The following is a 54,342-nucleotide window of genomic DNA, read 5'->3' on the forward strand; positions in this document are numbered from 1 at the left end:
GGCCTGATCACCATGGAAGGCGAGGCCAAGCAGATGCTGGATGATCCGCGGGTCAAGGCGGCTTACCTGGGTGAGGGGTGATTAGGGTGATTATTGGCATTGGCGACGATGCGATAGATGATTGACTGCGTCCTTCATGAGATGCAGGCAACGTAGACGAAAAAAAGCGCAGCCTGGCTGTAATGCCGTTCAGTTAAGCTTGTTACCAGCCCGAAAATCTGCTCAGACTTTGCTTGCGCCACCGCTGACCGTTCGTCCTGAGTAGCGGCGTAGCCGCGTATCGAAGGCGCGCCACAAGCTGAGCAGCGCCCCTTCGACAGGCTCAGGACAGGCTTCGATACGGCCCTAAAGGGCCTACTCAGTCCGAACGGTTTCAAATGTTTTGAAGAGACCAAGCAAAATCGCCGCGCCAAAGTCATCTGGCGCGGCGATTTTTTCTTAACTGAACGGCATTACAGCCTGGATGCGCTTTTTTTCGTCCATTAGGTCGGCATGCCGATGACACGGCAGTGAGCGGCCGGGTGCGGTATCAGGCCGCCTTGCGTGCCTTCACCTGATTGCGCAGGCTGCGTACCTTGTCGTGATTGGCCAGCACACCTTGATACTGGCGCTCCACGATCAGGCGGATATCGGTGGGCAGGTCTTCACTCAAGGCCTTGCGGTAGGCGTTGACGGCGGCATCCTCGCCGCGTTCGCATTCGTCCAGGATGCTCTCGTCATCGCGCCCGGTGATGGCGCTCTTCAGGTTGACCCACTGGCGATGCAGGGTGCCGCCCAGCGTGCTGTGGCTGGCCGGTTCACCACCCAGCCGGCGTACCAGATCCTGCAGGTCCAGCGCCGTCTGCGCACATTCGGTGGCGCGCACCATGAAGGTGTCCTTGTAGGGGATGTAGCGCTCCTGTGCGTCGTCGGCACAGGCGCGGAAACCCTTTTCGCCGTCGATGGAAATCTGTATCAGGTCGTTGAGCGTGGAAATCAGGTGATCGTTGGTCATGTTGCTCTCCTTTCTCGCTTGTTTTACGCCGGTTACACCGACCGGCGGCCTGCTGGCGGCGCGGCCGGCGGTACGGGGCGGATCAGTGGACGAACAGATAGATCAGCACCAGCAGGAAAGCCGGAACGCCGCACAGCCATGCCAGGAAATACTTGCCCATGATGTTCTCCTTCTTGTTTATCGGATTCTGTTGGGTGGACGCCGCTCCCGATGCAGGATGCCTGGGAGCCGGGGAGTCGGCGCTGCTTTGCGATTGCATGCTGTCATCCTATGAGCCCGCTCCGGTGATTTCCATCGGACTGCGGCGCAAGCGCATGTAGGAAACAGCCCTGCTTTGCCTTCCGCAAGCATCCCGGAAAAAATCCGCTCGCAAGCCTCTATCCGGAATATGCCGGAATGCCGCAATCCCAATGCCGACAGGACTTTGCGCTTTGTCCTACAAGACAATCGGCAGGCGTCCTATAGAGCCCGACAGTAGGGCCTCGCTATCATTTTTCCCATGCTGCACAGGTTTCACGGCGCAACGGTGCAAGGCCTGATGGCCTGGCCCGGCCGATGATCCGCAGTCCCGGATTAGCCGGGGCCGGATCAAAGATGTGATCCCCGACCACCCTGACCACGAGGAGACGCACCATGAACAAGAAGACCATCACCGGCCAATTCCAGTTTGCCCTGGGCAAAGTCCAGGAAGGCGTCGGTAGCGTGCTGGGCAATGTGCAGCTGCAACGCGCCGCCCAGCGCCGCCAGATGGATGGTCGCATCATGCACGCGGTCGGCGAGGCGCAGGATCTGATCAAGCGTTCCCTGCGCCAGCGCGCGGGTTCGGTGTGAAGCCTGTGTAAATCAGGCGTCAGCCATCAGCTATTACCTGCGGGAGACGAGATGAGTATTGCCAGAAAATTGTTGTGGGCTGCCGGCATGGCCGGGGTCGCCGTTTGCGGCACCCTGCGTGTACTGGCCCGTGATGCAGCGCGTCGTGACCAGCGCCAGCAGAGCCTGGCACTGCAGCGCTGGGAAGACGAAGGCGGCAGCGCCCGCACCGTGGCCCAACGTGGCCGCCGTAGCGCCGATAACCGCGGCAGCCGCGGGAGCCGCGCCGTGCGGTAGTGCAGCACCCTGGCGGCTGGCTCTTTGTCCTACAAGGCAATCGGGCTGGCGCCGATAGCGAGCGCAACAGGGGCTCAGTATCTTGAACCTACTCGCTGACGTGATGAAGGACGTAACGAAAGCAAGCAATGCTGATGCATTGAAAACGGTAAGAAGACCGTAAGTGAAGACTCACAAGAACTCACAAGCAACGAAGGCGCCGGAGACTGCGTCGCACTATCGCAATCACCAGGAAAGTCGCCGGCACGATGAAGAACAACGGAGGAGGAGATCATGGACAAGCTCGTGCTCGGATGGCTTCTGGGTGTGCCGGTGCTGATGCTGATCGTTCTGCAGTACCTGATGTGAGCAGATTCTGAAGGCGCGAACGACGCTATCGACGCTATCAGCGCGTGCCATTGAACCCGAAACGAATACATGGAGGGCAAGTATGCAAGCCAACAAATTCAAGACCGTCCGTAGCGATGTGCAATCGCTGCTGCAACAAGCCCAGGACCTGTTCGCCGAAGCGGCCAACACCACCGGCAAGAAGGCCGATGACCTGCGTGCCACCGCCCAGGATCTGCTGGAGCAGGCCCTGAGCACCGCCCAGGATGCACAGGCCGCCGTGGTGGAAACCGGTCGTCAGATCGTCACCAGCACCGATGACTACGTGCAGTCCAATCCGTGGCGTGCCATTGCCATCGGCACCGGTATCGGCCTCCTGGTCGGTCTGGCCGTCGGTCGCTGCGCTGACCACGACTGATTTCCGCACGCCGTGGCGATGCCCGCGCGGCATCACGGCTGCAGCCAGGCGCTCCGCATGCGGGATACAGGACAACACCCCCGTAGCGAAGTGCATTAGTCAAGAAACCGGAGAAAAGGAATGACCACCATGACCAAGAATCCCCCGAAGACCGACGTCAAGAAAAAAGCCGATTTCCACCTGGACAAGGAAGCCATTCGCGCCGCCGCCAAGAAGATTGATGACGGTGCCGTCACCGAAGGCTATCGCGGCAACCGCGAGGAAGTCGTCGCCATGCTCAACGACGCGCTGGCCACCGAGCTGCTGTGCGTGATGCGCTACAAGCGTCACTACTACACCGCCAAGGGCCTGGAAATCGAGGCCATCAAGGGCGAGTTCCTGCAGCATGCGCAGGAAGAGCAGAGCCACGCTGACCAGATTGCCGAGCGCATCGTGCAGCTCAATGGCGAGCCGGATTTCAACCCGAAGACCATCGCCGAACGCAGCCATGCGCAGTATGACGAGTCCTCCGACATCAAGGACATGATCCGCGCCAACCTGGTGGAAGAGCGTGTGGCCATCGAGGCCTACCGCCAGATGATCGAGCGCATCGGCGACGATGATCCGACTACCAAGCACATGCTGATCCAGATCATGGCGCAGGAAGAAGAGCACGCCGATGACATGAGCGATCTGCTGGGCCTGTAAATCCGGCAACCGTTGCAAGCATGGGCGCGAGAGCGCAAGCGAGAAGGTAACGAGAACGTAACGAGGGGCCATCCCCCTCGATCTGAACCCCAACCCACAACGAGGAGATCACCATGAACTGGGACATCGTGGAAGGAAACTGGAAGCAATTCAAGGGCAAGGCCAAGGAACAGTGGGGCAAGCTGACCGACGATGACCTCGACGTCATCGCCGGCAAGCGTGATCAACTGGCCGGCCGCGTGCAGGAGGCCTATGGCGTGAGCAAGGACGAAGCCGAGAAGCAGGTCCGTGATTTCGAGGATCGCAACAAGGACTGGCGTCAGTAAGCCGCCTGCCTCGCTCCCGCCCGCACCGGAGTTGGAGTGAGAGTGAATGGAGTGAGTGAGACCGCGAGCAGCACTCGCAAGTAAGACCGCAGGACCGCAACATCGACATCGTAGTACGCAGGCCGCTCACCCGGCCTGCATAAGAATACGGCCCCAGGCCGCAACCCAGGCTATCAAAGCAAACCATGAGGAAGGACAACACAATGAAAAAAATCATCGCAACCATGATCTTCGGCGCTGCCGCCATCGGCATGCACGGCGCAGCCTTCGCAGCTGATCCGGCTGCCGCACAATACAAGGCCGACAAGTCGCGCGCCGATGCCGACTACAAGGCAGCCAAGAAGAAATGCGGTCCTTTGAAGGGTAACGACCAGGACGTGTGCGAGAAGGAAGCCAAGGCCGCCCACGAATCGGCAATCGCTGATGCCAAGGCCAAGCGCAAGGGTAGCGAAGCCGACAAGGATGCGCGCAAGGACAAGAACGATGCCAACTATGACGTCGCCAAGGAAAAGTGCGACGCCATGAGCGGTGACGCCAAGGACAAGTGCGTGGCCAACGCCAAGGCCAAGTACGGCAAGTAATCCGGGTTCTTCGGCCGTAGGCCGATAAACCATCGATTGACCATCGATTGACGATCATGCGGTTTGCGCCCGGCAGATAGTCCGTGGCGCGGCCGCCAGACCAGGCTTATCCCCCAACAACATAGGAGTTTCATCATGTCGCTGACCAAAATGTCCCTGACCAAGCGTTTCCTCGGTTTCTTCCTGGCCCTGTTCATGGTTTCCCTGGTGGGCTGCGCATCCAGCCCGGGCAAGGAAGGCACCGGCGAATACGTCGATGACGCCGTCATCACCACCAAGGTGAAGGCCGCCATCTTCAACGAGCCGAACCTGAAGTCCGCTGAAATCAATGTCGAAACCTACAAGGGCGTGGTCCAGCTGTCCGGTTTCGTTTCCAGCTCCACCTCGGCTGCCCGTGCTACCGAACTGGCCCGTGGCGTCAAGGGTGTGGTCTCGGTGCGTAACGACCTGCGTCTGAAGCAGTAAGGTCGGGAACTTGTGAGCGCGCGACCGGTCTGTTGACCGGTCCGCGCTTGTCCCGCTTGAGGACTTGCTGCTTGCAGAGCGTCTCGGAACGATCCGGTGCGTTCCGCAAGAAGACAGGTCAGGTGCAGTCGGGTATAGTTGGAATCCGTTGCTGCCGGGCATGCGCGAAGCCGGCCAGGGAAGGGCGGCGCGGCGGGAAAGCGGGTAGATCCCGTGGACTTGATTACCGCTTAAAACGGCGTAAAACCAGAGTACAACTACAAATCGTACCAAGCAGCGCCCACAGCGCTGGCGTTTCAATTCACTGCTCAAAATTGCCATGACAAAAATACTTGTAGTCGATGACCACGCGGTCGTACGGGCAGGTGTACATCATTTCATTTCGGAAATACCGTCGATGGAAATCGGCGGCGAGGCCAGTACGGCGGAAGAAGCCATCCGTCTGGTGCGTACCCAGGACTGGGACATCGTCCTGCTCGACATCGCAATGCCCGACAAGAGTGGCGTTGAAGTCTTGAAGCAGATCAAGCGGGAAAAGCCGGAGTTGCCGGTGCTCATGCTGTCCATGCACCCAGAGAGCCGCTATGCGGTGCAGGTGCTGCGCAGCGGTGCATCCGGCTACGTGCAGAAGGAGGCGCTGGCCACCGAGCTGGTCAACGCCATCAATACCATCCTGCGTGGTCACAAGTACATCAGCTACGGCGTGGCCGAGCTGCTCACCAGCGAGCCGGTGGATTCCGAAAAGCCGCTGCACGAGACGCTTTCGCAGCGGGAATACGAGATTTTCTACAAGCTGGGTCAAGGGCAGGGCGTGACCCAGATCGCCGACGAGCTGTGCCTGTCGGTAAAGACGGTCAGTACCTATCGTTCGCGCGTGCTGCAGAAGATGAGCATGACCAATAACGCGGACATCATTTATTACGCGATCAAGAACAACCTGATCGACTGAGATCCGGCGACCCGGGCGGTTCCGGCCAGGCAGCACAGGCTGCAGAGGCTGCATGAACCAAACGGGGGCGCAGGCAAGGAAGAGTGGTACATCGCATCATGGACGACATTCTCAACATCAGGCCCCAGCGCGACGGCGACGGGACGATCCTGCGGCTCTTCCTGGTGGAAGATTCGGAGGACGTGCGGGACCTGATTGTCGAGAGTCTGGCCGAAATTGCCGGCGTGCGCCTGGTGGGTTACGCCGAGACCGAACTGGAAGCCCTGCGTCATCTGCAGGAGAGCAGCTATGACGTGCTCATCCTGGACATCCAGTTGAAGCAGGGCAACGGCATGAGCCTGTTGCAGTCGCTGGCGCGCTCCAATACGCGCCGCCAGAGCGAGGTGAAAGTGGTCTTCAGCAATCACGTCAGCCCGACCTATCGGCGCGTGGGCGTGCAATGCGGCGTACAGCACTTCTTCGACAAGTCCTCCGAACTGCCGCTACTGTGTGACCTGTTGCAGGAGCTGGCCAAGCAGAAGGGGGGCAAGTCCGGGCGGACTTCGTCGAGCAACAATTCGCCGCAAGGGCCGGCCCAGGCGGGCGGGGTATAGGCAGGATTTTGCTGCATGATTTGTGCAGCCAACGATCGCGGCGCCAGGGCTGTTCGGCGCGACCGCGGTGCACCAGACAACGAAAACCGATCATGGCACGCAGCCTGCCGGAGTCCGAAAGACCCTGACGCAGGCTTGATGTCCGAGACGTACGGACAGCACGGATCGCACACGAACGAGGGATTCCCGACGATGCAGAAGAACCAAGACGGACTTCGTCCGTCCTCCGCCGATATCCAGAACAGCGCATCGGTCGAGTATTTCGCGGCATCGCACGCCAATTACAGCGGCATGGTGACGCTGGCCATGGGCCTGTCCATGGCCGTGATCCTGCTGGGCATCGTGGTCTTGCTGACCGGTTTCCTTGGTGAGGAGTACCGGCGACTGCTGTCAGGCCTGCTGGCCGTGCGCGAACTCACGGCCGGTGGTTTCATCGTGGGCGCCCTGGCGCTGTACTTCAATTGCATGAATTCTGCGGTACGCCGCCCGTTGCTGCGGCGCATCGCCGTCGGGCTGGCGGTGCTGCTGCTGGTCGGTGGGCTGGCGTCTCTGGCGCACGGTGTCATGTACGCGCTGGGCTGGCTGCCGCTGGAGGGCGCTGACACGATTTCGCCGCTGGCGATCCCGCCCTTGCTGTCGCTGGGCTTTGTGCTCATGGCGACCGCCTTGCTGCTGCATGACTGGCGCTTGCTCGGCGGCTACTATCCGGCCGAATACCTGGCCTTTGCCCTGATCGCGCTGTCCGCCATTCCGCTGGTGGGTTATCTGTACGACGTCAGCCAGTTCATCTATCTCGATTTCCCGCTGCCGGTGTCGTTGCTCTCGGCGCTGGTGTTCGCACTGCTGGGGGCGGCCTTGCTCATGGCACGCCCGGCACATGCCCTGATGGCGGTGATCATGCGCATCGCGCCGGGCGGCCAGATGTTGCGCCATCTGTTGCCGCAGACGCTGTTCCTGCTGCTGGCCTTCAGCCTGTTGCTGAACTGGGGCATGACGCATGGCTGGATCGTGCCGGAGCTGGTCTTGCCGACGCTGACCCTGATCAATGGCGCGATCGTGCTCTTCATCTTCTGGGGCTCGGCCAGTCGGCTGGATAGCGAATACGGCGAACGTACCCGCAATGCCCAGAAACTGGCCGAGACCAGCGCCTTGCTGAACGCCGTGAGCGAAAGCACCAGCGACCCGATCTTCGTGAAGAATCGCCAGGGCCTGATGATCTTCGCCAACCCAGCCACCCTGCATAAGCTCGGCAAGACCTGGGAAGAGACCATGTACCGCTCCAGCCGCGAGCTTTTCCTGGTGCAGGAAGAGGCCGATACGGTGGACCGCGATGACCGTCGCGTCATGGCCTCGGGCAAGCCCGAGAAGCTGGAACAGACCCTCCACCTGCCGGAGGGCGTGGTCACCTTCCAGACCGCCAAGGTGCCCTGGTTCGGCAAGGATGGCAGCGTGCAGGGCGTCATCGGCATCAGCACCGACATTACCGAACGCAAGCAGGCCGAGGATGAGCTGCGCCAGCGCGAGAGCCAGCTGGAAAAGACCGTGATCCAGCGTACGGCCCTGCTGCGCGAATTGACCAATCACCTGGAAACCGTGCGCGAAGAAGAGAAGCGCGCTATCGCCCGCGAGCTGCACGACAACATGGGCGCCTCCCTGACGGCCCTGTCGATGCACCTGGAAGGGGTCTACCAGATCCTGCCGCCGGATGAAAAATGGGCCGACCGCAAGACCCGCATGCAGGGCCTGATGAAGTCGCTGGTGGCCACCACTCGGCGCATCCAGACTGAACTGCGGCCCAATACGCTGGACCTGTTCGGTCTGAAGGCGGCGATCTCGGAACAGCTCGACGAACTGCACGAGCGCACCGGCATCGCCTGCCATGCCAGCCTGCCGGACGAAGACGTGGATGTGGGCCACGAGATGGAGATTGCCATCTACCGCATGCTGCAGGAGATGCTCAACAACGTCACCAAGCATGCCAAGGCCAGCAAGGTGGATGTGATCCTCGATATCGACGAAGACCACGTGGCCCTGACCGTGCGCGACGATGGCGTGGGCATTCCCGAAGAGCGGCGCGACAATCACAAGACCTATGGTCTGCGCGGCCTGCGCGAGCGGGCTACCTTCTTCGGCGGCGAGGTCGATATCCGCTCCACGCCGGGCAAGGGGGCCTTGATCAGCATCAGCCTGCCGATCCGCCCGGAGCTGGCGCCCAGCGAGCCCTGAGCGGCGCGAACCGAGGCGTTTCCCCGCACATCTGTCACCGTTCCGAAAGCCGCCTCCAGGGCGGCTTTCTGCGTTTTGGTGAGGATTTTTCAGCACCGCTTTTCCTGCACGGTTTTTCGTTTTTTCCTACGCGCGAAAGGGCGACTCTCTTATGGGCCTGCCACAGGCTCATCGATACCATGGACTCATCGTCGCAGTCTGACCCGAAGGGCGGACCAGGCGGCGGTGCCGGCAAGCAGGCAGGAATGTCCTGACGTTGCGCCGGGACCTAACAGGCAATCAACCACAAAGGAGCCATCATGAACAAGGATCAAGTCAAGGGTAGCTTGAAGGAAGTGGCAGGCAAGGTGCAAGAGAAGACCGGTGAGCTGACTGGCAATACCAGCCAGCAGGTCAAGGGCGCTGCCAAGCAGGTGGAAGGCAATGTCCAGAAGTCCTATGGCGATGCCAAGGAAGCTGCAAAGAACTAAGTGAAGTGGGCGCGCCGTCGCCGTGGATGCCGCCCGGGTTCTGAGGAGCCCAACGCATTTGCGGTGGCCGGCGGGATGGCAGTGTAGGAATCTTCCTACGCCAGAATCGGAAACGGCTGATTTTGTGTTGCAGCAATTTCCGCGACCATGTCGTCATGGTGCTGGTAGAGCCGGGAAATGGAAAAGAGTTCTCGGGTTGCCGCATGAAATTTTTGCTCACCGCCAAGAAGGGACCCCTGAAAGGGCAGACCATGAAAAAAACAGTCGGTATTTGCATGCTGGTAGCCGTCTCGGCACTTGCCTCCTCCGCTTATGCAGCACCCCGTCAGGCTGATGACAGCGCAGCGCGCTGGTCGGCCTCCACGATGGATCGTCACATGCCGGTCGACGCGACCCGCCTGCAGAAGGCAGGTCAAAAGAAGTTCCGGTACATGGACATGGCCGAAGGCCGTCGTTCCCGGTTCATGCGCGAAGCTGTCCTGCTCTATGGGCAAGAGGCTGGTGCATGCACCCCGGACGTCGCCCGCGAAGCCGCCAAGGCTGCGCCGCAAGCTCCGGCTGCGCGCGTGATCATGCGTCCGATGACCTGATGCCGGTTCTGTCATCCGTTCGTTGGACTCTATTCGACAATGAGGAAGGAGTAGTCATGAAAACAATTCAAAAACTGGCAGTGACTTCGGTAGCCATCTTTGCCTTTTCCGCGATGACCGGCTGCAGCAACATGTCCGCGCGCGACAAGAACACAGCCATCGGTGCAGGTGCTGGTGCGGTGGGCGGTGCAGTGCTCACAGGTGGTAGCGCCATCGGTACCGTCGGCGGCGCCGCCGTGGGTGGCGTGATCGGTAACCAGGTGGGCAAGTAAGCCGGGCTGACCAGGTTGTCAGCTACAGCGTGCAGGCTATCGAGGCCTGCGCTCAAGGAATGCATCAAACGCCGTAACGATGGCCATCGTTACGGCGTTTTCCATTGGTGGCTTGCACTTGGGGCCGGCGCAGGGGTACCCCCTGCAGCCAGGCAGCAGGCTAAACCGGCATTGGCTCAGGAGGCCGGCTTGGCGCCTGTCGCCTTGTAGTCGTCATAGATGCGGCGGGCGCGCGCCGCATCGTCCTTGCGGGCTGCGGCGGCTTCCTTGCGGCAGGTGCTGGCCTGCTTGCCACGCTGTGCCTTGCAGTCGGCCAATGCCTCGGCGTAGGCAGCGGCGGTCTCCTGGTTGAGATTGCGCAGCCGTTCCTTGGGAGTGTCGGCGTTCTGATACCAGCGGGCTGGATCGCCATTGGCCAGCTTGTCCTCGCCGGCGTGGCTGGATGCGGCCGTCAGCATGGACAACGCGGCCAGGCAAACGGGCAGGGAGGACGCGAGGAATTTGTTCTTCATCTGTTATGGGCCTCATCACGCAAACGCGAAAACTTCATGGGGATGGGCCATCTGCCGTGCCCGCAGCGTATAACAAGCCAGCTGGACACAAGGCAAACGGCGCGGTCGGTGACAGGGCACCGACCGCGCCGTGTTCCCTTCCGCAGGCCGATGGTATCAGGCTTGCATCCGGGAGGGGAGGGTCGCGGGGAAAGCGTCAGGGGCGCTGGCAGCAGGGCGGAGTCAACCGCCTTGCTACCGCCCCGTCTTATATCTTCCCGAGCAGCAACAGGATCAGCAGGATGATGACGATGGTGCCGGCGATACCGCTGGGACCATAGCCCCAACCGCGGCTGTGCGGCCAGGCCGGGATCACGCCGAGCAGGATCAGGATCAGGACAATGAGCAGGATGGTGCCGAGGGTCATGGAGTTTCTCCTTTGTTATTGAATTCGTTCTTGCCCGCCAGGGTGCAAGCGCCGGGTCGTTCGTTGTTGCTCGTTATTGCTTGATGATGCTCGTTGATGCTCGTTGATGCTGAGCCATCATAGGCCCCGTCCCGCTGTCCCCGCGATCAGCGCCCGTCGCAATATGCTGTAGGAAAACCCGGCAATACCGGGTAGGCGGGCGCCTCGGGCCGTCCCCACCAGTGGCCCCAATGGGCCGCTGATCGCCTCGCCTTGCCGCCAACTTGGTGCAAAGCACAAATGAAGTGCGGCCCGAGCTCATGTTGACGGTGCGAGAACCCCCTCGCCGGACCTGTCGTGAGTCTTGGTCATGGCGCCGTCAGTGCAGGCCGGGTGCGGCTTTGCGGGCGATTATCATGCGCTGGCACAGTCTTTGCTGAATTGACGACATAGCGCAGAGAGTGCGCAACAGATGTGAAGGTGTGACCAACGGCGGTCGCATCGTCCCGGACAAAGGCGTCTTCCGACATGGTCATCCATGACGGGACACGCCTTTTTTTTGTTGATGGCTTTCGTCAATGTCAATTCGCAACGCAAGGGGAAGGGTGCTATGGAATTCAACGCTCAGGCGGACCAGGCAGGCAAGCTCGCAGATATCGAACCAGCCACGCAGGCAGGGACGGTCGACATGGTGGACGGCAAGCGCCGCAAGCTGATACAGGGTGCAGGCCTGGCGGCCGGGACCGGCATGCTGGGACTGACCAGCGGCGGCGCCTGGGCCGCCGGTTCGGACAAACCGGAAAAGGAAGAGGTCAAGATCGGCTTCATTCCCCTGACCGACTGCGCTTCGGTGGTGATGGCCTCGGTGCTGGGCTTCGACAAGAAGTACGGCATCAAGATCGTCCCCAGCAAGGAAGCCTCCTGGGCCGGCGTGCGCGACAAGCTGACCAATGGCGAGCTGGATGCGGCGCACGTGCTCTATGGCCTGATCTACGGCGTGCAGATGGGCATCGGCGGGCAGAAGAAGGACATGGCCGTGCTCATGGGCCTGAACCACAACGGCCAGGCCATCACGCTATCCAAGAAGCTGGCCGACAAGGGTGCCGTCGATGGCGCTTCGCTGGCCAAGCTGATGCAGACCGACAAGCGCGAATACACCTTTGCCCAGACCTTCCCCACCGGCACCCACGCCATGTGGCTGTATTACTGGCTGGCCGCCAACGGCATCCATCCGATGAAGGATGCCAAGGTGATCACCGTGCCGCCGCCGCAGATGGTGGCCAATATGCGGGTGGGCAACATGGACGGCTTCTGCGTGGGCGAGCCCTGGGGCCATCGCGCCATCGTCGACGGCGTGGGCATCACCGCCATCACCACCCAGGACATCTGGAAGGACCACCCGGAAAAGGTGCTGGGTACCTCACTGGAGTTCGTCCAGAAATACCCCAATACCTGCCGCGCCATGATGGCCGCCATCCTGGACGCCAGCAAATGGATCGACGCCTCGCTGGCCAACAAGAACAAGATGGCCGAGGTCATCGCCGACAAGTCCTATGTCAACACCAGCAAGGACGTGATCGACCAGCGCATCCTGGGCCGCTACCAGAACGGGCTGGGCAAGACCTGGGACGACCCCAACTACATGAAGTTCTACGACGAAGGCCAGGTCAACTTCCCCTTCCTGTCGGACGGCATGTGGTTCATGACCCAGCATCGCCGCTGGGGCCTGCTCAAGAGCGATCCGGACTACCTCGCCGTGGCCAAGTCGGTGAACCAGATCGATCTCTACAAGGAGGCCGCCGCCATGACCAAGACGCCCCTGCCCAAGGAAGTCATGCGCAGTTCCAAGCTGGTCGATGGCGTGGTCTGGGACGGCAAGAATCCGGCTGCCTATGCGCAGTCCTTCAAGATCAAGGTGTAAGCCTCGGCGGCCAGCGCTGGCAGTGCAGCCAAAGCGCTGGCCGTCATAGTGAAGTGTCATCAGCAAGGGGAAAGCGATGAGTGCAGTCATGGAAAACATCATGGGCGATAACGCCAAGCCCGCCGGCAACAGCCAGGTCGCAGCAGTGGCCGCGGCCAGCCAGGCGCAGCCGGCATCGGTGGCACCTGCTGCCACGACCAGGGTACGCAGCGCCAGGAAGCGCCTGGCCGCAGGCGGACTGTTCATGCGGGTGGTGCCGCCGGTCCTGGGCGTGGCGCTGCTGGTACTGGTGTGGCAGATCATTGCCATGAAGACCGCAAGTTTCCCCACGCCATGGGTCACCCTGAAGGAGGCCGGCGTGATGTTTTCCGATCCCTTCTATCGCAACAGCCCCAATGACCAGGGCATAGGCTGGAACGTGCTGGCCTCGCTGCAGCGGGTCGGCATGGGCTTCGGCCTGGCGGCGCTGGTGGGCATCCCGCTGGGGTTTGCCATCGGCCGGGTGGAATTCCTCTCGCGCATGTTCGGCCCCATCATCAGCCTGCTGCGCCCGGTTTCGCCACTGGCCTGGCTGCCCATCGGGCTGCTGGTGTTCAAGTCGGCCAATCCGGCGGCGATCTGGTCGATCTTCATCTGCTCGATCTGGCCGATGATCATCAACACCGCCGTGGGCGTGCAGCGGGTGCCGCAGGATTACATGAACGTGGCGCGCGTGCTGAACCTGTCGGAGTGGAAGGTGCTGACCAAGATCCTGTTCCCCTCGGTATTGCCCTACATGCTGACGGGCGTGCGCCTGTCCATCGGCACCGCCTGGCTGGTCATCGTGGCCGCCGAGATGCTGACCGGCGGCGTGGGCATCGGCTTCTGGGTCTGGGACGAATGGAACAACCTGAACGTGCCGCACATCATCATCGCCATCGTCGTCATCGGGGTGGTGGGGCTGGTGCTGGAGCAATTGCTGGTGGCGCTGGCCAAGGCCTTTACCTATGAACAGGTCAACAACTGAACAGGCGGGAGCACATCATGGATAACATCAACGGCAAATTCATCGACATCCACGGCGTGGAGATGGTGTTCCATACCAGGAAGGGTGACTTCCACGCGCTGCGCGAGATCAACCTGACGGTGGCCAAGGGCGAGTTCATTACCCTGATCGGCCACTCCGGCTGCGGCAAGTCGACCCTGCTCAATCTCATTGCCGGCCTGCTCAAGCCCAGCGACGGCGTGCTTCTGTGCGCCAACCGCGAGATCGGTGGCCCGGCCCCGGAGCGGGCGGTGGTGTTCCAGAACCATTCGCTGCTGCCCTGGCTGACCTGCTATGAAAACATCTACCTGGGCGTGGAACGCGTCTTCGGCGCCAGCGAAAACCGCACGCAACTGCGCGACCGCACCCGCGCCGCACTGGCGCTGGTGGGCCTGGGCGCGGCCGAGACCAAGCGTCCCAATGAAATCTCCGGCGGCATGAAGCAGCGCGTGGGCATTGCTCGCGCCCTGGCGATGGAACCCAAGGTCCTGCTGATGGACGAGCCTTTCGGCGCCCTCGATGCACTGACCCGCGCCCATCTGCAGGATGAACTGCTCAAGATCGTGGCCAAGACCGAATCGACCGTGGTCATGGTGACCCACGACGTGGACGAGGCGGTACTGCTGTCGGACCGCATCGTCATGATGACCAACGGCCCGGCCGCCACCATCGGCGAAGTGCTGGAAGTGAAGCTGGCCCGGCCGCGTGACCGGGTGGCGCTGGCGCAGGACGCGCAGTATGGCCTGTACCGCACTGCGGTGCTGGAATTCCTGTATCGCAAGCAGGCCCATCCGGCACGCGAGGCGGCCTGAGTCGCCTCGGCCCTCGCGCAGGCACGCAGATGCTCAGTGTGTTGCGCGCCTGTCCGCTTTTCGTTGCATCGTTGGAAGGAAGCCTGCCATGTCCACCCTGGCCTTGATCGATACTGCACCCGACCGCGCGGCCGAGGATGCATCCACCGTGCCGTTGTCGGGAGAAGTCTTCGGCGCCATGATCAATCTTTCCGGGCGCCGCCGTTTCACCTCACAGCGCCTGGTGCTCTACGCAGTGCTGGCCTCGCAGGGGCAGCAGGGAGCCTGTGCTACCGCCCGCGAGGCGCTGGCCCTGTTCAGCAATGCCCATGCGGCCCTGCTCAAGCGGTCGGGTGATTTGCCCGGGGTGTTCTGCCCCGAGCTGGAAGAGGTCTATTACGGGCGGCCAGCCGGCGACGCCCGCATCACCGCATTTGCCGCGCTGGCGCAGCGCACCCTCAACGCCATCGAAGACCGTCTCAAGAGCGGCCCCGAACTGCTGGCGCAACTGGTGCAGGAGACCACGCCGCTGCTGGGCGTGCTCAACGAGATCACGGCGGTCTACGAGGCGCAGTCCAGGAAGCATGCGCGGCTCATGCGCGAGCAGTTGCGCGGGATCATGACCGACATCGAGGTCATCGCCCGTGAAGCCAAGATGGTGGCCTTCAATGCGCGCATCGTGGCGGCCCGTTCGGGGCAGGCGGGCAAGGAATTCTCGGTGGTGGCCGGCGTGCTCTCCAACATCACCGGCGAGATCGATGAACTGGTCAAGGAAGCCCTGAGCGGCGCAGCGGCCTGAGTGGGTCTCAGGGGGCTTCAGCGGGTTTCAGTGGATCACACTTCGCGCCTGCAGGCAGCCCAGGCCACCAGCAACCAGGCGGCCAGGAAGGCCGCCCCACCCAGGGGCGTGATGGCGCCCAGGATGCGTGTTCCTGTCAGCGCCAGCAGGTAGAGGCTGCCGCTGAAGACGACGATGCCGGCCAGCATCAGATTGCCGGCCCAGCGCATCGCAGCACCGGCCATGCGCGGCATGAGCAGGGCGATGGCGATCATGCCCAGCGCGTGCATGACCTGGTAGGTTACGGCGGTATGCCAGATCGCCAGCATCTCTTCCGAAATCATCCGCTTCAGGCCGTGCGCGCCAAAGGCGCCACAGCCTACGGCGATGAACATGTTGATGGCGCCGGCGGCGATCAGGGTGCGTTCTTTCATCGGTGGCTTTCTTCGTATCCGGGGCGGCTCAGTATGGGCGCTGCGACCTGCCCAGGCGATATTCATGACGCAGCACGAACTGTGAGGTGGCAATCAGACCGGATAGCCCCAGGATCAGTTGCGTGAGCGTATCGGGCGGCAGTACCCAGACCGAGCCGGCAGGGGCGGGGACATTGGCGGCTGCGCTGATGACGGGGGCCGCCCAGGCAGCTTCCTCGCTGACATCCAGCAGGATCTGGCCTTCCGGTGTGGTGTGCAGATAGATCTCGCCGCCCAGTTCCAGCGTGAAGCAGATGCCCTGGCCGGCGTTGACGGTGTTCATCTTGTGGCGGAACACCACTGCCTGCAGTTCGCGGTTGTAGGTATCGATCCAGGTTTCCACTTCGTGGACGTTCTGCAGGACGATCCAGCGTCGCGGCGCGGGGATGGAATCGGCACCGGCGACGGCGTCATCAGGGAAGATCGGTTCGGGGGCTTGGTCGGACATGTCGGTGGGCAGGGCAGGCAGACTCGGTAAAACCGGAAGTATACCGGATCAGCTCTCCCGCCCCGTGGCCGGGTCCTGCCGGGTGCCTTGATCAAGATGCCAGGCCACCGATGCCTGGCCGGCCAGTTCGCGCACTTCGCGCAGGCGGGCCATCTCGCTGTGGGACAGGCGTTCGCTGTGGCGGCGCAAGCCACCCAGGTCGTGCAGGGCGGTCTCGGCGTCGATGCTGGCCAGCCCGGCCTGGCGCTGCAGGCGACGCAAGGTCGATGGCGGCTGGTGGGCGACGACCGCCTCCAGATAGTCACGATTGGCCTTGAGACCGAGCGCGATGCGTTCGCGCGGCGAGGCGCCCAGTTCGGGCCATAGCGCCAGGGCGGCCAGCAGGGCGACGGCGCTGCCGATCAGGTTGTCCAAGGCCCGGGCCGAGGCGATGCCGACACCAGGTTGCAGCATTTCGGTCACGCAGATGAACAACATGGTCAGGAACACCACGAACACCGTGTAGTTCACCAGCCGCAGGGCGATGGCCAGGCCGGCCAGCATCACCGCCACCAGCGGCAGCACCCAGCTCATGCCGGAAGCCACATGGAGCAGGCTCAGTGCCAATGCACCGCCCAGCAGGCTGCCCAGGATGCGTTCCAGGCAGCGCGTCCAGGTCTGGCGTGCCGCACCTTGCAGTACCACCACCACGGCCATCGTGGCCCAGTAGGGATAGCCAAGCTGGAACACCTGGGCCGCATAGAACACCGCCGCCACGCCAGCGGCCTGGCGGGCGCCCTGTTGCAGGCCCCGGCCCAGCCCGGTGCGCCAGGCGGGTGGCAGTGTGGGTGGCACGGCGGCGGCGGGCGACGCATCGGGTTCATCGCTGCCGTGCTCGGCCCGGTATTGCGCCCAGGCGGGATCGGACAGCAGCAGCGTGTGGGCCTGCATCAAGGCCGACAGGCAGCCAGTCATCAACGGGTCGGCCAGCTGGCTGGCGCGCCTTATGTCGATGGGGCGGGACTGGTTCGATGGCAGCGGGATCTGTGGCCGCAGCGTCAGCCTCTGGTAGGCGCGCAGCACCACGATGCGCGCCGCCCGTGCCACGATGCGCCGCTCGGCGGGCGAGCCCAGTTGCTGGATGGCGGCGTGTTCCAGCGCGATCAAGGCGCTGAAGATCATTTCGCAGGCCTCCAGCAGGCGGCGATAGGATTGGGCACTGTCGCTGGCGGAGCGCTCGTGAGGCTGCAGCATGGTGCGCAGCCGCTCCAGGGCCAATCGCACGGCGCGGCGGTGTTCGCCGTGTTCGCTGTGCCATTGCTGTTCCCGATGCTGGCCATCGCGCGCGGCGAGCAGGTCGCGGCTCATGTCGAGCATGCGCAGCAGCGCCGCCTGCGCGGCCTGGCGCAGGGCCGTGTGTTCGTTGATACGCCAGAAAAGATTGATCAGCAGCCACGCCCAGAGCGCGCCGATCAGGAAAGATGCGGCCTGCAGCGCCGCCAGCGCCGGCGCATGCGGGAAGCCCGCCGCCACCACCGCCACCACCGCCAGCAGCGTCCCCAGCAGCGCTGCGGACTGGATCGCACCGGTCAACGTGACGCTGAGCAGCACCATCACCGGTGCGGCGAGCAGGGCCGCATGACTGCTCCAGGAGGCGCTCCAGGAACCGATGAATGCCACCGCCGTGCCCGCCACCGCAAAGCCGGCCAGCAGGCGCCGCCGCTGGGTATGCGGCCCCGGGGCATCGCACAGGCAGGTCCAGAAGGTGGCGAACACGGCCCAGGCCAGCCAGTGCTGACCGCTGATCATGGCCGCCGCCAGCGGCAGCGCGATGGCCAGGCAGGCGCGCCAGCCTTCCTCGGCACTGAACTGTTCCTGCAGCAAGGGGAAGGAGCGCAACTCCAGCCGTCGTGCGGCACGACGTGTGAATGCGGCCATCCGGCTGGCAAGCCGGCCATGGCGGTGCGGCAGGGACGGGCGGTGAAGGCAGGTGAAGGGCGTACGGGCGGTTTTCATCGGGACTGCATCAACGTGGGTGGACCACTTTGAAAGGATATGAGGAGTTTCTTTCACGAATACTACAGGCGACCTGCATGAATGCGCAGGGCCTGGAGGTAGTAGGTCGGGAAGGGCGAGGAGGCCGATCTCTTCGCTACCTCCCGTGCCAAGCACTTTCCATGCCGGTGGTGTTGCCGCCGGTCGGGTTTGGCGGAGATGGGTTGCGGTGAGGGGGAGCCGGCAGGCGGGGAAGTGCCTGCGCGGGGGGGACTGGCGGGACCGCGCCTTCAGGCCCCGAAGCGCTGCAATACCGTCACTGCCTCGGCGCCCAGCAAGGGACCTTCCACGCTGACCGCAGGTGCAGAATCTTGCACCACGTCAGCTGCGCGCAGGGGAAGTTGCGGCCCGCCCAGCGCGTCGCCGATCTGCGCAGTGGAGGCGGCATAGATCACGCGGCCGATGCCGCCCCAGAACATCGCGCCGCAGCACATTGCGCAGGGTTCGCCACTGGCGTAGACGGTGGCGCCGCGCATGGCTTCCAGCCCCAGCTCTTTCTGTGCGCGTCGCACCAGCACCATTTCGGCGTGGCCGGTGCAGTCGGCGGCGGTGTTCTGGTTGTTCATTGCCGTCATCAGTACCTTGCCGTCGGGCGCGACCAGGGTGGCGCCGAAGGGCATATCGCCGCGCTTGAGCGCTTCTTCGGAGGCATCGATGGCCAGGCGCATGGCGGCGTGGTCCTGTTCGTTGAAGGGGAGGGGGGCGGGGCTACGCATGGTCGGCCTCACATTTCGTCGATCGGGGTGGTGGCGGCTTGCGCTTTGTCGAGCGTGAAGCGGCCGCTGGCGTTGAGGTAGAAGCTGGCGCCGAAGCGACCTACCGGATGATAGTCCTGCAGGCGCACGCGCCATTGTTCGGTATCGACCAGGCCATCGCGCGCGGCCAGCCATTGCACGCGGCCGATGAAGATGTAGCGACTGGCCGTTTCCAGTTTTTCATGCAGCACGCATTCAAAGGCGACCGGTGCCTCGGCGATGCGCGGCGGCAGGATCGTCTGCGCCGGTACCGCGTGCAGGCCGGCGTGTTCCAGCTCGCTCTGGTGCGGCGGCAGCGTGGCAGCGCAGGCGTCCATTTGCACGCACATGGCCTCGTCGGTCAGGTGCACGACAAACTCGCCGGTGCGCAGGATGTTGGCTGCGGTGTCCTTGAGTGCGCCGTCCTGCAGGCGGTTGATGCTGACCATCACGATAGGCGGATCTTCGCCGAGCATGTTGAACATGGAGAACGGCGCGGCGTTGACCGTGCCGTCTTCGCCCAGCGTGGTGATGAGCGCGATCGGGCGCGGCACGATCAGGCTGGCCATCAGCTTGTAGCGCTGGTAGACGCTGAGTTCGGCGAAGTCGATTTCTGTCATGGCGTTTTCTTCATATTCCTTGAAGCGATTGTGCGCTTTCGGCTTGCCCCGTTTGCTATCCCGAACAAGGCAAGCCGGTATCGGTAGCCAGGGTCAGGGTTGCTTGCCCTGGATGCCTTCCACATACCACTTCATGGTCCAGAGCTCGGACTCCGGTACGGTGCGGCCGGCGGCGACCTGCAACTGTCCGCCCTGGTTGTTGATGGGGCCGGCGAAGGGCTGCAAGGTGCCGGCGACGATGGCCTTGCGGCGCTCTTCCGCCTGCGCCACCACCTCCTTGGGCAGCCCGGCGTTGTAGGGGGCGAGCTGGACGATACCTTCCTTCATGCCCCACTTGGTGTCCTCCGCCTTCCATTGGCCTTCCAGCACCTGCCGCACCTTGTGGACGTAGTACACGCCCCAGTTCAGCGTATTGCCGGTCAGATGCGCCCTGGGACCGAAGCGGCTCATGTCGGAGTCCTGGCCGAAGGCGTACAGGCCCTTGCTTTCCGCCACCTGCACCGGTGCCGGCGAGTCGGTGTTCTGGTAGAACACGTCGGCGCCTTGCGCGGCCAGCGTCTGCGCGGCATCGCGCTCCAGGCTGGGGTCGTACCAGGCGTTGATCCACACCACCTTGGCGTTGACCTTGGGGTTCACACTGCGGGCACCCAATACGAAGGCATCCAGGTTGCGGATCACCTCGGGGATCGGGATCGGCGCCACATAGCCCAGCGTATTGGTCTTGGTCATGCGTCCGGCGATGGTGCCCAGCACATAGGCGCCTTCATAGAAACGGGTTTGGTACAGGCCGACATTGCGCGCCATCGTGTAGCCGGAGCAGTGTTCGAAGATCACGTCCGGGTTTTCCTTGGCCACGCGCAGCACCGGGTTCATGAAGCCGAACGAGGTGGCGAAGATCATCTTGCAGCCGTCATCGATCAGCTGGCGCATGACACGCTCGGCCTCCGGGGTTTCCGGCACGCGCTCGACGAATACCGTCTCGATGCGGGCGCCGAATTCCTTTTCCAGCATGCGCCGTCCGAGATCATGCTGGAAAGACCAGCCGATGTCGGCCACCGGCCCCGGATAGATGAAGCCGATCTTCAGCTTCGGTGCAGCGGCCAGGGCGGCGAACGGTTGCGAGGACGCAGTTACGGCGGCGGCGCTGGATGCAAGCAGAAATTGACGGCGGTTCATCACGGCGGGGCTCCTTGTTGGATGGATGGATCAGTGGCGAAAATTCACTGTGATCGTATACATGCAATTTTGATGCCAGCCTTTTAATTATATTATCTATATGATTTTAAAGGAAATATTATATTTATATGTATTGTATACAACTTTCGAAATGAGCCAAAGCGGACCTTTTGCTCACCCAGGGTGCTGGTCGTGCACCAGACGTGGGCAGTCCGGCGCCGGTGATCGGCGGTGGGGATGTGGGGAGAATGGACGCGGAGGAAGCTCAGAAAGCGCGGCGCAATGCGTCGGGCTTTTCTTCCGGCAGGCGCAGGCGGCCTTCCAGCGCCAGCAGGTGGCGTTCCATCTCGGCGCTGGCGCCATTGCCGTCGCGCAGCGCCAGCAGGTCCACCAGGCGGCTGTGCTCGTCATGTTCGCAACTGGCCTCGCCGGGGGCTTCGTAGAGCGCGACGATGAGGGAGCAACGGGTCATCAGTTCGGTCAGCATGCGTTGCAGTACCTGGTTGCCGGACAGCTCCGCCAGCGCCAGGTGAAAGCCACCGGCCAGGGCGACCCAGCGCGGGTGGTCGCCGTCATGCAGCGCGGCGTGCTCGGCCTGCAGGCGCTGCCGCAGTTTGGCGACGTCACCGTGGTCGATCTGGCGCGCCACTTCGCGCACGATGGCGCCTTCGATCGCCCGCCGGGCAGCGAAGACGTCGCGTGTCTCCTTCGGTCCCGGTGTCGCCACCGCGGCGCCCTTGTTGGGCACCACGTCGACAATGCGCAGCTCCGACAGCCGCCGCAGCGCTTGGCGCACCACGGTGCGGCTGACGCCGAACTGATCGCACAGGCTGGCCTCCTGCAGGCGCGTTCCGGCCTTCAGGCGGCCGTGCATGACGGCATTGAAGATGGCCTCGTAGACGGTCTGGTCGAGGGTTTCCGGCGTGTCGGCGGTGCGTTGCGGTTTCATTGGGCAGAGTGGATTGCGGGGTGGCTGGCCGTCCAGGAGCATACATAGGCCGGCGGTATCATAACGCGCCACGGGCTCGGCCGGGCTGGCGCATCTGAATAAGCAAGGGGTGCGCCCGACGGCGGGGGCGGGGAAGCGGCTGAGGGGCGGAGATGAAAAGAAAAAAGCCCACGTCAACGTGGGCTTTTTTCTTGAGACTACTGCTGAATTTCTGGTAGGCCGTGCGGGACTCGAACCTGCGACCAACGGATTAAAAGTCCGCTGCTCTACCAACTGAGCTAACGACCCGAAAGACCGCTATTATAGGCAAACTCTATCGGCACTGTCAACACTCTGGCGCCACGTGCTGATTTCCAATCATCCTGCAGTCCGTCACGCGCCGACCCGGTGCCGGCGCTCACTGGCCATTACTTCAATGACGCCATCCGTTCCTTGCCGGTTTGCGCGGCCGGGGTGTTCGGATACTTGGCGATCAATTGCTCCAGGGTCTTCTTGGCGGCGGCCTTGTCCTTCAACTCGGCTTGCGAGCTGGCGATGTTGAGCAGGGCGTCGGCGGCCTTGGGGTTGTCCGGATAATTCTTCACCACCACTTGCTGCGCGGCGATGGCACCCTTGTAGTCGCGCTGGGCGTACAGGGAGTTGCCTTGCCAGTATTGCGCCGAGGGGGCATAGCCGGATTGCGGATAACGCTTCAGGAAGTCGGCGAAGGCATTGCCTGCTCCCTTGTAGTCGCCACCCTTGAATTGCGACAGCGCAGCATCATAGGCCTGCTGTTCGGACACGCCCACAGCCACGGTCTGGCCATCCACGCTGACCTGCTGCGGCTCCAGCTTGCGCAGGCGCGCATCCAGATCGACGTAGAAGTCCTTCTGACGTTGCTGGGCGTTGGTAATCTCGTTGGTCAAGACCTCGATCTGGCCGCGCAGCGCGGCAATCTGCGACTGCAGGTTGTCGTTGCGGTCCGAGAGGGTCAGGACACTGTTCTTGTCGGCCTTGTTGGCGACGTCGCGCTGCAGGGCTTCGATCTTGGAACGGATGTCCAGGATGGCCTTGCGTGCTTCGTCATCGTCAAACATGCCGGCACGGGCGGTAAGCGGTAGGAAAGCCGTGGCGGCCAGCAAGGCCGCCACGGTCACCGATTTCAGTTTGAAAGCGGTATGCATGTCGATTATTGATAAGCGATGTCAGCGCGACGGTTCTCGGCGTAGGACGATTCATCCTGGCCCAGTGCCTTGGGCTTTTCCTTGCCGAAGGAAACCGCTTCCACTTGTGCATCCGACACGCCCAGCAGGACCAGGGCCTTGCGGACGGCTTCAGCACGCTTCTGACCCAGGGCCAGGTTGTACTCGGCGCCACCGCGATCATCGGTGTTGCCCTGGATGATGACCTTGCGATCCTTGTGCGCCACCAGGTACTTGGCGTGGTTCTCGATGACGGTACGGTATTCCGGCTTGACGGTGTAGCTGTCGTAGTCGAAGTACACGCTACGCTTGGCCAGCACGCCTTGCGGGTCGTTCAGCGGATCGACGGAACCGGCGTTGACGGTGCCCACCGAGCGGGTGTCAGCGCCGTTGCTGGCGCCGTTCTGCACGGGAGCGTTAGCCTTGTCGTCCAGCTTGGTGGACGAGCAGGCGGCCAGCAGGACTGCACTGGAGACGATGAGGGCGAAGGTACTGATAGTGCGCATTTTGGATTTCTCCTTGTCGTGATGAAAGCAATATTGGATTTCTTTATTTCATGAACGGACCCCAGGTCGGTTCCCTGATATCACCGGCCTGCGTCGTGAGACGCTGTTTGATTCGGCCGTCGACGGAGACGACGGCCAGGGATCCGCGACGACCAGATTCCGTCGCGTACATGATGTATTTGCCGTTGGGCGCAAAGCTGGGCGATTGGTCACGGCTGCCGTCGGAGAGGCGGGTCTCCTGGCCATTGGTCAGGTCCAGCGCATAGAGCTGGAACAGGCCGTCGCGACGCGAGATGAAGGCCAGCGTCTTGCCGTCAGGCGAAATGCGCGGGCTGATGTTGTAGCTGCCGTTGAAGGTGACGCGTTGCGGCGAGCCGCCATCCAGGCCGACCTTGTACACCTGCGGGCCGCCGCTGCGGTCGCTGGTGAAATAGATGCTGCCGCCATCGGGCGAGAACTGCGGTTCGGTATCGATGCCGGCGCTGTTGGTCAGGCGGCGCAGGCCGGAGCCGTCGGCATTGATCACGTAGACCTGGGTCAGGCCGTCGCGGGTCAGGGCCACGGCCAGGCGCGAACCGTCCGGCGACCAGGCCGGGGCCGAGTTGCTGCCCTTGAAGTTGGCCACGATGGAGCGCTGGCGGGTCACCAGGTTCTGGATGTAGACCACCGGCTTCTTCATTTCGAAGGAGACATACGCGACCTTGGTGCCATCGGGCGACCAGGACGGCGAGATGATGGGCTCATTGGAGCGCAGCGCCACCTGGGTGCCTTCGCCATCGGCGTCTGCCACTTCCAGGCGATATTCGCTGCCGGACTTGGTCACGTAGGAAATGCGGGTGGAGAAGATGCCGGGGATGCCGGTCAGCTTCTGATAGATGTCATCGGCGATCTTGTGGGCGGTCAGGCGCAGCAGCTGCGGCTGGGCGCCGATGGAGAGCGCCGACAGCTGGCTCGACTGCACGGTGTCGAAGAGGCGGTAGCGCACGTCGAAGCGGCCATCGGCCAGGCGCGTGACGCTACCTACGGCCAGCGCATTGGCGCCGCGCTTCTGCCAGTCGCCATAGTTGATGGCAGAGGAATCGGAGAGGGCATCGCCATTGTCGATGAGCTTGAAGATGCCGCTGCGGGCCAGGTCGGCCTTGACCACCGAGGTGATCTGTTGCGGTGCCGATTCCTCGCCGGGGAAGGCGGTGATGGCGATCGGGATCTGCGATGCGCCCACGCCGGTGATCTCGAAGCGGATCTGCGCCTGCGAGGCCGGGGCGAAGGACAGGCCGGCCACCACGGCGGTGGCGGCGGCGATGCTGGTCAGGTAACGGGCTTTAATCATCGTTTACTGATCTTTCGGATAATGGGTGAAAGTGAAGCTGGACGGTACCTTGCCATCCTTGTCGGCCGGGAAGGGCTGCGACTTCATGATGGCCGTACGCACGGCTTCGTCGAAGCCCGGCACGCCTGAAGGTTTGTTCACACGAACCGTGCGCACGCTACCATCCGGGAACAATTCGACAGTGTACTCCCCGGCCGGGTTTCCGCTCACGCCGCTGTTATCGAACACAGTGTTGCTGCGGATCTTGGCACGCAGCTTGTTGGCGTAATCGGGGCTGCCCTTGGGACCCTGCGACTTCTCGGCCGTGCCGGTACCACCGGTGGCGCTGGTGGCCTGGCCCATCATGCGCTTCAAGTCTTCCTGGCGGCGCTGTTCGGCGGCCTTGGCGTCGGCGGCGGCCTGCTGCTGCTTCTTCTTGTCGGCAGCCTGCTTCTCGGCATCAGCCTTCTTCTTGGCCTCTTCTTCCTTCTGTTTCTCTTCCTTCAGCTTCTTCTGCTTTTCGGCTTCCAGCTTTTCCTTCTTTTCGCGGTCAGCCTTGTCCTTTTCGGCCTGCTCCTTCTTCTCGCGCTCGGCCTTTTCCTTCTCGGCCTTGAGCTTGTCAGCCTTTTCCTGTTTCTCTTGCTTCTCCTGCTCTTCCTTGCGCTTCTTTTCCTTTTCCAGGGCGATATCGGGCTTCTCGACCTTGGGTTCGTCGATCACCTTGGGCGGGACTGGCTTGGGTTCAGGCTGGGGCTGCGGTTGCGGCTTGGGCGGTTCCACCACCGGGTCCGGTTCGGGCTGGGGCGGGGTGGGCAGGGGGGCGGCTTCCTTGTATTGCGGGTCCCAGATCTCGGCTTCCACCGTGAGCGGGGTCTCGCTCTGCCAGCGGATCCCGATCCAGAAGAACAGGAACAAGGCCACGTGCATCACCAGCGCCAGCGTGATGGCGCGCCAGCGGCCCGGTGCCTTGGGGATGTTGTAGTGTGCGTTATCGCTCATATCGCTGGGGCGTGCGCTTACTTGGTGGCCAGGCCGACCCGCGCGATGCCCTGTTTCTTCGCTTCCGAGATCACCTGGACCACTTCGTCGTACTTGATTTCCTTGTCCGCCGAAATCATCACGGCCAGCTCGGGATTGTCTTCATGCAGCTTGCGCAGGCGCTCCGACAGGTCGGTCTTGCCGGTCACGGTCTCGGCCTTCTTGCCGCCGCTCTTGGGGCCGTTGATGCGGATCGTGGCCTGGGTATTGGGCTTCAGGGCGATCTCGATGTAATCCGACGGCGGCTGGGTGGACTTGCCGGCCGTGGGCAGGTTGATCACGCTGGGGTTGGTGATGGGCGTGGCCACCATGAAGATGATCAGCAGCACCAGCATCACGTCGATGTAGGGGACGACGTTGATTTCCGACTTGAACTTGCGGGGACGGCCCCCGCGCATCGATGACCCAGCCATTAGCGTGCCTGACGTTGCAAGATGTTGGAGAACTCTTCGATGAAGCTTTCGAAGCGGATCGCCAGGCGATCGATGTCGTGCGAGTAGCGGTTGTAGGCGACCACGGCCGGGATCGCGGCGAACAGGCCGATGGCGGTGGCGATCAGGGCCTCGGCGATGCCGGGGGCGACGGCCGCCAGGGTAGCCTGCTGCACGTTGGCCAGGCCGCGGAAGGCGTTCATGATGCCCCAGACGGTACCGAACAGGCCCACATACGGGGACACCGAACCAACCGATGCCAGGAAGGCCAGGTGCGATTCGAGGGCGTCCATTTCGCGCTGGTAGGCGGCGCGCATGGCGCGGCGGGCGCCGTCCAGCAGCAGGCCGGGTTCGACCGCGCCGCCACGGGCCGTGACCGAGGCCTTGGCCTTGGTGAATTCACCCATGCCGGCCTGGAAGATGCGTTCCATCGCGCCACCGCTACCGGCCTTGCGGCGATTGGACAGGGCTTCCTGGTACAGCGCCGACAGGTTGCCGCCGGACCAGAAGACGCGTTCGAATTCCTCGGTCTGCACGCGCGCGGCGCGGATGGTGAACATCTTGCGGAAGATGTAGGTCCAGCTGATGATCGATGCCGACAGCAGCAGCAGCATCACCAGTTGCACCAAAACGGACGCGTTTGCGATCAGTGAAATGAAGGACAGGTCTTGTGTGACGTTCATGGGGAAATGTGGCGGCGTGGCAGCGGTGAATGGATTGGTAAGTCGGCGGTTTGTATCTTTTGTTCAGTTGTAGATTCAGTTACATGAAACAAAAGACGGTCATTGTAGGTAGAAGGTTTCCGGCACGGATATCGTCCCAAGCGGCAAGATTGCCTGTTGGGACAGTTGTGCTACCTGCCATAAAGGTCCGGATGAGCTTTTCCGTTGACATCATGCGACTTTCTTGATGCAGGCGAGCAATTCTTCGGGAATAGGGCGCGGGCGGAACGTGGCTGCGTCCACGCAGACCACGGTGATGCTGCCCCGTGCCAGCAACGTCGCGTCCTGATCGCTGGCGGCATTGCCATCCCCCGACGGCAGGCGCCAGGCCTCCTGGGAAAATTCCATGGAGGCATTTCGAAGTTTTTCGACCACGACGGTCAAGCGGAGTTCATCGTCCAGGCGCGCTGGCGAGAGATAGTCGACGTTGGTGTTCCTGACCACGAAGATGGCGCCGGTGGTCTCGGCCAGGTGTTGCTGCTGGAAACCGAAGGAGCGCAGCCATTCCGTGCGGGCGCGCTCGAAGAACTTCAGGTAATTGGCGTAGAAGACCACGCCTCCGGTGTCGGTATCTTCATAGTAGACACGGATGTTCCAGTCGAATGGACTACTGGCGGCACTCATATGCTTCTTGTTATTGGGAAATCTGCTGTGGCAGCTGAAAAGAAATCAAGGAAGCGGAAAGCAATCAATGCGAACAGGGTGTTGCCTCAAATGCAAGAATTTGTGGAGGCCACGCATCTTGCACTGTGGAACTGATCGCAAAGGGGCTTGCAAATGGCGTTTCTGCGGCGCCGGAGCGTTCCCGGCAAAAACGCCATTTTACCCCATCCCTTACTGTTTGCGCTTGATGTTGAAGGGGCTGAAGCCCTGGCAGGTCGGCATCAGTTCCATGTAGTTGATGTTGACGTGTGCCGGCATGGTGGCGACCCAGAAGGCGGCTTCGGCGATATCTTCGGCCGTCAGCGGGGTAGTGCCTTCATAGACCTTGGCGGCCGCGCCGTCATCGCCCTTGAAGCGCACATTGGAGAACTCGGTGCCGCCGCACAGGCCAGGGGCCAGGTTGGTGGCTCGCACGCCAGTGCCCACCAGGTCGGCGCGCAGGTTCAGCGTGAACTGGTCGACGAAGGCCTTGGTCGCGCCGTAGACGTTGCCGCCCGGGTAGGGGTAGGCGCCGGCCACCGAGCCCAGGTTGATGATGGTGCCGCTGCCGCGCTTGACCATCTCGGGCAGCAGGGCGTGGGTGATGGTGACCAGCCCCTTGACGTTGGTGTCGATCATGGTTTCCCAGTCCGACAGCGCGACTTCGTGGGCCGGGCCCAGGCCCAGCGCCAGACCGGCGTTGTTGATGAGGACGTCGACCTGCTTCCAGTCACCGGTCAGGCTGGCCAGGCCGGCGTCGATGGAGGACTTGCTGGTCACGTCCAGTACCAGCGGCAGTACCTTGTCGGCACCCAGTTCCTTGACCAGGTCATCCAGGCGCTCCTTGCGGCGACCGGCGGCGATCACCTTGTGACCATTGCCGGCGAATTTGCGCGCCATGGCGGCGCCGAAGCCTGCGGTAGCTCCCGTAATCAACACGACCATCTCTTGATTCTCCTGTTGTGTGGCGTAAGAACCGGTGCCGGTGCTCAGGTCGCAGGCGGAACGGCGTCCCTGCGCTTCACCCCGGCGATCCCGGAAGAAAACGAAATTGTAGCCCAAAGCCGGTTTTTACGAAGTGCGGCTCGCTTTTGGCGCTGCTGCGGGGCCGGTTGGCGCATGTTGCGCCTGCGCCATGGTTCTTGCCGAAATCGCCCCGTTTCACTACAATGCGCTCACCATTTCGTCTCACGTGACTGGCGAAACGTCGGGTAAAACCGACCAAGATGGGGATCCATCGGGAAGCGTGAGATTTCAACAGCCGTGCGCCTGGGCAGCCGAATGGACAGTACGACTGAGGCTGCCCGCAATCCCCCCGTATTTTCTGGCCCTCATTCGATTTTGGAAGTCGAGCATCAGGCATGCCTTCGCGCAGCCGGTGACCCGATCTTCGGCCGCACCTCATCAATTTGGAGAAACACCATGTTTGACAAGAACCAGACTCTCGCGAAAGTCGATCCCGACCTGTGGTCTGCCATCCAGAAGGAAAACGCACGCCAGCAGGATCACATCGAGCTGATCGCTTCTGAAAACTACACCTCGCCGGCCGTCATGGAAGCGCAAGGTTCGCAACTGACCAACAAGTACGCCGAAGGCTATCCGGGCAAGCGCTACTACGGTGGCTGCGAATACGTGGACGTGGCCGAACAGCTGGCCATCGACCGCTTGAAGGCCCTGTTCGGCGCCGAAGCCGCCAACGTGCAACCCAACTCCGGTTCCCAGGCCAACCAGGGCGTGTTCTTCGCCATGTTGAAGCCGGGCGACACCATCATGGGCATGTCGCTGGCAGAAGGCGGCCACCTGACCCACGGCATGGCACTGAACATGTCGGGCAAGTGGTTCAACGTGGTCTCCTATGGCTTGAACGACAAGGAAGAGATCGACTACGAAGCCATGGAAGCCCTGGCTCGCGAGAAGAAGCCCAAGCTGATCATCGCTGGCGCCTCGGCCTACTCGCTGCGCATCGACTTCGAGCGCTTCTCCAAGATCGCCAAGGAAGTCGGCGCCTACTTCATGGTCGACATGGCCCACTATGCCGGCCTGATCGCCGCCGGTGTGTACCCCAACCCGGTGCCCTTCGCCGACTTCGTCACCTCGACCACCCACAAGTCCCTGCGCGGTCCGCGCGGTGGCGTGATCCTGATGAAGGCCGAGCATGAAAAGGCCATCAACTCGGCCATCTTCCCTGGTATCCAGGGCGGTCCGCTGATGCACGTCATCGCCGCCAAGGCCGTGGCCTTCAAGGAAGCCGCATCGCCGGAATTCAAGGCCTACCAGCAGCAGGTGGTCAAGAACGCCGATGTGCTGGCCAAGACCCTGATCAAGCGTGGTCTGCGCATCGTCTCCGGCGGTACCGAGTCGCACGTGATGCTGGTGGACCTGCGCCCCAAGGGCCTGACCGGCAAGGAAGCCGAAGCCATCCTGGGTTCGGCCCACATGACCTGCAACAAGAACGGCATCCCCAACGATCCGGAAAAGCCGTTCGTGACCTCCGGCATCCGCCTGGGCAGCCCGGCCATGACCACCCGTGGTTTCAAGGAAGCCGAGGCCGAGAAGGTCGGCAACCTGATCGCGGACGTACTGGACAACCCGCATGACGCGGCCACCATCGAGCGCGTCAAGGTCGAGGTCAAGAAGCTGACCGACGCCTTCCCGGTCTACGGCTGATTGTCTCTGACGTGACGACGCCGGTCCGATGCGGGCCGGCATCGTCGGTCTGCCGGATCGATGTCTTGCCCGACGGCGCCCGTTTTTGCGGGCGCCGTCGTTTATCTGCACTACGATACGATGGCTGTCACGGTGAGCGGGTGCAATACTGCGCCCTCTGCGCCGGGTCGCGAAGTCGCGCTGCAATACGAAGTCAGGAGGGTGGTCCTCCTTGTCCAGTCCAACCAAACCACTGCTGCCATGAAGTGCCCATTCTGCAATCACGAAGATACCCCGGTGCTGGACACCCGTCTGTCCGAGGACGGTCATTCGATCCGCCGTCGTCGCCGCTGCGGCAATTGCGACAAGCGCTTCACGACCTACGAGCGCATCGAGCTGACCCTGCCGGTGATCGTCAAGAAGAATGGCAGTCGTACCGAGTTCGACCCCAGCAAGCTGCGCGGCAGCCTGATGCTGGCCCTGCGCAAGCGACCGGTGTCGGCCGAGGCGGTGGACATGGCGATCCAGAGCATCCAGGACAAGCTGCTGCAGAGCGGCGAACGGGAAGTGATGTCAGGGCAGGTGGGCGAGCTGGTCATGCGCGAACTCAAGCGGCTTGACAAGATTGCCTATATCCGCTTCGCCTCGGTGTACAAGAGCTTCGAGGATGTGACCGAATTCCAGGATGCCATCGATGAGGTGGGGCAGGAGCGCAAGGGCGCGAGAAAGCGCGAGAGCTGAGCTGCGTTGCACCGCGTCCGGTGCAAACCGGACGGGCATAAAAAAACGGCTGCAGATGCAGCCGTTTTCCTTGAATCAAGTCCCGCCTGTGCCGCTGTGCCGGCATCCTGAACCTGACGGTTCAAGTTGGCTGCAGTAGTTCAATTTCGGGTTCATCGGTCTAGCGACGCTCACGCCCATCAAACGATCCCACAGCCTATGCTCGTAAATGGTTCAAGGAATATATGGCAATCGCGAACACGGCAGGAGTACGAAGTCTAACCCATTCACCGCCGCTCTCCAAGACCTGAACGAAAAATTTCTGGGCGATTTTGTAACCAGTGTTTCGACAGGCTGATTCGCCGCGCCGTCACGAACTACCAGCGACGCATGAAATGAAAATGGCTGCCCGAAGGCAGCCATTTTTCTTGCGCTGTGCAGATTGGTCCGGATATCCGAACAGTTCAGAACAGTTTTTCCTGTGGCGCCAATGCCTGGTCCACCACCTCGGTGATGGCGGTGATCTGTTGCTGCCACTGGGCAATGGTGAGACCGGCGAAGGGGCCTTCGGCACGTTGCATGGTCAGCAACTCGGCAGCGATGCCCAATCCGGCCATCACGGCGATGCGGTCGGTGCCCTTGATGCGACCGGCATCGCGGATGGCGCGCATCTTCTGGTCGAGATAGGCCACGGCGTGATGCAGCGCGGCCTGTTCGCCTTCCTGGCATGCCAGGGTGTAGGACTGGCCCATGATCATGGCCTGGATCTGGATGGTGCTCATGCGGTCTCCTCATCGGCCGACAGCGCGGCTTCGGGAACCTCGGCGACCTCTGCCACCGGCAGCTGCGCCAGGACGGTGCTCACGCGCCGATAGGCATCATCCACCCGGCCGGAGAGGGTGGTGTTTTCTTCGGAGAGCAGTTTGACTTTCCGGCGCAGCTCGGCATTTTCTTCGCGCAGGCCTTGTGCCAGCTTGGCGAGCTGAGTGACTTTTTCAGCCAGTTGCAGGAATTCTGAACTCATGTGGTGATTGTTCGCAGGATGGAATTGCGCTGGCGGGCGCCAGTACGTGTCAGGAATGTTCAAGTTTCGTTGCGTCGACCTGCATGATTATAAGCGCTTTGCGACACACCCTGAACAAGAACGGCTGCACGGAGCAGCCGGAAGAACTTGGTACGTGGCATTGGCGAATGGTTCCCCATAGGCGGCAGTTACGTGCATTGCATCGACGACAATCGTGGGTGATGCCTGGCGGAAAACGCTCACTCGCTGCGGCGGGCGGGCTGACCGTGCATGCGCATGTAGCCCTGTTGCAGCACGAAGTTGTCGAAGGCGGTCAGCAGCGGGTGGTATTTCTCGCTGTTGCGCTCCAGTTGCATCAGGGCATAGCCGGCGGCTTCCAGCGTGGAAAGCTGCTCCGGCTTGTGCGACTTACGGATGGTGTAACGCGAGGTGGGGGTATCGATCAACACCATGCGCGGCAGGGTTTGCAGGATGGGGTTTTCGAAGAGCATCTTGCGACTCTTGCGCCAGGTGCCATCAATGATGACCAGGCGGATGCGCTGCAGCGTCTGGCGCTTGTCCACAGTCATCGTGCGGGCGTCGAAATGGGTGGTCTCGGGCGTGGCGGCGTCATCGGTGTAAAGCAGGATCGGGTGCACCGGCTCGCTATCGGGCACGTTGCGCACCCGCGACGGTGCATGCAGCATCTGCTGCAGTTCGTCGGGATCGAACGCCGAACCGACGACGAGCTTGCTGTACGGCAGGCTCAGATGCAGCAGCCGCACGCTGTTCTTGGCGTTGTTGACTTCCAGCGGGTGTTGCAGGATCAGGACATCGATGGCGTGATCGATGGGAGAGGTCCAATGGCAGATGCATGCCGAAAGGGCACGCTGGCAGATCGGGCAAATCAGTCTGCGGGAGGTGTGTGGATCGTGGTTGGAAACCAAAATTATCAGCCTTCTCTAGTTGCGCAATGGTCATCTCGTACAGCAGTGCAGACGTTGGCAAGGGGCAGATGCCCGGTTGCCAGACGTTTGGATGGACCCGTTGTTTGTGGGGCGTAGATTGGACTGAGTGTTGTTAGGCGTCAATCGACATAAAGCGAAGATATTCTCGATTTTTACGGAAATTGAATTGGCATTTTGCAGATTCCCGTTTACCGGCCACGCTCTTCCCTGTTCCATAAAGGGTTTTGGCTGCGCAGCCTGTATTTCGACCTGTTCTGTCTTTACACCTTGAGGTAGTCCTCGCGTCCGCCCAGCCAGCGTGCCAGGTGTCGGTCCACGATGTCGGGCGCATGTTGCAGCAGGGCCTGGGCGGTATCACGGGCCTTTTCCACCAGCCACTGGTCGGTGCCGAGATCGGCAAAGCGCAGCATGGCTTCGCCCGACTGGCGTGCCCCCAGGAATTCGCCGGGGCCGCGGATATCCAGGTCGCGCCGCGCGATCTCGAAGCCATCCGTCGTTTCACGCATGGTGGCCAGGCGTTGCTTGGCGGTGCCGCCCAAGGGGCCTTGGTACAGCAGCAGGCACACACTGGCGGCCGATCCGCGTCCGACCCGTCCGCGCAACTGGTGCAATTGCGACAGGCCGAAACGCTCCGCATGCTCGATCACCATCAGCGAGGCATTGGGCACGTCCACGCCCACTTCGATGACGGTGGTCGCCACCAGCAGATGAATGGCGCCGCGCGTGAAACCCTCCATGACGATCTGTTTTTCCACCGGCTTCATGCGCCCGTGGACCAGTCCGATGGTGAGGTCCGGCAAGGCCGCCGACAGGGCCGCATGGGTATCGGTGGCGGTCTGCAACTGCAGTGCCTCCGATTCCTCGATCAAGGGACAGACCCAGTAGATCTGCTTGCCTTCCAGCGCCGCCGCATGTACCCGTTCGATCACTTCGTCCCGACGGTTCTGATCGATCACGCGGGTCACGATGGGCGAGCGTCCCGGCGGCAGTTCATCGATCACCGACACTTCCAGGTCGGCGTAATAGGTCATGGCCAGCGTGCGCGGAATGGGCGTGGCCGACATCATCAACTGATGCGGCACGGCGGCGGCATCACGGTCCTCCGGATTGAAGCTCTTGTTGCGCAGCGCCAGCCGCTGGCCGACGCCGAAGCGATGCTGCTCGTCCACGATCACCAGCCCCAGGTTCTCGAACTGCACCGTGTCCTGGATCAGCGCATGGGTGCCGATGACCAGGCGCGCCGCACCGGACTCGATATGGGCCAGGGCCTCGGTCTTTTCCTTTTTCTTCTGGCTGCCGGAAAGCCAGGCCACACCCACATCCAGCGGCTCCAGCCAGGCCGCGATCTTGCGGAAGTGCTGCTCGGCCAGGATTTCGGTGGGCGCCATCAGCACGGCCTGGCAGCCACTGTCGATGGCCTGGGCTGCCGCCAGTGCCGCCACCACCGTCTTGCCGCTGCCCACATCGCCCTGCAGCAGTCGCTGCATGGGGAAGGACTGGCGCAGGTCGGCGCGGATTTCCTCCAGCACGCGTTGCTGCGCGCCGGTCAGCTGGAAGGGCAGGACCTTGGTCAATTCCTCGGTGAGGCGCCCGGTCACCGGCAAGGCCCGCGCGGTCTTGGCGCGCCGCGCCGCCTGGGCACGCTTGAGCGAAAGCTGCTGCGCCAGCAGTTCATCGAACTTCATGCGGATCCAGGCCGGATGTGACTTTTCCGTCAGTGCGTATTCATCCACGTCCGGCGGCGGGTTGTGCAGCAGTCGCACCGAAGGCTCGAAGGCGGCCAGGTCCAGGGTCTGCAACATCGACGGCGGCAGCGTATCGCTCCAGTCCAGCCGGCTCATGGCATTGGCAATGGCCTTGCGCAGGTAGGCCTGCGACAGGCCTTCGCCGGCAGGGTAGACCGGCGTAAGCACGTCCGGCAGCGGCGCCCCTTCGTTGACCACCTTGTATGAAGGATGGACCATCTCGGCCCCGAAGAAACCATGTCGCAGCTCGCCGCGCACCCGCACCCGGGTACCTTCGGCCAGCTGCTTGGTCTGGCTGCCGTAGAAGTTGATGAAACGCAGCGTCAACTGGCCGCTGTCGTCGCCCACCGTCACGATCAGTTGCCGGCGTGGGCGGAACTGCACTTCGCAGGCCGTCACCACGCCTTCCACCTGCACCGTCTGCAGGCCGCGCAGGGAGGCCTCGGCGATGCTCATGAGGCTGGTCTCGTCCTCGTAGCGCAGCGGCAGGTGCAGCACCAGGTCCATGTCATTGTGCAGGCCCAGCTTGGCCAGCTTGTTTTCGGGCTTGGCGGCAGGCTTGGCGGCGGGCGCGGCTTTTTTCTTCGAAGCCGGCGAGCTGGTTTTCTTCGCGGTAGCGGGCATGCGGTCAGCGGTCGGATAGTCGGATTGCCATAGGTACACTAGTCGCACGGGAAGATGGGAAAAACGCGCAGACAGCGTAAAATAGCGGGTTACGCTATTTTACTGTGAATATTTACAGTATCAATCCCGCCGGCAACACTTCTTGCCGGGGAAGGCTGCCCGACCCGACCGCATTCTCGCTTTCGTTTTCTCTCGATCGCGTTTGAGCACTGGTCGCTGTCGACGCCGCCTCCATCATTATTTTGCAAGCATGTACTCTCTTTCCGACTTCGATTTCGATCTCCCCCCCGAGCTGATCGCCCAGACCCCCCTGGCCGAGCGCAGTGCCTCGCGCCTGTTGCAGGTGCAGGGTGCGCAGCTGACCGACCGCCGTTTTTCCGACATCGTCGACCTGCTGCAGCCCGGCGACCTGCTGGTCTTCAACGATACCCGCGTGATCAAGGCGCGCCTGTTCGGCGTGAAGGAAACCGGCGGCAAGATCGAGGCCCTGGTCGAACGCATCCTCGATGCGCGTACCGTGCACGCCCAGGTGCGCGCCTCCAAGTCGCCGCCGCCGGGCAGCCGCATCCGCCTGGCCGATGCCTTCGATGTCACGGTAGGTGAACGTTTCGGCGAGTTCTATACGCTGCACTTCCCGGCGGACGCCTTCGAACTGCTGGAGCAATACGGCAGCCTGCCCTTGCCGCCCTACATCGATCACGAAGCCGACGCCTACGACGAAACCCGCTATCAGACCGTCTACGCCAAGGAACCCGGCGCGGTCGCCGCGCCCACCGCCGGCCTGCACTTCGACCAGGCGCTGCTGGAACAACTGGCCGCGCGCGGCGTCAAGCAGGCCTTCGTGACCCTGCACGTGGGCGCCGGCACCTTCCAGCCGGTGCGGGTGGAAGACCTGTCGCAGCACAAGATGCACAGCGAGTGGTACACCATCTCGCCGGAGACGGTGGAGGCCGTGCGTGCCACCCAGGCCGCCGGCGGGCGCGTCGTCGCCGTGGGCACCACCAGCATGCGGGCGCTGGAGTCCGGTTCGCAGAGCGGCCAGCTCCAGGCCGGCAGCGACGACACCCAGCTCTTCATCACGCCCGGCTACACCTTCAAGACCGTCGATCTGCTGGTGACCAATTTCCACCTGCCCAAGTCGACCCTGCTGATGCTGGTCTCGGCCTTCGCCGGCTATGCGCACATCCGCGCCGCCTACGCCCATGCGATCGCGCAGCAATACCGCTTCTTCAGCTATGGCGACGCCATGTTGCTGACCCGTACCTGAAACATCGAGAGAAACAGAGAACCCCATGCTGGAATTCACCCTCCTGAAGACCGACGGCCGCGCCCGTCGTGGCCGCGTCAAACTGAACCACGGCACCGTCGAGACTCCCATCTTCATGCCGGTCGGTACCTATGGTTCGGTCAAGGCCATGTCGCCGCTGGAACTGAAGGAAATCAACGCCCAGATCATCCTCGGCAATACCTTCCACCTGTGGCTGCGCCCGGGGCTGGAAGTGGTCAGCAAGTTCGGCGGGCTGCACAAGTTCATCGGCTGGGACAAGCCCATCCTGACCGACTCCGGCGGCTTCCAGGTGTTTTCGCTGGGAGAGATGCGCAAGATCACCGAAGAGGGCGTGCACTTCGCCTCGCCCATCAACGGCGACCGCCTGTTCCTCTCGCCGGAGATCTCGATGCAGATCCAGCGCGTGCTCAATTCGGACATCGTCATGCAGTTCGACGAATGCACGCCCTACGAGATCGATGGCCGCCCGGCTACTCGCGAAGAGGCCGGCAAGTCCATGCGCATGTCGCTGCGCTGGGCCAAGCGTTCCAAGGATGAATTCGACCGCGGCGAGAATCCCAATGCGCTCTTCGGCATCGTCCAGGGCGGCATGTTCGAGGGTTTGCGCGACGAGTCGCTGGCCGGGCTGGAGGAGCTCGGTTTCGACGGCTTCGCCATTGGCGGCCTGTCGGTGGGCGAGCCCAAGGAAGACATGATGCGCGTGCTGGAACACGTCGGCCCGCGCCTGCCGGCCGACAAGCCGCACTACCTGATGGGCGTGGGCACGCCCGAGGATCTGGTCGAAGGGGTGGCCAATGGCGTGGACATGTTCGACTGCGTCATGCCCACCCGCAATGCGCGCAATGGCTGGATCTTCACCCGCTACGGCGACGTCAAGATCAAGAACGCCAAGTACAAGAACGACGACCGTCCCTTCGACGAGACCTGCGACTGCTACGCCTGCAAGAACTTCTCGCGCGCCTACCTGCACCACCTGCACCGCGCCGGCGAAATCCTCGGGGCACGCATGAATACCGTGCACAACCTGCATTACTACCTGCAGCTGATGCAGGAGATGCGCGACGCCATCGACGCCGGTACCTTCCAGGACTTCGTCAAGAAATTCAAGGAAGACCGCGCCCGCGGCGTGGACTGAGCCAAGCCGGCGCGGGCCGGTGAACAGGCCTGGCGCAATCGTGCAAGGTTTGGGAAGAATTGTTCATATCCCGTGCCGGTCGTCGACCATGCCATCCCCGCCGGATCTCAGTTTCCGGCCGTTTTCTGCTCCAGGCACAGCGTAAAGCAACTACCCTGGCCTACCTGGCTCTGCACGCTGATGGCACCGCCCATCAGGTGCGCCAGCTTCTGGCTCAGGTACAGGCCCTGGCCCATGCCCTCATGCTTGCGTGAGGCCGAGGCGTCGAGCTGGGTAAAGGCGCGAAACAGCTTCTGCTGATCCTGCTCGCTGATGCCGCAGCCGCTATCCTGCACCTCGATGAAGGTGGTGGTGCTGTCACCATGCGGCTGCTGGCGCCATCGCACCCGCACCTGCCCGTGCTCGCTGAACTTGATGGCATTGCCCACCAGGTTCAGCAGGATCTGCCCCAGCGCCCGACGGTTGGTGTGGATCACGGTTTCCCTTGTCCCCGCTTCTGCTCCCGCTCCGGCTTCCACCTCCAGCAGCAAGCCCTTCTTCTCGGCGGCCGGCCGCAGCATGCTCACGGTTTCATCGATCAGCTGCGAACAGAGCAGGGCCTCGGGGATCAGGTCGGCGTCCTCGGTCTCCATGCGCGACACATCCAGCAGGCTGGTGATCAGGCCCAGCAGGTGCTCGGCGCTGTCGTGTACCGTCTGCAACTGCTGTTCCTGTTCCGCCGTCAATGGGCCACCCATGCGGGTGAGCAGGATGTCGGTGAAGCCCAGGATGGCATTGAGCGGGGTGCGCAGTTCATGCGAGGTATTGGCCAGGAAGCGGTTGCGTGACTCCATGGCTTCCTGCAGGGCGCGGTTCTTTTCGGCCAGGTCTTCTTCGATGCGCTTGCGGTCGCTGATGTCGCGCACCGCGATCAGCAGGAAGGTCTCGCCTTCCACCACCAGCGGACTGAGGCTGACGTCAACCGGGAACTCGCTGCCGTTGCGCTTCAATCCGCACAGGTCGGGCGTCGGGTTGCTGGCCAGCGGTGCGGCATGATTCAGATAGGTCACCAGGTTCTGCGCGTGCATGGCCAGAAAGCGCTGCGGAATGAGTACATCGATGGCGCAGCCGGTCAGCTCGGCCACCTCCCAGTCGAACAATTCGCCGGCCCGGCGGTTGGCCAGCACGATGCGGTCCAGCGCGTTGACCACGATGATGCCGTCCGGCAGCGAATCGTAGAGGCCGTGCACGCTGGCGGCGATCAGGCTGATGTCGCGCAGCACGGTGGCCTGGCTGATATCGCGCTTGCAGGACAGGACGTATTGCGGATGGCCCTGCTCGTCGCGCAGCAGCTTGTTGGACACTGACAGGTGCAGCAGGGAGCCATCCTTGCGACGCCGGATGGATTGGCACTCGGCACGCCCCAGGCTGATGGTATCGGCGAAGACGCGGTCTTCCTCCATGCGCCGTTCGGGCGGCACGATGAAATCCGAGAGATGCTGGCCCAGCACTTCCTGGGCGGCATAACCGAAGATCTGTTCAGCGCAGCGGTTCCAGTAGATCACCTGGCCTTGCATGTCCATCAGGACATAGGCGTCCGGCGCTTCACTGAGCAGCAGTTGTTCAAGTTGCAGCATCGTCGTCGCTGCCGGTTTGTTGCAGGCGTAGGAGCCGGTCGTGGACCTGGGCAGGAAGGCCCTGCCAGAGCGACTTGCCGGCGATATGCATGGTCTGCGTCCAGTCCTGCCAGTCTTCGCCGGCCTGCTGGTACAGCTCGGGGAAATCGTGCGGTGCCAGCTGCATTTGTGGCAGCGCCGTGGCGACCTTCTGTAGCGCCGCCTCGGCCAGTTGCGGCGCGCCGCAGCCCAGCTCGGCCATGGCCGAGGACAGATACAGGGTCCAGATGATTTCCAGCGGACGTGGCGCGGGCAGGGCGTCCGGCAGGCTGGGCGACTCGTAATGCAGGACCGCGTCGCAGAAGAGTTCAGGAATCTTCCAGTCCTGCATCAGCGCCGCGGCGATGTTGAGGTGGTTGAAGCCGAACAGCGACTGCTCCATGGCCAGCTGGGCCGAAGGCTCCAGCACCCGCGTGAGCAGCGAGGAATAGCCGGTCGGATGGGCCGAGGCCAGGGTCAGCTTGCCGATGTTGGCCAGGAGCCCCGTGGTAAACATCTCGCCCAGTGGCGCCACCCGGGTATGGCCGCTGATGGCCTGGGCGCTGCAGGCCATGGCAAAGCTGTGGGCCCAGAATGCCGGCAGTTTGAAGTTGGTGCAGGAGGCCGGCGCCGTGGTCTCGGCCAGCGACAGCGCCAGGGCCAGCTGGCGCACCGCCTGCAGGCCCACCAGCAGCATGCTGTCCATGCTGACCGAGGCGATCGGTCGCACCCGGTGCGCATTGAGCACGTTGACGATGCGGATGATGCGTCCGGACAGGGCCGGGTCGGCCTGCACCAGATGGATCAGTTCGGCCATGTCCGGATCGTCCTGCGCGCACAGGCGCATGATGGTCAGGCGCACCCCGCCCGGCGAGGGCAGGGCCTGGGCGCTCCTGAGCTTCTCGAACAGGGTCGGTTCAATGAAGGTCAGCATCATTTGCTTTCCTGGTAGCGGTTGTGGATGTCGAGCACGTCGTTCCAGCCGGCGAAGAAGGCCTCCACGCAGCGCGGGTCGAAATGACTGCCGGCATTGTCGCGCAGATAGCGCGAGGCGTCTTCCAGGCTCCAGCCTTTTTTGTAGGGGCGCGTCGAGGTCAGTGCATCGAACACATCGGCCACGGCCACGATGCGGCCATAGAGCGGGATGTCTTCGCCCTTGAGACCGTTCGGATAGCCGCTGCCATCCCACTTCTCGTGGTGGGTGCGGGCGATCAGCGAAGCCGTCTGCAGCAGCGGGGAAGGGCTGTCGCGCAGGATGTCGGCGCCGATCTGGGCGTGCAGGCGCATGACCTTGAGTTCTTCCTCATCCAGCCGCCCGGGTTTGAGCAGGATATGGTCGGGGATGCCCATCTTGCCGATGTCGTGCATCGGCGCGGCATTGAACAGCAGGTCCTGTTCTTCCTGAGGCAGGCCCAGGTGAGCGGCGATGATGCGGGTGTAGTTGGACATGCGCAGCAGATGCTCGCCGGTCTCGGGGTCGCGATAGCCGGCCGCACGCACCAGCAGGTCCATGGAGTTCAGTGCCAGGGTATTGCTCTGGTGCGACTTCTGTTCCACTTCCTCGGCCAGGTGTTCGATCTTCTGGCTCATGGCCAGCTGCGACTTGCGCATGGCCAGCATGTTCTTGACCCGCGCCAGCAGCTCCACCCGGTTCACCGGCTTGGAGAGGAAATCGTTGGCCGTCATCTGCAGCGCCTGATGGCGTACCTGCAGGCCCATGTCGGCGGTGATCATGATGACCGGCGTCATTTCCTGGCCCGGCATGGCGCGAAAGCGCGACAGGAAACCCAGGCCGTCCATGCCCGGCATCATGTAGTCCAGCAGGATCAGGTCGGGCTCGTGGGTGCCACACCAGTCCAGCGCCTCATAGGCATCGGGACAGGTGCTGATGCTGGTGTCCGGCAACTGCGCCAGCATGTGCGTGAAAAGTGAAAGATTGGTCTTGTCGTCGTCGACGATCAGTATTTTCATGTGCTCCCCCGGCCCCTCTGTTGTATGTGATCACGCAGCGCGGCGAATGCGGTCGCACATTCCCCGGCCAGCGTGCGTACCTGCGCCAGTTCCCCCTGGCGGGCAGCGATTTCCATCTGACGTCCCAGCTGACCCAGTGTCTGTATCCCCAGGTTCAGGCAACTGCCGGCCAGGCGATGGCCCAGGGCCTGGATCTCGCCCAGCAAGGGTTCGCTGGCCTGGACCTGGCGCGCCAGGTCCTCCATCACGGGCCCGGTATGTTCGATGAACATGTCCAGCATGTCGCTGGCCAGCCCGGTGTCCTCGCCAAAGAGTTCCTCCAGGCGGGCTTCGTCGATGATCGGCAAGGCCTGCTCGGCCGCCTGCTGTGGCGCTGCCGGCGGCAGGTAATGCGTCAGCATCGCCGCCAGTTGCGAGCGCAGCAAGGGCTTGGTCAGATAGTCGTCCATACCCGCCTCCAGGCATTGTTCGCGATCACCGGCCATGGCATTGGCGGTCATCGCGACGATGGGGGTATGCATCAGCTCGCCCTGCATGCGCCGGATGCGGCGCGTGGTTTCGTAGCCATCCAGGACCGGCATCTGGCAATCCATCAGGATCAGCGCATAGTCGCGCTGCGCCAGCTTTTCCAGTGCCTCCGCACCATTGGAGGCGATCTCGACTGCGTAGCCCATGGCATTGAGCTGGTACACCGCCACCTTCTGGTTCATTACGTTGTCTTCCACCAGCAGCAGGCTCTGCGCCTCCTGCGGCCCCTGCAGCCCTGGCGAGCGCGCCAGGACCGCTGGCGCTGCATCGACCTGCTGCTCCCCCTTGCCCGTTCCATTCATCTCCCCCATCACCGCGCGCAACAGCTGCTGCTTGCGCAACGGCAACTGCAGCACGGTGGCTGGGGTGGGTGTTGGTGATCCGTCTATATTAAGGCCGTGTACGCCGTGGTCAAGCAAGACGCACGTCATGCCGGGGCGGGCCGACTGCAGCTGCGCCAGTACCGCCGGGGCCGGCATATCGCGTACCTCCGAACTGACGATGACGGCATCGATGCCCGTGGTCGTGGCCAGGGGGCCGGTCAGCGCGGCCAGGGCGTCATTGGCACTGCCGTAGCGCACTGTCTCCAGGCCGGCCGCGCGCAGGGTTTCATGCAGCATGGCGGCACTGGCGTCGTGGGTTTCGATGAGCGCAACTTGTCGCTTTTTGGCTGCAAAGCTTCTGGGCGGCAACGCCGCCGATGGCGCCACCGGAATCCCCAGTTCAAACCAGAAACAGGAGCCCGCACCGGGGCTGCTGTCGACGCCGATATGGCCGCCCATCAGTTCGACCAGCCGCTTGCAGATCGACAGGCCCAGGCCGGTGCCACCGTATTGCCGCGTGACCGAACTGTCGGCCTGCGAAAACGGCGAGAACAGGCGCCGCATGGTTTCCTCATCCATGCCAATGCCGCTGTCGCGCACCTCGAAGCGCAGCCGGCAATGATCACCCGCCACGTGCAGCGCCTGCACTCGCAAGAGCACCTCGCCGCGGTGGGTGAACTTGAGCGCATTGCCCAGCAGGTTCAGCAGGATCTGGCGGATGCGACCGGGGTCGCCCAGCAGCCTGGGCGGCAGACGCGGATCCACATGCGCCAGCAGGCGCACCTGCTTTTCGCGGGCCTTGAAGGAGAGCGCTTCGGCGCTGGCTTCCACCACTTCCAGCAGATCGAACTCGACCACGGCGATGTCCATCTTGCCCACATCGATCTTGGAAAAGTCGAGCACGTCATTGACGATGCCCAGCAGGGCATTGGCCGAATCCTCGATGGCCTTGGCGAATTCGGTCTGCTGGCTGTCCAGGCGCGTGGTGCGCAGCAGGCCGGCCATGCCCAGCACGGCATTCATGGGCGTGCGGATTTCATGGCTCATGGTCGAGAGGAAGGCACCCCGGGTCAGCATGGCGTGATCGGCCGCCTCCTTGGCCAGTACCAGGCTGCGTGCGGCACGCTGGTTCTCGCGCATGAAGCGCAACAGGATCAACGCCCGCACTCCCCACAGCGCCAGCAGGCCCAGCGTGAGCCAGGCCGGCAGATCGGTCTGCCACAGCGCGAACACCGCCAGCGCCGCAAAGCAGGCTTCCGATAGCAGCAACAGCGCACGCCCGTCGCGCCGCGCTGATGGATGGGCTGCCTCTGGTCTCACGAAATGATCTCCATGCTTCTTTGAACTCCGATGGTGGCTGGCAGGGCGGCGCGGGATCACCTCCCCAAGGCCTGGGACATTGAAATCAATTATAACGAATTGGTTTTGTAAATTGTGAAAATTGCTTTATTCGTTCGCATTCTAGCCACGAAATGGGGTCAGGAAAAGGCAGGAAAAACCCGACGGGTTTGTTGTAGATAAGTCAAAAAGTCTTTGTTGAAGCCGCTCATCGACCGATGGAGTCAGTATCGATGGTGAAAAAATCAACTGTGTTAATTTATCCTGTCAAATTAATTTAATTCATTTAATCGATAAATTTAACTAAAATGGATTCATAGTCGAAGAATGCAGTGGCCCAACTGATGACAAGGAGCCTGCGCTATGAACAATCTGAACAATCTCCCCTCGAAGGTACTGTCCCGTCCGCATCTGCTGCGCTGGAGCGCCACGCTGCTGATCCTGGCACTGGTGCTGTGCGGCTGGTCGCGCCAGCAGTTGCAGGCCGCCACCACGGCGCGGCTGGCCGTTTCGGCCGTGGTGCCCACGCGCTGCAATGTGGTGGTGCAGATCGTCAACGGCAGCGCTGCCGTCTCCAATACCTGCGGCGGGGTGATGGCCGGCAGCCCGGATGGACGGGCATTGCTGCTGGTGGACCAGCGCGAACGCTCGGTGCTGGTGGTGTACTGATTGCCGATCTCTTTCCCCGACCTCATTCCCCGACCTGATTTCTCACCTGATCCCCGACCGGTCCTGACCCCGCCTGCCACGGCGGCTCCCGCCGCGCGCCCCTCCAGGGCGGCGGCCGTGAAAATAGCCATTTCTCCCTTGATCTGCGGCAAGACGTCCCGATTTGGCGTCATAGCGCTGGTGCAGTGCTAGAATGCAGGGCTATTTTTAATCAACCTTTGGAGCCTTACGTGTTTATTTCCGACGCATACGCGCAAACGGCCGCAGCAGCCCCTGGTGGCGCGATGGGCAACCTGGCCAGCTTCCTGCCGATCATCCTGATGTTCGTGGTGTTGTACTTCCTGATGATCCGCCCGCAGATGAAGCGTCAGAAAGAACAGAAAGCCATGATGGACGCACTGGGCAAGGGCGACGAAGTCGTCACCTCCGGTGGCCTGCTGGGTCGCATCACCAAGGTGGCCGATGGCTACATCACCATCGAAGTGGCTGAAGGCACCGAAGTCGTCGTGCAAAAGGGCGCTGTCACCACCCTGCTGCCCAAGGGCACCATCAAGGGCCTGTAATGGCCTGACCGGTTCGGTCGGCCCGCGTGCCGGCGAACCCATGGGCGCATCGCTGATGCGCCCATCTTGTTAGAACCCTGCGGTTTTTCCACCCGGGTTCTGAACAGGGCGGCAGGTCCCTGCCGTCCTCTCCCGCAAGCTCGAAGCACAAGACCATGAATCGTTACTCTCTCTGGAAATACGCACTGATCGTCCTGGCCCTGCTGTTCGGCGTGATCTATACCGTCCCGAACTTCTTCGGCGAGTCCCCCGCGGTACAGATCAGCAGCGCCAAGTCGACCCTGAAGGTCGAACCCGCCGTGGCCGGCCGGGTGGATCAGATCCTGAAACAAGGCAATCTCGGCGCAGAGAGTGTGGCGTTCGACAACACCGGTTCGCAGCCCTCGGTGCGCGCGCGTTTCGCCACCACCGACATCCAGTTCAAGGCCAAGGCCCTGCTGGAAAAGGAACTCAATACCGACCCCAGCGACCCGACCTATATCGTCGCTTTCAACCTGCTGCCCAACACGCCGCAGTGGCTGCAGAGCCTGCACGCCTTCCCGATGTATCTGGGTCTGGACTTGCGCGGTGGTGTGCACTTCCTGATGCAGGTCGACGTCAAGGCCATCGTCAACAAGCGTCTGCAAGGCCTGCAGGCCAGCGTGCGCGGACTGCTGCGTGACAAGAACATCCGCCACAGCGGCATCAACCGCAGTGGCGACAGCATCGAGATTTCCTTCCGCGATGCCGATACCCGTAACAAGGCCCGCGCCGCCCTGGGCGAGCTGCAGGAAATGCTGCTCACCGACGCCGGTTCGGGCGATGACCTCAAGCTGGTCGGCACCCTGCGTCCGGAAGCCATCAAGCAGACCCAGGAAGACGGCGTCAAGCAGAACATCAGCACCCTGTCCAAGCGCGTCAACGAGCTGGGTGTGGCCGAGCCGCTGATCCAGCGCCAGGGCGCCGAGCGCATCGTGGTCGAGCTGCCGGGCGTGCAGGACGTCTCGCGCGCCAAGGACATCATCGGCCGTACCGCCACCCTGGAAGTGCGCATGGTCGACGAGAGCGTGGTGCGTGGCACCGAAGAGACCTCGGCCATCCCCTTCGGCTCCGAGCTGTTCAAGGTCGGCAAGGGTGCCCCGGTGGTCCTGAACAAGGAACCGGTACTGACCGGCGACTACATCTCCAACGCCTCGGCCAGCTTCGATGAAAACCACCAGCCGGCAGTCAGCATCGACTTGAATGGCGACGGCGGCCGCAAGATGCGCGAAGCCACCCGCGACAAGGTCGGCAAGGCCATGGCCATCGTCCTGTTCGAAAAGGGCAAGGGCGAAGTCCTGACCGTAGCCACCATCCGTTCCGAACTGGGTTCGCGTTTCCAGATCACCGGCATGGGTTCGCCCGAAGCCGCCAGCGACCTGGCCCTGCTGCTGCGCGCCGGTTCCCTGGCTGCTCCGATGGACATCATCGAGGAACGCACCATCGGCCCGCAACTGGGTGCCGACAACATCAAGAAGGGCTTCGACTCGGTGCTCTACGGCTTCCTGGCGATGGCTGTCTTCATGGTGATCTACTACCAGCTGTTCGGTTTCTTCAGCGCCCTGGCGCTGTCGGTGAACGTGCTGCTGCTGGTGGCCCTGCTGTCCACGCTGCAGGTGACGCTGACCCTGCCGGGTATTGCCGCTATCGCCCTGGCACTGGGTATGGCGATCGACTCCAACGTGCTGATCAACGAACGCATCCGTGAAGAACTGCGTGCCGGCAATTCGCCGCAGGCCGCCATCGCCGCCGGTTTCGACCGCGCCTGGGCGACCATCCTGGACTCCAACGTGACCACCCTGATCGCCGGCCTGGCGCTGCTGATCTTCGGTTCCGGCGCTATTCGCGGCTTTGCCGTGGTGCACTGCCTGGGCATCCTGACCTCGATGTTCTCGGCCGTGTTCTTCTCGCGCGGCGTGGTCAACCTCTGGTATGGCCGCAAGAAGCGCCTGACGGGCCTGGCCATCGGCCAGATCTGGAAGCCCGAGAGCGAGGTACTGTCCACCTCCGGCAAGGCTTCCGCCAAGCGCAACGTCAAGTAAGCGACGGCTCACCCGAAACAGCAGCACAGCCAGATTTGAGCCGGTCGCCCCTCTTGTGGCGCGACCGGCACCGAAAGGATAGTGATGGAATTTTTCCGCATCAAAAAAGACATTCCCTTCATGCGTCATGCCCTGATCTTCAATGCGATCTCGGCACTGACCTTCGTGGCCGCGGTGTTCTTCCTGTTCTCCAAGGGATTGCACTTCTCCATCGAATTCACCGGCGGCACGGTCATGGAAGTGGCCTACAACAAGCCGGCCGACCTGGAAAAGATCCGCAAGTCCATCGAAGGACTGGGTTATCGCGACACCCTGGTGCAAAGCTTCGGCACCGCCCAGGACGTGATGATCCGCCTGCCCGCGCAGGCCGGTGTGAACGCCAGCCAGCAGAGCGAGAAGGTCAATGCCGCACTGAAGGCGGACGACCCGGACGTGCGCCTGCAGCGGGTGGAATTCGTCGGCCCGCAGGTGGGTGACGAGCTGGCCCATGACGGCCTGCTGGCACTGGGCATGGTGGTGCTGGGCATCGTGATCTACCTGGCCTTCCGCTTCGAGTGGAAGTTCGCGGTGGCGGCGGTGATCGCCAACCTGCACGACATCATCATCATCCTGGGCTTCTTCGCCTTCTTCCAGTGGGAATTCTCGCTCACCGTGCTGGCCGCCATCCTGGCCGTGCTGGGGTATTCGGTCAACGAATCGGTGGTGGTCTTCGACCGGGTGCGCGAAGCCTTCCGTGACCGCCGCTTCGGCAAGCTGTCCGCGCCGGAAGTGCTGAACCACGCCATCACCAGCACCATGTCGCGTACCGTCATCACCCACGGCAGTACCGAAATGATGGTGCTGGCGATGTTCTTCTTCGGTGGCCCGACGCTGCACTACTTCGCGCTGGCGCTGACCATCGGCATCCTGTTCGGTATCTATTCGTCGGTGTTCGTTGCCGCCGCCCTGGCCATGTGGCTGGGCGTCAAGCGCGAAGACCTGATCAAGCCGGTCAAGGTCAAGGACGAGAACGGCGGCGCCGTGGTCTGATCCCGCGCCACCGCCAATGAGGGCCGCAGCGTTCGCGCTGCGGCCCTTTTTCATGAGAATCCCGCAAGGACGCAAAGCCGGGATAATGCTTTACTTCACCCCATTGCATCACCGAATGACGTTTTTTTGATCATGAGCACATCCACCGACCTGCACGATATCGACTATGAACGCCGCTTCGGCGGCGTGGCCCGCCTGTATGGCGCCGCCGCCCTGCACCGCTTTGGCCGGGCGCGGGTGTGCGTGGTCGGGGTAGGGGGCGTGGGATCGTGGATCGTCGAGGCACTGGCGCGCAGCGCCATCGGCCATCTCACCCTGATCGACCTCGACAACCTGGCCGAATCCAACGTCAACCGCCAGATCCACGCCCTCACCGAGACCCTGGGCCAGGCCAAGGTCACGGCCCTGCATGAGCGTATCCGGCAGATCAATCCGACCTGCGTGGTGACCGAGGTGGAGGATTTTGTCGATCCCGAGAATGTGGAGCAGATGCTGGGTGGCGGACGGTTCGACTACGTCATCGATGCCATCGACAACGTCCCGGCCAAGGTCGCCATGATCGCCTGGTGCCGCAAGAACGGCATGCCCATGGTCACCATCGGCAGTGCTGGCGGCCAGATCGATCCGACGCAGATTGAAATCCGCGACCTCTGCCGCACCGAGCAGGAACCGCTGCTGGCCAAGGTACGCAAGCGCCTGCGCTCGCAGCACGGCTTCCCGCGCGGGACGAAGAACAAGTTCCACATCGATGCCGTGTTCTCCACCGAACCCCTGCGCTTCCCGGAGTTGGCCGAGGGTGAGGTTTGCGAGGTCGCTCCCGCCGAAGACATGGATGTCGGCGAGGATGCCGCCGACAGCACGCAAGCCGGTGTTACTGGCCTCAATTGCGCCGGCTTTGGCTCGGCCATGGTGGTGACCGCTACCTTCGGCCTGGTGGCGGCCGCCCATGTGTTGAAGAAGCTGGCCGCACAGGCCGATATCGCTGCTGCAGCCGGGTGAAGTGCAGGCCGTCAGCCCTCAGTGTCCGCCGCCTTCATCGACCCGGTGCGCGGACACGCACAGCAGGACGCTGGCCGTAACCAGTACCATCGCCGCGATTTCCAGCAGGGTCGGCCAGCGCTGTTCCCACAGGAAGCCATAGAGCAGCGCGAACAAGGTCTCGAACAGGATCATCTGGCCGATCATGGTCAGCGGCAGCAGCCGGCTGGCCTTGTTCCAGCAGGCATTGCCGAACAGCGAGGCAAAGATCGCCACCCCCGCCGATACGCCGATGAAGTGCCACCATTCACTTTGTGGATGCGGTTGCAGCATGATCGTGAAGGCCGGTATTGCCACGAACAGTGACAACAGCCCGGTGACCACGCCGATCAGCAGGTTCCAGTCATGCGCCGAGATCGCCTGCAGGCGCCCCAGCCAGCGGCTGTTGCCGACCGCGTAGGCGGTCCACGACACCAGCGCGGCCAGCGCGCAGAAGAACCCGATCACGCCATCCCCGAAGCCACCAGTGCTGGCACCCACCGCGCCACTGCCCAGCGACTGCCACGCCACGCAGGCGATGCCTGCCAGGCCCAGCGCCAGGGAAGGCGCCAGCTTGCGCAAGGGCAGTGCACCGTGGCCACGGCTGCCGATGATGGTCACCGCCACCGGCAGGAAGCCGATCACCAGCGAGGTCATCGCCATGCCGCCCAATTGCACGGCACTGGCCAGGAACACGTAATACACCACATTGCCCAAGAGGCTCAGCCACACCAGCGCCCGCCATTCGGCGCGGCCCAGGTGGGGCAGCAGCTTGCGCAGGCGCGGCGCGATCAGCACGGCGGCGAACAGGCCATAGGCCAGGTAGCGCCCGGCCGTCAATTGCCAGGGCGAGAAGGCGCGGGTCAGTTCCGGCGCCAGGAAGACCAGGCCCCAGGCGGCGCCGGCCAGCGCGCCGTAGAAGATGCCTTGCAGGATGGTGTTGGAACGCATGAATCGGGGTGGTCGTGCCACAACAGGTGTGCAAAGGCTGGCAGTATGCCGCAGCCGGGCCCGCCTGAATTGTCGTGGACTACGGTTTTATTGTGCAGGCATGCGAACCTGACCATTCACATTGCACCACCGCCGGAAGAACCGGCAGGCGGAAATACAAACACAAACAACAACGCCGGCACTGGGCCGGCGTTGTCGGTGATGACGGGGGTGGGGTCAGATCACCGTGCCGAACAAGCCCGCGCCCACAAAGGCCAGTGCTACCGCGCCGATGCCCATGGACAGGTAGGCCAGCACCGCCACGCCGGTGATGATGGTGGCCGAGGCCAGCACGATGGCCACCTGCAGCATGCCGGCTGCCATTTCCATCTTCTCGTACTTTGCCATGTAGGCATGCGCCTCATGCTCGGCTTCGCGCGCCTTGTGCGCCAGTTCCTTCTTGCCTTCGCCGCTCTTCTCGTCGCTGTCGTAGTGGGCGATGGCGTCATCCAGCTTGGCGATGGCCGAACTGACCCGCTCATCCTTGGGGTTGCCCAGCAGGGTGAGCTGCTGCTTGGCCAGTTGCGCCGCATTGCCACGCACCGACTTGGCCTGGAAGAAGGACCACAGGTTGGCCGCCTCCTGGTGCTTCAGGATGACCTCGGTCTGATAGGACTTGGACATGGTTTCGGTAATGGCCAGCACCAGCGCCAGGATGGCGATGAGCAAGGCCAGCTTCTTGTTGCCGGACGCATGGGCGTGCTCGGCGTGTTCCAGGTTTTCGGTGGCTTCCGTCATGATGGTTCTTGTAATGTGGAGGAAATGAGGGCCACCCAAGAGAGGGCGGCGTTCCAAGAACGATTCACATCAGGAACGGTTGACCTGAATCATTGCAATGCTCGTATTTTCCTGCGGCATGGGGTGGCCCTGCATGCCAGCCCCATCTGCCCGAAAGTACAGTCTGTCAGTACAAAATTCGCATTTCCTCACGGCTGCAGCAGCGGCGACTGTGTGGCGATGGGTATCCCGGCTCATATTGAAAGACGGGGCAAGTGCTGCAGGAAGAGCAGCCTTTGGCTACACTGATGAGCCACAAATTCTGAATGGATGGGATTGGATTTATTGACTGGTGTTATACAAAAAGACAATCAACGGATTGTTTTTGATGAATTACATTAATGGTTCTTCGCAAGCATGACCGGGACAAGGCAAGGCTGGCCCCGCAGCACGGCGTCATGACCGGATGGTGTCATGGCGTGGTAGCAGAACGCAGTCAGCCTATTGCCGCAGTATCAAGCCGCCTCACCCCAGCCGCGCCGGGTGAGGCCACAGAGATGCCCGTTTTCCGGTCCGGGCGTCGTGACCATCGGGTCGATCAACAGGAGAGAACGCAATGTCGAATGAAGCCAAGTGCCCCATCAACCACACCGCCGGCGGCGGCACCAGCAACCGCGACTGGTGGCCCAAGCAGCTCCGTCTGGACCTGCTGGCCCAGCATTCTTCCAAATCCAACCCCATGGGTGAGGATTTCAACTACGCAGAAGCCTTCAAGAGCCTGGACCTGGCGGCCGTCAAGGCCGACCTGGCCAAGGTCATGACAGATTCCCAGCCCTGGTGGCCAGCCGACTTCGGTCATTACGGCCCGCTGTTCATCCGCATGGCCTGGCACAGTGCAGGCACCTATCGTATCGGCGATGGCCGTGGCGGCGCCGGTCGCGGCCAGCAACGTTTTGCCCCCCTCAACAGCTGGCCCGACAACGTCAACCTGGACAAGGCCCGCCGCCTGCTGTGGCCGGTCAAGCAAAAGTACGGCAACAAGATCTCCTGGGCCGACCTGCTGATCCTGACCGGCAACGTGGCGCTGGAAACCATGGGCTTCAAGACCTTCGGCTACGCCGGTGGCCGTGAAGACGTATGGGAGCCGGACCTGGACGTCTACTGGGGTACCGAAACCACCTGGCTGGGTGGTGATGACCGCTACGGCAAGGGCAAGGCCGGCGCCGCTCACGGCGAAATCACCGCCGACGCCGACCGTCACGGCCAGGAACAGGCGCGTACCGCCCCGGCCGGCCGCAATCTGGAAAACCCGTTGGCCGCCGTGCAGATGGGCCTGATCTACGTCAACCCGGAAGGCCCGGAAGGCAATCCCGACCCGCTGGCCGCTGCCCAGGACATCCGCGAAACCTTCGCCCGCATGGCCATGGACGACGAAGAAACCGTGGCCCTGATCGCTGGCGGTCATACCTTCGGCAAGACCCACGGTGCCGGTGACGCCAAGCATGTCGGCCGCGAACCCGAAGGCGGCGACCTGGAAAGCCAGGGCCTGGGCTGGAAGAGCAGCTTCGGCAGCGGTGCCGCAGGCGACACCATCAGCTCCGGCCTGGAAGTGACCTGGACCCAGACCCCGGCGCAGTGGAGCAATTATTTCTTCGAGAACCTGTTCAACTACGAATGGGAACTGACCAAGAGCCCGGCCGGTGCCCACCAGTGGGTGGCCAAGGGTGCCGACGCGGTGATTCCGCATGCCCATGGTGGCGCGCCGATGCGTCCCACCATGCTGACCACCGACCTGTCGCTGCGCGTCGATCCGGCCTACGAAAAGATTTCGCGCCGCTTCCTGGAAAACCCCGACCAGTTCGCCGAGGTCTTCGCCCGCGCCTGGTTCAAGCTGACCCACCGCGACCTGGGACCGCGGTCGCGTTATCTCGGCCCCGAAGTGCCGGCCGAAGAGCTGATCTGGCAGGACCCGCTGCCCAAGGCCGATGCACCGGCGCTGCAGGCCGCTGACATTAGCGCGCTCAAGGCCCAGGTGCTGGCCTCGGGACTGACGGTGTCCGAACTGGTCTCGACCGCCTGGGCGTCGGCGTCCACCTTCCGTGGCGGCGACAAGCGCGGTGGCGCCAACGGTGCCCGCATCCGCCTGGCCCCGCAGAAGGATTGGGCGGCCAACCAGCCGGCCCAGCTGGCCAAGGTGCTGTCCACGCTGGAAGGCATCCAGTCCGCCTTCAACCAGGGTGGCAAGAAGGTCTCGCTGGCCGACCTGATCGTGCTGGCCGGTAGCGCCGCCGTCGAGAAGGCCGCCCAGGATGCCGGCGTGTCCGTGAGCGTGCCTTTCCATGGCGGTCGCGTGGATGCCTCGCAGGAGCAGACCGACGTCGCTTCCTTCGAGCCGCTGGAGCCGGTCATCGATGGCTTCCGCAACTTCCAGAAGCAGCGTTATGCCGTGCGTGGCGAAGACATGCTGATCGACAAGGCACAACAGCTCACCCTGACCGCGCCGGAAATGACGGTCCTGGTCGGTGGCCTGCGCGTGCTGGGCAACAATGTCGGCGGCAGCACCAAGGGCGTGTTCACCAGCCGGGTGGGCGTGCTCTCCAACGACTTCTTTGTCAACCTGCTGGATATGGGCACCGAATGGAAGTCCACCTCGCCGGCGCAGGAAGAGTTCGAAGGCCGCGACCGCGCCAGTGGCACCGTCAAGTGGATCGGTAGCCGCGTCGACCTGGTGTTCGGCTCCAACGCCGTGCTGCGCGCCCTGGCCGAAGTCTATGCCAGTGCCGATGCCAAGGAAAAATTCGTCAAGGACTTCGTGGCGGCCTGGGTCAAGGTGATGGAACTGGATCGCTACGACCTGAAGAAGTAAGACCGCTGGCTGCCTTTGCCGGCAGCCTCGGATGCAGGACAGCAGGAGTCGGCGGGCCTCAGGGCTCGCCGTTTTTTTTGCCTGGCCGCCGCCACGACACGGTCGATGTCATGCCGATGTCATGGAGTCGCCATCTGCGAGGAATATAGTGGCGGACTGAATTTTTCTTTATCAACGAGGCGTACGATGGCCCTGAGCCTGGATGACATCGCCCTGCTGTTCGCACGGCATGGGCACACCCAATACACCGGTGAGCCGGTCACGCAACTGGAGCATGCGCTGCAATCGGCGCTGCTGGCCGAGCAGGAGGGGGCCGCGCCCAGTCTCATCGTGGCCAGCCTGCTGCACGACCTCGGCCACTTGCTGGAAGACCTGGGCCAGACCCCGACCCTGGCCGGCATCGACGACCTGCACCAGTACCGCATCCTGCCTTTCCTGCGAGGCGTGTTCAGCGACGCCGTGCTGGCACCGATCGCGCTGCATGTGGATGCCAAGCGCTACCTGTGCGCTACCGATGCGGATTATTTTTCGACGCTGTCGGCCGATTCCGTGCGCAGTCTGCAGCTGCAGGGCGGGGTCTTCGATGTGGAACAGGCGGCGGCCTTCATCGACCGTCCGCATGCCGTGGATGCGGTGCGGCTGCGGCGGTGGGATGACCGCGCCAAGACCGCCGGGATGGCCACGCCCGATTTCGCGCACTTTGCGCGCTACTTCGATCAATGTCTGGTCGCGCCCGGTGCCGGGCAGGGGATTCAGGCCAGGTAGCGCTTGCGGTACGCCGAGGGTGTGGTGCCGCGCAGCTTGCGCATGGCATGCGTCAGCGCGCTCT

Annotated in this window: 58 protein-coding genes, 1 tRNA gene, 1 other RNA gene, 1 pseudogene and 1 riboswitch (1 of these 62 only partly in view); of the genes and pseudogenes, 29 read left to right on the plus strand and 32 right to left on the minus strand. The window is 62.8% G+C overall.

Going from position 1 to position 54,342, the window contains the following annotated elements; translation table 11 throughout:
- Positions 1-81 (plus strand): annotated as a pseudogene (locus BTM36_RS19795) (ABC transporter ATP-binding protein); the annotation flags it as partial.
- 448 nt (positions 82-529) lie between these two features.
- On the opposite strand, the gene BTM36_RS19800 reads toward BTM36_RS19795, so the two are convergent.
- Positions 530-994, minus strand: a complete 465-nt coding sequence (locus tag BTM36_RS19800; protein ID WP_077237642.1) for a PA2169 family four-helix-bundle protein — start codon at positions 992-994, stop codon at positions 530-532.
- An 82-nt stretch (positions 995-1,076) separates the two neighbouring features.
- Positions 1,077-1,253: a hypothetical protein gene (locus BTM36_RS28405; protein WP_168189811.1), complete on the minus strand. Its 177-nt coding sequence runs from the start codon at positions 1,251-1,253 to the stop codon at positions 1,077-1,079.
- A gap of 374 nt (positions 1,254-1,627) precedes the next feature.
- Here BTM36_RS28405 and BTM36_RS19805 point away from each other — a divergent pair, with 374 nt between their 5' ends.
- The 13 genes from BTM36_RS19805 to BTM36_RS19865 all read left to right on the plus strand — a co-directional run bounded on the left by BTM36_RS19805 (position 1,628) and on the right by BTM36_RS19865 (position 10,005).
- Positions 1,628-1,825: a CsbD family protein gene (locus BTM36_RS19805; protein ID WP_006464708.1), complete on the plus strand. Its 198-nt coding sequence runs from the start codon at positions 1,628-1,630 to the stop codon at positions 1,823-1,825.
- Positions 1,826-1,876: 51 nt separating this feature from the next.
- Entirely contained in the window at positions 1,877-2,101 is a 225-nt protein-coding gene (locus tag BTM36_RS19810; RefSeq protein WP_254427048.1) for a hypothetical protein, read from the plus strand.
- Positions 2,102-2,531: 430 nt separating this feature from the next.
- On the plus strand, positions 2,532-2,846 hold the full coding sequence (locus BTM36_RS19815) for a YqjD family protein (protein WP_006464710.1): 315 nt from the start codon (positions 2,532-2,534) through the stop codon (positions 2,844-2,846).
- 120 nt (positions 2,847-2,966) lie between these two features.
- Positions 2,967-3,533: a ferritin-like domain-containing protein gene (locus BTM36_RS19820; protein WP_006464711.1), complete on the plus strand. Its 567-nt coding sequence runs from the start codon at positions 2,967-2,969 to the stop codon at positions 3,531-3,533.
- Positions 3,534-3,646: 113 nt separating this feature from the next.
- Complete coding sequence (locus tag BTM36_RS19825; RefSeq protein WP_077237644.1) at positions 3,647-3,859, plus strand: CsbD family protein; 213 nt, start codon at positions 3,647-3,649, stop codon at positions 3,857-3,859.
- Positions 3,860-4,062: 203 nt separating this feature from the next.
- Positions 4,063-4,440 carry a cell envelope biogenesis protein TolA gene (locus tag BTM36_RS19830; protein ID WP_077237645.1) on the plus strand — a complete coding sequence of 126 codons (378 nt, stop codon included), beginning with the start codon at positions 4,063-4,065 and terminating at the stop codon, positions 4,438-4,440.
- Between the two features lie 135 nt (positions 4,441-4,575).
- Positions 4,576-4,905 carry a BON domain-containing protein gene (locus BTM36_RS19835; RefSeq protein ID WP_008326489.1) on the plus strand — a complete coding sequence of 110 codons (330 nt, stop codon included), beginning with the start codon at positions 4,576-4,578 and terminating at the stop codon, positions 4,903-4,905.
- A 319-nt stretch (positions 4,906-5,224) separates the two neighbouring features.
- A complete protein-coding gene (locus tag BTM36_RS19840) occupies positions 5,225-5,854 on the plus strand; it encodes a response regulator transcription factor (RefSeq protein WP_006464715.1) in 630 nt (209 codons plus the stop codon).
- 98 nt (positions 5,855-5,952) lie between these two features.
- Positions 5,953-6,447: a response regulator gene (locus BTM36_RS19845; protein ID WP_077237955.1), complete on the plus strand. Its 495-nt coding sequence runs from the start codon at positions 5,953-5,955 to the stop codon at positions 6,445-6,447.
- Positions 6,448-6,639: 192 nt separating this feature from the next.
- Entirely contained in the window at positions 6,640-8,673 is a 2,034-nt protein-coding gene (locus BTM36_RS19850) for a PAS domain-containing protein (RefSeq protein ID WP_077237646.1), read from the plus strand.
- Between the two features lie 299 nt (positions 8,674-8,972).
- The gene (locus BTM36_RS19855; RefSeq protein WP_006464718.1) at positions 8,973-9,143 is read left to right on the plus strand and encodes a CsbD family protein; all 171 of its coding nucleotides are present in this window, start codon (positions 8,973-8,975) and stop codon (positions 9,141-9,143) included.
- A gap of 155 nt (positions 9,144-9,298) precedes the next feature.
- Entirely contained in the window at positions 9,299-9,733 is a 435-nt protein-coding gene (locus tag BTM36_RS19860; protein ID WP_139347225.1) for a hypothetical protein, read from the plus strand.
- Positions 9,734-9,789: 56 nt separating this feature from the next.
- The gene (locus BTM36_RS19865) at positions 9,790-10,005 is read left to right on the plus strand and encodes a glycine zipper 2TM domain-containing protein (RefSeq protein WP_006464720.1); all 216 of its coding nucleotides are present in this window, start codon (positions 9,790-9,792) and stop codon (positions 10,003-10,005) included.
- Positions 10,006-10,181: 176 nt separating this feature from the next.
- Here BTM36_RS19865 and BTM36_RS19870 read toward each other — a convergent pair whose 3' ends face one another.
- Both BTM36_RS19870 and BTM36_RS19875 read right to left on the minus strand, forming a co-directional pair.
- Positions 10,182-10,517, minus strand: coding sequence for a hypothetical protein (locus BTM36_RS19870; protein WP_006464721.1), 336 nt, complete (start codon positions 10,515-10,517; stop codon positions 10,182-10,184).
- A 247-nt stretch (positions 10,518-10,764) separates the two neighbouring features.
- Positions 10,765-10,923: a DUF3309 family protein gene (locus BTM36_RS19875; RefSeq protein ID WP_006464722.1), complete on the minus strand. Its 159-nt coding sequence runs from the start codon at positions 10,921-10,923 to the stop codon at positions 10,765-10,767.
- A 727-nt stretch (positions 10,924-11,650) separates the two neighbouring features.
- On the opposite strand from BTM36_RS19875, the gene BTM36_RS19880 reads away from it, so the two are divergent.
- The 4 genes from BTM36_RS19880 to BTM36_RS19895 all read left to right on the plus strand — a co-directional run bounded on the left by BTM36_RS19880 (position 11,651) and on the right by BTM36_RS19895 (position 15,437).
- The gene (locus BTM36_RS19880) at positions 11,651-12,823 is read left to right on the plus strand and encodes a CmpA/NrtA family ABC transporter substrate-binding protein (protein WP_039876242.1); all 1,173 of its coding nucleotides are present in this window, start codon (positions 11,651-11,653) and stop codon (positions 12,821-12,823) included.
- Positions 12,824-12,899: 76 nt separating this feature from the next.
- Positions 12,900-13,829 carry a nitrate ABC transporter permease gene (gene ntrB, locus BTM36_RS19885; protein WP_077237648.1) on the plus strand — a complete coding sequence of 310 codons (930 nt, stop codon included), beginning with the start codon at positions 12,900-12,902 and terminating at the stop codon, positions 13,827-13,829.
- A gap of 17 nt (positions 13,830-13,846) precedes the next feature.
- Entirely contained in the window at positions 13,847-14,659 is an 813-nt protein-coding gene (locus tag BTM36_RS19890) for an ABC transporter ATP-binding protein (RefSeq protein WP_006464725.1), read from the plus strand.
- An 88-nt stretch (positions 14,660-14,747) separates the two neighbouring features.
- The gene (locus tag BTM36_RS19895; protein ID WP_077237649.1) at positions 14,748-15,437 is read left to right on the plus strand and encodes a methyl-accepting chemotaxis protein; all 690 of its coding nucleotides are present in this window, start codon (positions 14,748-14,750) and stop codon (positions 15,435-15,437) included.
- Between the two features lie 35 nt (positions 15,438-15,472).
- Here the strand turns inward: BTM36_RS19895 and BTM36_RS19900 are convergent, their stop codons facing one another.
- The 16 genes from BTM36_RS19900 to BTM36_RS19975 all read right to left on the minus strand — a co-directional run bounded on the left by BTM36_RS19900 (position 15,473) and on the right by BTM36_RS19975 (position 28,624).
- The gene (locus tag BTM36_RS19900) at positions 15,473-15,850 is read right to left on the minus strand and encodes a DUF423 domain-containing protein (RefSeq protein WP_006464727.1); all 378 of its coding nucleotides are present in this window, start codon (positions 15,848-15,850) and stop codon (positions 15,473-15,475) included.
- Positions 15,851-15,878: 28 nt separating this feature from the next.
- The gene (locus BTM36_RS19905; RefSeq protein WP_006464728.1) at positions 15,879-16,337 is read right to left on the minus strand and encodes a hypothetical protein; all 459 of its coding nucleotides are present in this window, start codon (positions 16,335-16,337) and stop codon (positions 15,879-15,881) included.
- A gap of 48 nt (positions 16,338-16,385) precedes the next feature.
- Entirely contained in the window at positions 16,386-18,254 is a 1,869-nt protein-coding gene (locus BTM36_RS19910; RefSeq protein ID WP_077237650.1) for an FUSC family protein, read from the minus strand.
- 347 nt (positions 18,255-18,601) lie between these two features.
- A complete protein-coding gene (locus tag BTM36_RS19915) occupies positions 18,602-19,087 on the minus strand; it encodes a nucleoside deaminase (RefSeq protein WP_077237651.1) in 486 nt (161 codons plus the stop codon).
- Between the two features lie 8 nt (positions 19,088-19,095).
- The gene (locus BTM36_RS19920; protein ID WP_077237652.1) at positions 19,096-19,725 is read right to left on the minus strand and encodes a flavin reductase family protein; all 630 of its coding nucleotides are present in this window, start codon (positions 19,723-19,725) and stop codon (positions 19,096-19,098) included.
- A 93-nt stretch (positions 19,726-19,818) separates the two neighbouring features.
- Complete coding sequence (locus tag BTM36_RS19925; protein WP_077237653.1) at positions 19,819-20,901, minus strand: BMP family ABC transporter substrate-binding protein; 1,083 nt, start codon at positions 20,899-20,901, stop codon at positions 19,819-19,821.
- Between the two features lie 265 nt (positions 20,902-21,166).
- Entirely contained in the window at positions 21,167-21,850 is a 684-nt protein-coding gene (locus BTM36_RS19930) for a GntR family transcriptional regulator (RefSeq protein ID WP_168189812.1), read from the minus strand.
- A 212-nt stretch (positions 21,851-22,062) separates the two neighbouring features.
- Positions 22,063-22,138 (minus strand) — tRNA-Lys (locus tag BTM36_RS19935).
- A 119-nt stretch (positions 22,139-22,257) separates the two neighbouring features.
- A complete protein-coding gene (ybgF, locus tag BTM36_RS19940; protein WP_006464734.1) occupies positions 22,258-23,013 on the minus strand; it encodes a tol-pal system protein YbgF in 756 nt (251 codons plus the stop codon).
- A gap of 5 nt (positions 23,014-23,018) precedes the next feature.
- Positions 23,019-23,537, minus strand: a complete 519-nt coding sequence (gene pal, locus BTM36_RS19945; protein WP_006464735.1) for a peptidoglycan-associated lipoprotein Pal — start codon at positions 23,535-23,537, stop codon at positions 23,019-23,021.
- A 43-nt stretch (positions 23,538-23,580) separates the two neighbouring features.
- Positions 23,581-24,867 (minus strand): Tol-Pal system beta propeller repeat protein TolB, encoded by a 1,287-nt coding sequence (tolB, locus tag BTM36_RS19950; protein WP_077237655.1) that lies wholly within the window; start codon positions 24,865-24,867, stop codon positions 23,581-23,583.
- Positions 24,868-24,870: 3 nt separating this feature from the next.
- Complete coding sequence (gene tolA / locus BTM36_RS19955) at positions 24,871-25,845, minus strand: cell envelope integrity protein TolA (RefSeq protein ID WP_006464737.1); 975 nt, start codon at positions 25,843-25,845, stop codon at positions 24,871-24,873.
- 17 nt (positions 25,846-25,862) lie between these two features.
- Positions 25,863-26,297, minus strand: a complete 435-nt coding sequence (locus BTM36_RS19960; RefSeq protein WP_039876230.1) for a biopolymer transporter ExbD — start codon at positions 26,295-26,297, stop codon at positions 25,863-25,865.
- Positions 26,297-26,998 (minus strand): protein TolQ, encoded by a 702-nt coding sequence (gene tolQ, locus BTM36_RS19965; RefSeq protein WP_006464739.1) that lies wholly within the window; start codon positions 26,996-26,998, stop codon positions 26,297-26,299. The genes BTM36_RS19960 and tolQ overlap by 1 nt, the downstream gene beginning before the upstream one ends.
- 210 nt (positions 26,999-27,208) lie before the next feature.
- A complete protein-coding gene (gene ybgC / locus BTM36_RS19970; protein WP_077237656.1) occupies positions 27,209-27,661 on the minus strand; it encodes a tol-pal system-associated acyl-CoA thioesterase in 453 nt (150 codons plus the stop codon).
- A 210-nt stretch (positions 27,662-27,871) separates the two neighbouring features.
- Positions 27,872-28,624, minus strand: a complete 753-nt coding sequence (locus tag BTM36_RS19975) for an SDR family oxidoreductase (RefSeq protein ID WP_077237956.1) — start codon at positions 28,622-28,624, stop codon at positions 27,872-27,874.
- 237 nt (positions 28,625-28,861) lie between these two features.
- Positions 28,862-28,961: riboswitch (ZMP/ZTP riboswitch) on the plus strand.
- A gap of 140 nt (positions 28,962-29,101) precedes the next feature.
- On the opposite strand from BTM36_RS19975, the gene glyA reads away from it, so the two are divergent.
- Both glyA and nrdR read left to right on the plus strand, forming a co-directional pair.
- The gene (gene glyA, locus BTM36_RS19980; RefSeq protein ID WP_006464742.1) at positions 29,102-30,346 is read left to right on the plus strand and encodes a serine hydroxymethyltransferase; all 1,245 of its coding nucleotides are present in this window, start codon (positions 29,102-29,104) and stop codon (positions 30,344-30,346) included.
- Between the two features lie 240 nt (positions 30,347-30,586).
- Positions 30,587-31,066 (plus strand): transcriptional regulator NrdR, encoded by a 480-nt coding sequence (nrdR, locus tag BTM36_RS19985; RefSeq protein WP_006464743.1) that lies wholly within the window; start codon positions 30,587-30,589, stop codon positions 31,064-31,066.
- A 75-nt stretch (positions 31,067-31,141) separates the two neighbouring features.
- Here the strand turns inward: nrdR and ssrS are convergent.
- The 5 genes from ssrS to recG all read right to left on the minus strand — a co-directional run bounded on the left by ssrS (position 31,142) and on the right by recG (position 35,385).
- Positions 31,142-31,318: non-coding RNA, 6S RNA (gene ssrS / locus BTM36_RS19990), on the minus strand.
- Between the two features lie 191 nt (positions 31,319-31,509).
- Complete coding sequence (locus BTM36_RS19995; protein ID WP_006464744.1) at positions 31,510-31,827, minus strand: cell division protein ZapA; 318 nt, start codon at positions 31,825-31,827, stop codon at positions 31,510-31,512.
- Positions 31,824-32,069 (minus strand): DUF904 domain-containing protein, encoded by a 246-nt coding sequence (locus BTM36_RS20000; protein WP_077237657.1) that lies wholly within the window; start codon positions 32,067-32,069, stop codon positions 31,824-31,826. Before BTM36_RS20000 ends, BTM36_RS19995 begins: the two co-directional genes overlap by 4 nt.
- Positions 32,070-32,308: 239 nt before the next feature.
- Positions 32,309-32,995, minus strand: coding sequence for a tRNA-uridine aminocarboxypropyltransferase (locus BTM36_RS20005; protein ID WP_006464746.1), 687 nt, complete (start codon positions 32,993-32,995; stop codon positions 32,309-32,311).
- 281 nt (positions 32,996-33,276) lie between these two features.
- On the minus strand, positions 33,277-35,385 hold the full coding sequence (recG, locus tag BTM36_RS20010; protein WP_077237658.1) for an ATP-dependent DNA helicase RecG: 2,109 nt from the start codon (positions 35,383-35,385) through the stop codon (positions 33,277-33,279).
- Between the two features lie 250 nt (positions 35,386-35,635).
- Here recG and queA point away from each other — a divergent pair, with 250 nt between their 5' ends.
- Positions 35,636-36,652, plus strand: a complete 1,017-nt coding sequence (queA, locus tag BTM36_RS20015; protein WP_077237659.1) for a tRNA preQ1(34) S-adenosylmethionine ribosyltransferase-isomerase QueA — start codon at positions 35,636-35,638, stop codon at positions 36,650-36,652.
- A gap of 25 nt (positions 36,653-36,677) precedes the next feature.
- On the plus strand, positions 36,678-37,808 hold the full coding sequence (gene tgt, locus BTM36_RS20020; protein WP_006464750.1) for a tRNA guanosine(34) transglycosylase Tgt: 1,131 nt from the start codon (positions 36,678-36,680) through the stop codon (positions 37,806-37,808).
- A 107-nt stretch (positions 37,809-37,915) separates the two neighbouring features.
- On the opposite strand, the gene BTM36_RS20025 is transcribed toward tgt, so the two are convergent.
- Genes BTM36_RS20025 through BTM36_RS20040 form a run of 4 tightly spaced genes read right to left on the minus strand, consistent with a single transcriptional unit; the run spans position 37,916 to position 43,584 of the window.
- On the minus strand, positions 37,916-39,424 hold the full coding sequence (locus BTM36_RS20025) for a PAS domain-containing sensor histidine kinase (protein WP_077237660.1): 1,509 nt from the start codon (positions 39,422-39,424) through the stop codon (positions 37,916-37,918).
- A complete protein-coding gene (locus BTM36_RS20030; RefSeq protein ID WP_077237661.1) occupies positions 39,411-40,379 on the minus strand; it encodes an HDOD domain-containing protein in 969 nt (322 codons plus the stop codon). The genes BTM36_RS20025 and BTM36_RS20030 overlap by 14 nt, the downstream gene beginning before the upstream one ends.
- On the minus strand, positions 40,376-41,413 hold the full coding sequence (locus tag BTM36_RS20035; RefSeq protein WP_077237662.1) for an HD domain-containing phosphohydrolase: 1,038 nt from the start codon (positions 41,411-41,413) through the stop codon (positions 40,376-40,378). The genes BTM36_RS20030 and BTM36_RS20035 overlap by 4 nt, the downstream gene beginning before the upstream one ends.
- Positions 41,410-43,584, minus strand: coding sequence for an ATP-binding protein (locus BTM36_RS20040; RefSeq protein ID WP_254427049.1), 2,175 nt, complete (start codon positions 43,582-43,584; stop codon positions 41,410-41,412). Before BTM36_RS20040 ends, BTM36_RS20035 begins: the two co-directional genes overlap by 4 nt.
- Before the next feature lie 381 nt (positions 43,585-43,965).
- Here BTM36_RS20040 and BTM36_RS20045 point away from each other — a divergent pair, with 381 nt between their 5' ends.
- The 5 genes from BTM36_RS20045 (at position 43,966) to tcdA (ending at position 48,922) form a co-directional block, all read left to right on the plus strand.
- Positions 43,966-44,271: a hypothetical protein gene (locus BTM36_RS20045; RefSeq protein ID WP_077237663.1), complete on the plus strand. Its 306-nt coding sequence runs from the start codon at positions 43,966-43,968 to the stop codon at positions 44,269-44,271.
- Between the two features lie 284 nt (positions 44,272-44,555).
- On the plus strand, positions 44,556-44,834 hold the full coding sequence (gene yajC / locus BTM36_RS20050) for a preprotein translocase subunit YajC (protein WP_008326581.1): 279 nt from the start codon (positions 44,556-44,558) through the stop codon (positions 44,832-44,834).
- A gap of 155 nt (positions 44,835-44,989) precedes the next feature.
- Positions 44,990-46,894 carry a protein translocase subunit SecD gene (gene secD / locus BTM36_RS20055; RefSeq protein WP_077237664.1) on the plus strand — a complete coding sequence of 635 codons (1,905 nt, stop codon included), beginning with the start codon at positions 44,990-44,992 and terminating at the stop codon, positions 46,892-46,894.
- A gap of 84 nt (positions 46,895-46,978) precedes the next feature.
- The gene (gene secF, locus BTM36_RS20060) at positions 46,979-47,923 is read left to right on the plus strand and encodes a protein translocase subunit SecF (RefSeq protein ID WP_006464758.1); all 945 of its coding nucleotides are present in this window, start codon (positions 46,979-46,981) and stop codon (positions 47,921-47,923) included.
- A gap of 132 nt (positions 47,924-48,055) precedes the next feature.
- Positions 48,056-48,922 (plus strand): tRNA cyclic N6-threonylcarbamoyladenosine(37) synthase TcdA, encoded by an 867-nt coding sequence (gene tcdA / locus BTM36_RS20065; protein WP_077237957.1) that lies wholly within the window; start codon positions 48,056-48,058, stop codon positions 48,920-48,922.
- Between the two features lie 18 nt (positions 48,923-48,940).
- Here the strand turns inward: tcdA and BTM36_RS20070 are convergent, their stop codons facing one another.
- Both BTM36_RS20070 and BTM36_RS20075 read right to left on the minus strand, forming a co-directional pair.
- A complete protein-coding gene (locus BTM36_RS20070) occupies positions 48,941-49,891 on the minus strand; it encodes a DMT family transporter (protein ID WP_077237665.1) in 951 nt (316 codons plus the stop codon).
- 216 nt (positions 49,892-50,107) lie between these two features.
- Positions 50,108-50,668: a DUF4337 domain-containing protein gene (locus BTM36_RS20075; protein ID WP_077237666.1), complete on the minus strand. Its 561-nt coding sequence runs from the start codon at positions 50,666-50,668 to the stop codon at positions 50,108-50,110.
- Between the two features lie 595 nt (positions 50,669-51,263).
- Between BTM36_RS20075 and katG the strand changes: the two genes are divergently transcribed.
- Positions 51,264-53,513, plus strand: a complete 2,250-nt coding sequence (gene katG, locus BTM36_RS20080; protein ID WP_077237667.1) for a catalase/peroxidase HPI — start codon at positions 51,264-51,266, stop codon at positions 53,511-53,513.
- A gap of 186 nt (positions 53,514-53,699) precedes the next feature.
- Positions 53,700-54,278 (plus strand): phosphonate degradation HD-domain oxygenase, encoded by a 579-nt coding sequence (locus BTM36_RS20085; RefSeq protein ID WP_006464763.1) that lies wholly within the window; start codon positions 53,700-53,702, stop codon positions 54,276-54,278.
- Here the strand turns inward: BTM36_RS20085 and BTM36_RS20090 are convergent.
- Positions 54,266-54,342, minus strand: the 3' end of a protein-coding gene (locus BTM36_RS20090) for an AraC family transcriptional regulator (RefSeq protein ID WP_077237668.1). Its footprint extends 649 nt past the window's final position; only the last 77 of its 726 coding nucleotides appear in the window; its start codon lies beyond the right edge, outside the window; it ends in the stop codon at positions 54,266-54,268. The two genes, BTM36_RS20085 and BTM36_RS20090, sit on opposite strands and share 13 nt — an antisense overlap.

This window comes from Herbaspirillum sp. VT-16-41, assembly GCF_001994935.1.
GTDB lineage: Bacteria > Pseudomonadota > Gammaproteobacteria > Burkholderiales > Burkholderiaceae_D > Herbaspirillum > Herbaspirillum frisingense.

Bases quoted from the DNA above. Each gene is read 5' to 3' on its own strand.
- BTM36_RS19800 (WP_077237642.1), bottom strand. From the start codon at position 994: ATGACCAACGATCACCTGATTTCCACGCTCAACGACCTGATACAGATT.
- BTM36_RS28405 (WP_168189811.1), bottom strand. From the start codon at position 1,253: ATGCAATCGCAAAGCAGCGCCGACTCCCCGGCTCCCAGGCATCCTGCA.
- BTM36_RS19805 (WP_006464708.1), top strand. From the start codon at position 1,628: ATGAACAAGAAGACCATCACCGGCCAATTCCAGTTTGCCCTGGGCAAA.
- BTM36_RS19810 (WP_254427048.1), top strand. From the start codon at position 1,877: ATGAGTATTGCCAGAAAATTGTTGTGGGCTGCCGGCATGGCCGGGGTC.
- BTM36_RS19815 (WP_006464710.1), top strand. From the start codon at position 2,532: ATGCAAGCCAACAAATTCAAGACCGTCCGTAGCGATGTGCAATCGCTG.
- BTM36_RS19820 (WP_006464711.1), top strand. From the start codon at position 2,967: ATGACCACCATGACCAAGAATCCCCCGAAGACCGACGTCAAGAAAAAA.
- BTM36_RS19825 (WP_077237644.1), top strand. From the start codon at position 3,647: ATGAACTGGGACATCGTGGAAGGAAACTGGAAGCAATTCAAGGGCAAG.
- BTM36_RS19830 (WP_077237645.1), top strand. From the start codon at position 4,063: ATGAAAAAAATCATCGCAACCATGATCTTCGGCGCTGCCGCCATCGGC.
- BTM36_RS19835 (WP_008326489.1), top strand. From the start codon at position 4,576: ATGTCGCTGACCAAAATGTCCCTGACCAAGCGTTTCCTCGGTTTCTTC.
- BTM36_RS19840 (WP_006464715.1), top strand. From the start codon at position 5,225: ATGACAAAAATACTTGTAGTCGATGACCACGCGGTCGTACGGGCAGGT.
- BTM36_RS19845 (WP_077237955.1), top strand. From the start codon at position 5,953: ATGGACGACATTCTCAACATCAGGCCCCAGCGCGACGGCGACGGGACG.
- BTM36_RS19850 (WP_077237646.1), top strand. From the start codon at position 6,640: ATGCAGAAGAACCAAGACGGACTTCGTCCGTCCTCCGCCGATATCCAG.
- BTM36_RS19855 (WP_006464718.1), top strand. From the start codon at position 8,973: ATGAACAAGGATCAAGTCAAGGGTAGCTTGAAGGAAGTGGCAGGCAAG.
- BTM36_RS19860 (WP_139347225.1), top strand. From the start codon at position 9,299: ATGGTGCTGGTAGAGCCGGGAAATGGAAAAGAGTTCTCGGGTTGCCGC.
- BTM36_RS19865 (WP_006464720.1), top strand. From the start codon at position 9,790: ATGAAAACAATTCAAAAACTGGCAGTGACTTCGGTAGCCATCTTTGCC.
- BTM36_RS19870 (WP_006464721.1), bottom strand. From the start codon at position 10,517: ATGAAGAACAAATTCCTCGCGTCCTCCCTGCCCGTTTGCCTGGCCGCG.
- BTM36_RS19875 (WP_006464722.1), bottom strand. From the start codon at position 10,923: ATGACCCTCGGCACCATCCTGCTCATTGTCCTGATCCTGATCCTGCTC.
- BTM36_RS19880 (WP_039876242.1), top strand. From the start codon at position 11,651: ATGCTGGGACTGACCAGCGGCGGCGCCTGGGCCGCCGGTTCGGACAAA.
- ntrB (WP_077237648.1), top strand. From the start codon at position 12,900: ATGAGTGCAGTCATGGAAAACATCATGGGCGATAACGCCAAGCCCGCC.
- BTM36_RS19890 (WP_006464725.1), top strand. From the start codon at position 13,847: ATGGATAACATCAACGGCAAATTCATCGACATCCACGGCGTGGAGATG.
- BTM36_RS19895 (WP_077237649.1), top strand. From the start codon at position 14,748: ATGTCCACCCTGGCCTTGATCGATACTGCACCCGACCGCGCGGCCGAG.
- BTM36_RS19900 (WP_006464727.1), bottom strand. From the start codon at position 15,850: ATGAAAGAACGCACCCTGATCGCCGCCGGCGCCATCAACATGTTCATC.
- BTM36_RS19905 (WP_006464728.1), bottom strand. From the start codon at position 16,337: ATGTCCGACCAAGCCCCCGAACCGATCTTCCCTGATGACGCCGTCGCC.
- BTM36_RS19910 (WP_077237650.1), bottom strand. From the start codon at position 18,254: ATGGCCGCATTCACACGTCGTGCCGCACGACGGCTGGAGTTGCGCTCC.
- BTM36_RS19915 (WP_077237651.1), bottom strand. From the start codon at position 19,087: ATGCGTAGCCCCGCCCCCCTCCCCTTCAACGAACAGGACCACGCCGCC.
- BTM36_RS19920 (WP_077237652.1), bottom strand. From the start codon at position 19,725: ATGACAGAAATCGACTTCGCCGAACTCAGCGTCTACCAGCGCTACAAG.
- BTM36_RS19925 (WP_077237653.1), bottom strand. From the start codon at position 20,901: ATGAACCGCCGTCAATTTCTGCTTGCATCCAGCGCCGCCGCCGTAACT.
- BTM36_RS19930 (WP_168189812.1), bottom strand. From the start codon at position 21,850: ATGAAACCGCAACGCACCGCCGACACGCCGGAAACCCTCGACCAGACC.
- ybgF (WP_006464734.1), bottom strand. From the start codon at position 23,013: ATGCATACCGCTTTCAAACTGAAATCGGTGACCGTGGCGGCCTTGCTG.
- pal (WP_006464735.1), bottom strand. From the start codon at position 23,537: ATGCGCACTATCAGTACCTTCGCCCTCATCGTCTCCAGTGCAGTCCTG.
- tolB (WP_077237655.1), bottom strand. From the start codon at position 24,867: ATGATTAAAGCCCGTTACCTGACCAGCATCGCCGCCGCCACCGCCGTG.
- tolA (WP_006464737.1), bottom strand. From the start codon at position 25,845: ATGAGCGATAACGCACACTACAACATCCCCAAGGCACCGGGCCGCTGG.
- BTM36_RS19960 (WP_039876230.1), bottom strand. From the start codon at position 26,297: ATGGCTGGGTCATCGATGCGCGGGGGCCGTCCCCGCAAGTTCAAGTCG.
- tolQ (WP_006464739.1), bottom strand. From the start codon at position 26,998: ATGAACGTCACACAAGACCTGTCCTTCATTTCACTGATCGCAAACGCG.
- ybgC (WP_077237656.1), bottom strand. From the start codon at position 27,661: ATGAGTGCCGCCAGTAGTCCATTCGACTGGAACATCCGTGTCTACTAT.
- BTM36_RS19975 (WP_077237956.1), bottom strand. From the start codon at position 28,624: ATGGTCGTGTTGATTACGGGAGCTACCGCAGGCTTCGGCGCCGCCATG.
- glyA (WP_006464742.1), top strand. From the start codon at position 29,102: ATGTTTGACAAGAACCAGACTCTCGCGAAAGTCGATCCCGACCTGTGG.
- nrdR (WP_006464743.1), top strand. From the start codon at position 30,587: ATGAAGTGCCCATTCTGCAATCACGAAGATACCCCGGTGCTGGACACC.
- BTM36_RS19995 (WP_006464744.1), bottom strand. From the start codon at position 31,827: ATGAGCACCATCCAGATCCAGGCCATGATCATGGGCCAGTCCTACACC.
- BTM36_RS20000 (WP_077237657.1), bottom strand. From the start codon at position 32,069: ATGAGTTCAGAATTCCTGCAACTGGCTGAAAAAGTCACTCAGCTCGCC.
- recG (WP_077237658.1), bottom strand. From the start codon at position 35,385: ATGCCCGCTACCGCGAAGAAAACCAGCTCGCCGGCTTCGAAGAAAAAA.
- queA (WP_077237659.1), top strand. From the start codon at position 35,636: ATGTACTCTCTTTCCGACTTCGATTTCGATCTCCCCCCCGAGCTGATC.
- tgt (WP_006464750.1), top strand. From the start codon at position 36,678: ATGCTGGAATTCACCCTCCTGAAGACCGACGGCCGCGCCCGTCGTGGC.
- BTM36_RS20025 (WP_077237660.1), bottom strand. From the start codon at position 39,424: ATGCTGCAACTTGAACAACTGCTGCTCAGTGAAGCGCCGGACGCCTAT.
- BTM36_RS20030 (WP_077237661.1), bottom strand. From the start codon at position 40,379: ATGATGCTGACCTTCATTGAACCGACCCTGTTCGAGAAGCTCAGGAGC.
- BTM36_RS20035 (WP_077237662.1), bottom strand. From the start codon at position 41,413: ATGAAAATACTGATCGTCGACGACGACAAGACCAATCTTTCACTTTTC.
- BTM36_RS20045 (WP_077237663.1), top strand. From the start codon at position 43,966: ATGAACAATCTGAACAATCTCCCCTCGAAGGTACTGTCCCGTCCGCAT.
- yajC (WP_008326581.1), top strand. From the start codon at position 44,556: ATGGGCAACCTGGCCAGCTTCCTGCCGATCATCCTGATGTTCGTGGTG.
- secD (WP_077237664.1), top strand. From the start codon at position 44,990: ATGAATCGTTACTCTCTCTGGAAATACGCACTGATCGTCCTGGCCCTG.
- secF (WP_006464758.1), top strand. From the start codon at position 46,979: ATGGAATTTTTCCGCATCAAAAAAGACATTCCCTTCATGCGTCATGCC.
- tcdA (WP_077237957.1), top strand. From the start codon at position 48,056: ATGAGCACATCCACCGACCTGCACGATATCGACTATGAACGCCGCTTC.
- BTM36_RS20070 (WP_077237665.1), bottom strand. From the start codon at position 49,891: ATGCGTTCCAACACCATCCTGCAAGGCATCTTCTACGGCGCGCTGGCC.
- BTM36_RS20075 (WP_077237666.1), bottom strand. From the start codon at position 50,668: ATGACGGAAGCCACCGAAAACCTGGAACACGCCGAGCACGCCCATGCG.
- katG (WP_077237667.1), top strand. From the start codon at position 51,264: ATGTCGAATGAAGCCAAGTGCCCCATCAACCACACCGCCGGCGGCGGC.
- BTM36_RS20085 (WP_006464763.1), top strand. From the start codon at position 53,700: ATGGCCCTGAGCCTGGATGACATCGCCCTGCTGTTCGCACGGCATGGG.